Here is a 56,404-nt window from a genome sequence, read left to right on the forward strand (position 1 = left end):
CGGCACGGCCGGGGATTTTTTTGTAACGCGACGACGTGCAACCGCTCGGCCGATGTCATGCCAGCCGGCAAGCGCCGCGATCGACGCCGCGCACGCTGAAACATCGGCCAAACGCATCACACACCCACCTCCCCGGTCTTGACCAACAGTTGCTTGGCGAACATCCCATGCAGCTTGCCGAAGGCGCGTGCCACATGCAGCGTGACAAACACCAACAACACGCCCACCGCGAACAACGACAGCGTCAGCCAGCCGCTGGTGACATCCACGCCATCCCAGGTCAGCACCGCGACGTTGTCGAACAACAGTGCGAGCGGTGATGGGGCCAAGCCCAGCGACAGCAACGTGCAAAACACGGTGAAGGAGATAACACCCAGCGGCAGCATCAACAGGAAGTACAGCATCGTGCTCCAGTTGCGCACGTCGGTGAACATCGCACCGATGCGTTGCAACCAGCCCCCCTGCAGACCCGGATGTGGCGGGCGACGCGGCGTGCGCACACCGAGCAACGCTTCGACCACGCGACCTTCGACCAGCGACAACACCCGCACCGAGCCGAAAAACAGCACCAGCAACGGCACGCCGATGATCAGGATCATCAAGCCGATCGACAGGCTGGCACAGGTCACGAACCAGCTGAAATAGAACATGCCGGTAAGCAGCGACAGCAGCATGTAGAACAATGCGCCGTACCTGCGCGAGTCGGCGGCCACAACGAAAAAAGCACCGATCCACGAGCCCGCTTGGCTGGCGCCGGTGGACACAACGCGCGGGTCACGGTCACGTCGGTTTCGCGATGGATCTCGGCCACTTCCTCCGGCGCGCCGTCGCTGCTGGCCACGCCTGCAATGACCTCGGCTTCGTTCTTGCTTTTCTGCTCTGCCAGTTCGGCACGCAGATATTCTTCGGCGTCGTAAAGCGCGTCCTGGATCGCTGCCGGATCGGCGCCGGACAGCATCTGGCGTAGCTGCAACAGATAATCCGCAATATTGGTCGGCAACGGATGTGCCAGCGCAATCGTGTTCATGCGTGGGTCCCCTCCAGCACGCAATCAACGCAATCTCGGGTGGCACGCCAGGCGGCGGTCCAATCGCGCAGGCAGTCACGTCCGCTGTCGGTGATGCGGTAATACCGTTGCGGCGACCCGGAGACCCAGAGTTCGACATATCCAGTCGCGGCCGCCTGTGCAAACCCTAGTGCGTTCATGTGCTTAGAACCTTTGGGTTACTGCCTTTCTGGCACGGCTTTACTACAGTCGGCGTCCCCTTTGCCGATAAGTTCGCCGGGGATTTTCACTTTTCGATGGGGCAGACGATGCAAACGATACGCTTGGCGCAGCCGGCCATGGCTGATACTTCCTTTGGTGCCACACGGCGCCTGTGCCTCGCGATCGGGTTGGCGTTGCCGGGCCTTGGTCTGGCGCAGGTGCAGCCGGCGCCGGCCAACGCCGAGCAGGCCGTGGCCGAGCCCGCCAAGGCACCGGTCACCGCCGCGCCGGCCACCGCCAAGGGCTATCCGCTCGAAGCCCAGGGCTGGGGTGCCAAGCAGGGCGGCAATATGTGGCAGGTGCGCTGGGCCGAAGACTGGTCGTATCTGAAGGATCCGTCCAAGCGCAAAAGTCCGTTCGATCCGCTCAAATACATCCCGCTCAATGCAGACGGGGATGTGTATGTGTCGCTCAGCAATGAACTGCGCGTGCGCAGCAACACCATTACCAATCCGGGCCTGATTCCGGGAAGCCATTCGCAGCAGCAGTATCTGCTGCGCGCATTTTTCGGCGCGGACTTTCATATCGGCGAACATTTCCGTCTATATACGGAATTGGCGCACGGCAGCCTGGACGGTCGCAACGAAGGTACCAAGACCGGCACCCAGGAAAACGACGCCATCCTGCAGCAGGTGTTCGTCGAAGTGAAGGGCCGTGTCGGCGACGCCGACACCGGTCTGCGCGTCGGCCGCCAGGTGTTCGTCGATGGCCCCACCACGCTGATGGCGCTGCGCGACAACACCGATATCTTCGTGACCTTCAACGGCGTGCGGGCCTGGGCGATCGGCGACAAGACGCGTGTCGACCTGTTCGATTTCAATTTCAACCTGGATGGCACCGAAGGCCTGGGCGACGATCGCATCGACCGCTCGCGGCACTTCCGCGGCGTGATCGGTGGCTACCGCCTGCCGACGGCCAAGCCGGCGTATCTGGAGCCGTTCTTTTATCAGTTCCGTAACGACAACCAGGTCTGGGGCCGCCAGAGCGCAGAAGAAAACCGCAATTACTATGGCCTGCGCCTGTGGGGCAACGTGGGCAAGCTGCGTACCGATTCGTTCGTGACCGTGCAGCGCGGCAGCTTCGGCGGACGCGACCTGCGCGCCTACATGGCCAGCACCTCCAACGCCTGGTCGTTGAGCGAAACCGGCTGGAAGCCGCGCCTGGGGTTCCATAGCGAAATCGCCTCCGGCGGCGGTGGCGCCTCCGGGACCGGCACGCTGCGCAATAACAATTTCCTCTACGGCAACACGATCTACTTCAGCTGGGCCACGTTCTTCGGCCCGGTGAACCTGGTCACTGCCGCGCCGACGTTCACCTTCTCGCCCACCTCCAAGATCACCGTGAATCTGGAATGGGAAACCCTGTGGCGCCAGACCACCAGCGATGCGATCTACAACAACCAGGCACGCGCCTACGCACGCACGCAAAACACCGGCGAGCGCCGCATCGGCACCATGCCGCGCATCAACGCCACCTGGAACATCGACCCGAATTGGTCGGTGACCTTCCGCGCCGAACACCTGATGGCAGGGCCGGCGTTGGAGAAGGCCGGCTACGGCGATTCGACCTTCGTGATGGGCTGGTTGAACTTCCGCTTCTAAGCTCAAGGTGCTCGATGCGCCTGCGTGCATCGCGTCGCGCTGCCATCACCGTCGCGCATGCACATGCCGCGCCCTGCCTGGGTCGCGGCATGTGGCGTTTGAGCAGGCGGTCAATGCCATGCCCGCGTCGCGGCAGGCGTGAGGCACGAGCGTCTTCGACGCCAGTGGCGGTCGCGCCGATTCGGCGAATATCGGCCCAGCAAATCAGCGACACACCTACTGGGCAGACCCGTTTTTTCCACACAGCATTCAGAGGGATGCGTAGTGCCGATTAAGCATCGCCGAACTTACTGGATCGCATTGGCCTGACGTGGTTCTGTGATCCCCGGCTAGCCGGCAATGGCCAGCGATAGTCCCCACTGCCACCGTCGCGCCGGGCGTACGGGACCAGGATCAGATGCTTGCCATCGTCATCGGCCTGCAGCGGGCGCGCCCGTCCACGCAGCGCGGGCGGTAGCGCGGCAAGTCGCAGCGCTACCGACTGCGCTGCGTCCGCTGGGTGATCGCGCAACCACAGCATCGCCGAGACCGCGCGCAATGCAGCGGCGGTGTCCTGCAGCTTGCGTTGGTAATCGGCATAGTCCGGACGCGACACGCTTGCCAACAGGCAGCCGGTGGCATTGGCCACGCAGGCCACCGATGTCGTCTCGGGTAGTGGAACGCTGTCCTGCGGAAGCGCCCGATCCTGCTCCAGCACTGCCCGCACCGGAGCGCTGCACGCCCAGGTAAAGGTCGGCGCCAGCAAGGCCTGGGTGCGCTCGAGATCCAGCAACTGTGGCGCTAGGCGATCAAGCCAGTCGCGATCATCGTGCTCAGGAGGCACTTCCTGCAGCATCGAGAACGCCATCCGCGATTCGCCATGCAGCGCATGACAGAGCGATATCTCGTCGGTTGCGGCCGGTGCGAACGCCGCGGCGCAGTGCGCAGGCAGCGACTGCTGCACCGGCAGCTCGGCCAGCATGTCGGCAAATAGCTGCGCATTGCCACGCAGCATCGCCGCGCCAATCATCGTGATCGCCAGATTGTCGCCACTGCGCATCAGGACACGGGCAACCTGCGCATCGGTGCAGACGCCGGACAAGGCCTGGGTGGTGCGCCCCTGGACGAAGTCCAAGGCACTGGCCGTCATCGACAAGGACATCTTCGGCAGTTCGGGCAATGGCGTATCGACCTGCGCCCGGAATGGGCTGCGGTAGTCGGCGGCGTCCGCCAATGCCCGCATCCGGGCCAGCAGCGGAGCTTGTGCGGCCAGCGCATCGGCATAGGCCTGCGGTTGTGTGCGCACGCGCTGCAGGCATCCGCCGGCGCTGGCAGTGCACAGCGCCGGCGCGCTGGATGGCCAGCGTGGCAGGCGCGGATAGTCTGCTGCGACACTTTGAAATGGCACCCGCTCCGGCAGCCGATTGAATCGCTCCACGTCCTGGGCCAGCACGTTTTCGCGCTGCGCCTCCGGTATCGCGTACGACAGCGACCACAGCGCCACGAACATGTTGCTCCCGCGCAACGGCGGCGGCGGCTGACGTAGCTGCGCCAACGCCTGGCGCTGCGCCTCGGCAATCGGCCAATGCCTGGAGACCGCATACAGCGCAACCACCGCCGCGAGCAGGATGCAGACACCGAGCAGGGCGGCTTTGAAAAACTTGGCAGTCACGTGGGTACATCCTTCCCTGGGAGTCGCGCATCTTAGTCGCATCGGCGCAGGCCGGCGACGGGCAGACGCCACCATGTCGCCGTATGGACATCGAACTCTTTCGGAATCAGGCACCGGAAGAGGTTGCAGCGGTGGGACGCACGCGAAGCACGTTTGCCAATCCCGAATGCCCACTCCCAAATCCACGGCTCATCCCCACCGAGCGCGGCCGAATGCCTACACTATGCAGATGTCCGAATCCCCCACGCCGCACGCCCGCCCTTCCCTGCAACGGGTCTTCCTGACCGGCTTGCTCACCTTGTTGCCGGTCTGGTTGACCTGGGTAGTGGTGAAGTTCGTTTTTTCGCTGCTCTCCGGCATCAGCAGCCCATGGGTGGTGCCGTTGTCCGAACGCATTGCTGCCTCGTTCCCCGATTATCTTGGCTGGTTCAAAGCGCTTTGGGTGCAGAACACCATCGCCCTGGTCGCAACCGTGGCAGTCATCCTGTTCGTCGGCCTCCTGAGCCGGCGCGTGATCGGCCAGCGCCTGCTGCACTGGTTCGAGGCCATCATGCGGCGCATCCCGCTGGCCAGCGTGGTCTACGACAGCGCGCGCAAGCTGCTGGATATCCTGCAGACCCAGCCCGGCAGCACACAGCGCGTAGTGCTGATCGACTTCCCGCATCGCGACATGAAGTCGGTGGGCTTGGTCACCCGCGTGATCAAGGAACAGGGGACCGGCCGAGAACTGGCGGCAGTCTACGTGCCAACCACGCCGAACCCCACCTCCGGCTATCTGGAAATCGTGCCGGTGGAGCTGCTCACGCCCACCGACTGGAGCGTGGATCAGGCGATGAGCTTCATCATTTCCGGTGGCGCAGTGGCGCCGGAATCGGTTCCCTTCACCCGTACTGCGGATCGCTAAGACCATGACACACGTGCGTACCCTCGACGATCGCGCGGTCCGCCTGTTCATTGCATTGGCGGCATTCTTCTGCGTCAACGCGGCGCTGGCCGAGTTCATCGGCGTCAAGATCTTCGCGCTGGAAGACACGCTCGGCATTGCGCCGTTGAACTGGAATCTGTTCGGCCAGAGCGGCTCGCTCAGCTTCACCGCCGGCACCTTGCTGTGGCCGGTGGTGTTCATCATGACCGACACCATCAACGAGTTCTTCGGCAGCCGCGGGGTGCGCTTCATCTCGTGGGTGGCGGTCGTGCTGATCGGCTATGGCTTCGTGTTCGCCTTCGCAGCCATCGCGCTGGCGCCAGCGGGGTGGTGGGTCACTGCGGCGCAGAGTCAGGGCGTGCCGGATTACCAGGCGGCGTTTGCGGCGGTGTTCGGGCAAGGCCTGTGGACCATCGGCGGCTCGCTGGTGGCATTCCTGTTCAGCCAATTGATCGACGTTATGGTGTTCCACCGTATCCGCCGCGTCACTGGCGAAAAACACGTATGGTTGCGCGCTACCTGCTCCACCGCGGTCTCGCAGGTGGTGGACAGCTTTGTGGTGATCTATATCGCCTTCGTGCTCGGCCCTCAGCATTGGTCCATCGACCAATTCCTGGCGGTGAGCACGCTCAACTACATCTATAAGATGGGCTTTGCGGTGTTGCTGATCCCGCTGCTGTACCTGGCGCGCCGCGGCATCACCGCGTATCTGGGCGCCGAGCGGGCCGAGCAGTTGCGCGAAGAGGCCGCTGCCGACTGAGCCAGGTTGCCTCCAGCCAAGGTCATCGCGTCAATGGGTTGCGATGGCAGCGCCTTGCCGGCAGTGGCACGCATCGCTGCGTTGCAAGCCAACGCACCGTGCGCTGTGGCCTGCGCGCGAGCGTTCGCGTTTCTGCCGCAACGTACCACAGCACGCAGGCACAGGTCCGCGCCCGTGCGCCGCATGAATTGCCGATAGGCGGTATGCCCCCAATGGCTGGCCCTAACCGTGCGGATCGGGCAAGCTCCTCGCTCGCTTGTTTCCGGAGCCGGTAATGCCCCTTCGCTTTTCCCGCCTGCTGTCCCTGGCCATGGCCGCCATCGTGAGCCTGTCGCTGGCGGCGCCGGCCGACGCGGCCAAGAAGAAGACCGCCAAGGCACAGACCACGCAAACGCGCGCGAAGGCGAGCAAAGGCAAGAAGACCGCCAAGGCGGCATCTAAGAGCACCAAGGGCAAGGGCAGCAAGGCCGCCAATGTCAGGCCACGCGCGGTGGCCGCGCCGGTGGTGCTGACCAAGGCACAGCAACTCAACCTGCTGTACGACCAATACTGGGACGCTTCGCTCAAGCTCAATCCGCTGCAGGCCACCTTCCAGGGCGAGAGCCGTTACAACGACCAGCTGCCCAACTTCCTGTCGCCGGCGTTTCGCCAGCAGTCGCACGATTTCACCGTGCTGTGGCTGGGCAAGGCCGAGGCGCTGGGGCCGGATGGCCTGAGCGGCCAGGACCTGCTCAGCTACCAGATCTTCGTAAGCGATGCGCGCAGCGCGCTGGCCGCCGAGCAGTTCCCGAGCTGGATGCTGCCGATCAACCAGTTCTACAACATCGCCAGCATCACGGTGGTGCTGGGCTCGGGCACCGGCGCGCAGCCGTTCAAGACGGTCAAGGATTACGACAACTGGTCGCGGCGTGCGCAGGGCATTCCCGAACTGTTCGACCAGGCCATCACCAACATGCGCGCCGGCATGCAGGCCGGCGTGGTGCAGCCCAAGGTGCTGATGCAGAAGGTGCTACCGCAGCTGGATGCGATCATTGCGCGCAGTGCCGAAGACAGCCTGTTCTGGGGGCCGATCCGCAACCTGCCGGCCGACATGCCCGAGGCCGACAAGCAGCGCATCACTGCCGAGTACAAGCGCATGATCGAAGCGCGCATCATGCCGGCCTATCGCGCGTTGCGCGGCTTCATCGCCACCGAATACCTGCCCGCCTGCCGCGACAGCGATGGGCTAGCGGCATTGCGGAACGGTGCCGCGTGGTACGCCTACGACGTGCGCCAGAGCACCACCACGGACCTGACCCCGGAACAGGTGCATCAGATCGGCCTGGATGAAGTCGCTCGCCTGCAGGGCGAAATCCAGGCCTTAGCCAAACAGGTCAAATTCCGCGGCAACCTGCCCAAGTTCTACAAGTTCATGCAGACCGACCGGCGCTTCAGCTTCCGCAGCGAGACCGAGTTGCTGGGCGCTTATCGCAGCCTGCAGGGCCGCGTGCAGCTGGCAGTGCCGCGGTTGTTCAACACCCAGGGCATGCCGGCGCTGGAAGTGCGTGCGGTGGAACCGCAGCGCGCGCAGTCCGCGGCCAGCGGCTCATACATGCGCCCCAGCGTCAATGGCAGCAGCGGCAACTCAGCGGGCATCTTCTACGTCAACACCTCCGAACTGCCCTCGCGCAAGACCTGGGAGGCAGAGAGCCTGTACCTGCACGAAGCCATTCCCGGCCACCACTACCAGCTCGGGCTGCAGCAGCAGCTGACCGACCTGCCCAACTTCCGTCGCCTGGGCGGCGAGACCGCCTACATCGAAGGCTGGGGCCTGTACGCCGAATCGCTGGGCCGCGAGCTGGGCCTGTATCAAGACCCGTACAACTACTACGGCTATCTACAGAACGCGTTGTGGCGGTCGATTCGCCTGGTCACCGATACCGGCCTGCACAGCAAGGGCTGGACGCGTACCCAGGCCATCGACTACATGGTGGACAACTCTGCGATGACCCGTGCCGATGCCGAAGCCGAGGTGGACCGTTACATGGCCATCCCCGGCCAGGCGCTGGCTTACAAGGTGGGCGAGATGAAGATTTTGCAATTGCGCCAGCAGGCGCAGCGCGAGTTGGGCCCACGCTTCGATGTGCGCGCCTTCCACACCGAAGTGCTCAAGGACGGCTCGGTGCCGCTGGATATCTTGCAGGACAAGATCCAGCGCTGGATCGCCACGCAGAAGGGGTGAGCGGCAAGGCGGAAGCAGTCACGCCGCGAAAACGCGTTTTCTGCCAGCAGCGGCGTCCAGCGTGGCAGACACGACCGAACGACGACGGGTGGGCCGGCATGCACGGGACGCGTAGAACCGTCGAGCGCGTGCAATGCGTGCCGATCCTGGCTACCTGCCGCGTAGTCGTTGTGCTGGCCGCGCCCAGGAGGCGCGGAGTGTCAGGATCGGCGCGGCAGGACGAACTACCGCTGCGCGCGGCGCTTGCGTAGATGTCGTTTACACAGAAGTCTCTCAGCGCCTCACCCGTGCGCACTCAACCGGCCACGCGCGCCGCCGCCAATGCGGCGATATCGCGCGGCGTGGTGCGGCAGCAGCCACCGATCAGGCGCGCGCCAGCCGCCAGCCATTGCGCATGCTGGTCGGCCAGCGTGCGCGCCGTCGCGTGGCCGGCATGCCAGCGCTTGTCGCTGGCGTCGTAGTGCTCGCCCGAGTTCGGATACACCACCAACGGCAGCGCGGTCAGCCCCGACAGGCTGTGCAATGCAGCCGTCACCTGATCCAGCGCAATGCAATTGATGCCCACCGCGATCACCTGCGCACAGGCATCCAGGGCCGGCACCACCTGCGCCAGCGGCGTACCGTCGCTCAGACGCTCCGCATCGCGCAATGTGAAGGAAAACCAGGCATGCAGCTGCGCAAATTCGTTTTGCAGCAACTGCCGCAACGCCATGATTTCGCTGGCCGATGGCAGCGTTTCACAGGCCAGCACGTCCACGCCAGCCTTCGCCAGCGCAGCGATGCGCGGGCGATGGAAGTCCATCAACTGCTCGATCGGCAGCACGTAGTCGCCGCGATATTCCGAGCCATCGGCCAGATATGCGCCATACGGCCCCACCGAGCCTGCCACCCACATCGGCGCGGCGTGTGGCTGGGCCTGCAGATGATTGGCGCGTGCCTGCATGGCCAGTTCCACGCTGCGTGCGATCAACGCCTGCGATTGCGCAACATCCAGTCCGCGCGCGGCGAACCCAAGCGGGGTGGCCTGGTAACTGGCGGTGATCGCGCATTGCGCACCGGCAGCGAAGTAATCGCGATGCACCTGATAGATCAACTCCGGCTGTTCCATCAACACGCGCGCCGACCACAGCGCATCGTTGAGATCGCAACCGCGTTGTTCCAGTTCGGTGGCCAGCGCGCCGTCCAGCAGCACGTAACCCTCATCTTGCAAGGCCTGGCTGAAAGGTGCGTTGGCGCGCGGCTGGCGGGGAAGAATCGTCATGCGTGCAGTCTCCTGGCGGCGAGCCATTGGCTGAAGGCATAGGCGCCGTAGCACAGCGCCACGAACGGAATTCCGCAGTACAGCGCAATGCGCTGCTGCGGATCGAATGCCAGTCCGACGCACGCCAGCAGACACAGCGAAACGCCGAGGATCGGCGTCCACGGATACCACGGCGCCCGATATGCCAGCGTTTCCAGCGCAATGCCATCGCGCAGCAGTTGGCGACGGAAGCGGTAATGCGCGGCGCAGATGCTCAGCCACACCACCACCACCGCAAACCCCGAGACGGCCGAGATCGCAACGAATACGGTGTCTGCCGCATACACGCCCGTGAGCAATGCAAGCAAGCCACCCAGCATGCTCAACGACACCGCACGCAACGGAATACCGCGGCGGGTCAACCGCGCCAGGCCCGCCGGCAACGTGCCTTCGTTGGCCAACGACCACAGCATGCGCGCGGCCGCATACAGGCCGGAGTTGGCGGCCGACAGGATCGCAGTGAGGATCACCGCATTCAAGATGTCGGCCGCGTATGGAATGCCCAGCAACTCGAAGGCGCGCACGAACGGACTGGTCTCCACCGCAGCCTGGCTGGCCGGCAGCAGCGCGGCCAGCACCAGCACGGTACCGACAAACAACACCACCAGCCGTACCAAGGTCGTACGAATCGCCAAGGGAATCGCGCGCGCCGGCTGCGCGGTTTCGCCGGCAGCTACACCGATCAACTCGGTGCCGGAAAACGCGAAATTGACCGCCACCATCGTCATCAGGATCGGCAGCGTGCCGTGCGCAAACCAGCCTTCGGCACGCAGATGCCGCAGCCCGGGTGCGGGCGAACCATCGGCCAGCGGCAGCACGCCGATCACCGCCGCGCCGCCCAGCCCGATGAACACCAGGATCGTGACCACCTTGATCAACGAAAACCAGAACTCGCCCTCGGCAAACCAACGTGCCGACACCGTGTTCAAGCCGAAGATCAGCGCACAGAACACCAGACACCACGGCCACGCCGGGCTCTGCGGGAACCAGTACTGCATGCAGAACGCCGCTGCAGTCAGGCTGGAGCCCAACGCCACCGTCCAGGTCAGCCAGTACAACCACGCCACCACGTATCCGGTGGCCGGACCCAGGTAACGCGCGGCATACACATGAAACGCGCCGGTCTGCGGCATCGCCACTGCCAGCTCGCCCAGGCACTGCATCACCAGGTACACCACCAACGCGCCGATCAGATACGCCAGTACCGTGCCCAGCGCCCCAGTGCTGGCGATGATGTAACCGGTATTGAAGAACAGGCCGGTGCCGATCACGCCACCCAGCGACAGCATCACCAGATGACGCACCTGCATGCTGCGCTGGAACTGCGGTGCGGAAGTGGGCGACTGTTCGGGCATGCGTACGCCTGAGCGGGAGGGCGCATCATCCTGCCACGCGCCCGCAAACGGTCACAACCGTCCGCAAGCAAGCTGTGACGCAGGGCCTGCGGCTCACTGGCGGGCAGTTATGCTGCTGAACGGTTTCTGCTGGCCTTCCGCATGCCACACCATCGCCTTACCGCCCTGCACACATCCTCGCGCAGCCTCGCTATCGGAGGCTTGCCTGGGCGCTTGCCCACGCCACACAGCGCAACCTGCACAGGCGATGCCGACCTTGCTGTGCACCGCATTGCGCGCCATGCGTGCAGCGCGTGCTCGAAGGCGTCGACAACGGCCCTCCTGCCCTCAGCACTGCGTTGGAACGCGGCATGATGCTCGCTGGCATTCACCACGTGGCGATCATCGCTGGCGACTACGCGGCGTCCAAGCAGTTCTATTGCGAGGTTCTGGGCTTGCGCATGCTCGACGAGCATTATCGGCAGGTGCGCGATTCGTGGAAGCTGGACCTGGCCCTGCCCGATGGCGGGCAGATCGAGCTGTTCTCGTTTCCCAACGCGCCCTTGCGGCCCAGCCGGCCGGAAGCGCGCGGCCTACGCCACCTCGCGTTTCGCGTCGACGACCTGGATGCCGCCATCGCGCATCTCAACGCTCACGGCGTGGCGACCGAAGATATCCGCATCGACGAATACACCGGCCGCCGCTTCAGCTTTTTCGCCGATCCGGACGATCTGCCGCTGGAATTGTACGAGATCAGCTGAGCAGCAACGCGCGTGCGAGGCATATGCCGCTCACGCAAGGTCTGCGTCTGCCGATGGGACTGCCACTGCCTCGGCGAAGAGCGACACGCACGCATGAGCACATCCCGCAGTGCATCTTTCCGCCACCATACTCCACGGTATACATTCGCTCCCAGGCCGCCGACGGTGGCCACAGCAATCCCTGGGAGGGGACACATGCGCAAGACGTTCAAGACCCTGATGCTGGCCCTGCCGCTGGCAGCGGCTTCGCTGCTGGCCCAGGCGTCCGATTCGCCGGTAGGCCGCTGGAAGACCATCGACGACGAGACCGGCAAGCCCAAGTCGGTGGTACAGATCGAACAGGCCGCCAATGGCACGTTGAGCGGCAAGGTGGTCGAGATCCTGCAGTCCAACCATGGGCCAAACCCCACCTGCGACAAGTGCGACGGCGCGCTGAAAGGCAAGCCGATCAAGGGCATGACCATCCTATGGGGCCTCAAGGCCGACGGCACCGCCGTGTGGGACGGCGGCTCGGTGCTGGACCCGGCCAAGGGCAAGACCTACAAGGCCAAGATCACCCTGACCGACGGCGGCAAGAAGCTGCAGATGCGCGGCTACGTCGGTATCGAAGCGCTGGGCCGTACCCAGACCTGGGTGCGCGAGTAGCCAGGAATCGGGATTGGGAATCGTAAGAGCGGGCGCCCTTCGGGGCGCCTTTTTTGTTCTCCAATCCGCCATGCCGGCCCGCGAGAAAACTGAAAGGCAAGGGGTGAGCGCCATTGCGCTCCCACGGCCGGCGAACGGCCGGCGCCCATCAACAGCGCAAGAAACTTGCCCTGCCTCTACCGATTCCCCATTCCCCATTCCCGCCCCTTTCCCGACTAATGCGATAATCGTCTGTCCCCCGCATCACGCCTGCCATGACCCGCACCGCACTTGTCACCACCGCTCTGCCGTACGCCAACGGCCCGCTGCATCTTGGCCATCTGGTCGGTTACATCCAGGCCGATATCTGGGTGCGCGCGCGCCGGTTGCGCGGCGACAAGACCTGGTTCGTCTGCGCCGACGACACCCATGGCACGCCGATCATGCTGGCGGCCGAGAAGGCCGGCGTCACCCCGGAAACCTTCATCGCCAATATCCAGGCCAGCCACGAGCGCGATTTCGCCGCGTTCGGGGTGAGCTTCGATCATTACGATTCGACCAATTCGCCGGTCAATCGCGAGCTCACCGAGGCCTTCTACAGCAAGCTGGAAGCGGCCGGCCATATCAGCCGGCGCTCGGTGGCGCAGTTCTACGACCCGGCCAAGGGCATGTTCCTGCCGGACCGCTACATCAAGGGCATCTGCCCCAACTGCGGCAGCGCGGATCAGTACGGCGACAACTGCGAAGTCTGCGGTGCCACCTACGCGCCAACCGAGCTCAAAGAACCAAAATCGGTGATCTCCGGCGCCACCCCGGAGCTGCGTGATTCGGAGCATTTCTTCTTCGAAGTCGGCCATTTCGACGGCTTCCTGCGTGAGTGGCTGGCCGTCGATGTCGCGCTGCCCGGCGTCAAGGCCAAGCTCAAGGAATGGCTGGACACCGAAGGCGGCCTGCGTGCGTGGGACATCTCGCGCGATGCGCCGTATTTCGGCTTCCAGATTCCCGGCCAACCGGGCAAGTATTTCTACGTGTGGCTGGACGCACCGATCGGCTACCTGTGCAGCTTCAAGACGCTGTGCGCGCAGATCGGCGAGGATTTCGACGCGCATCTGGTCGCCGGCACCCAGACCGAGCTGCATCACTTCATCGGCAAGGACATCGTCAATTTCCACGGCCTGTTCTGGCCGGCGGTGCTGCACGGCACCGGCCATCGCGCGCCCACACGCCTGCACGTCAACGGTTATCTGACCGTGGACGGCGCCAAGATGTCCAAGTCGCGCGGCACCTTCGTGATGGCGCGGACCTTCCTGGATGTCGGCCTGGAACCGGAGGCGCTGCGCTACTACTTCGCGGCCAAATCCTCCGGCGGCGTGGACGACCTGGACCTCAACCTGGGCGATTTCATCGCGCGGGTGAATGCCGATCTGGTCGGCAAGTTCGTCAACCTGGCCAGCCGCTGCGCCGGCTTCATCGGCAAGCGTTTCGACGGCAAGCTCGCCGACGCGCTGCCCGATCCGGCGCAGTACGACCGCTTCGTCGCCGCGTTGGCGCCGATCCGCGACGCGTATGAACGCAACGATGCCGCCAGCGCGATCCGCCAGACCATGGCGCTGGCCGACGAGGCCAACAAGTACATCGACGACACCAAACCCTGGGTGATCGCCAAGCAGGATGGCGCCGATGCGCAGCTGCAATCGGTCTGCACCCAGGGCCTGAACCTGTTCCGCATCCTGGTGGCCGGCCTCAAGCCGATCCTGCCGCGCACCTGCGCCGAGGCCGAGGCCTTTTTGTCGGCGCCAATGACCAGTTGGGAAAATGTGGAGCGCCCGCTCACCGCGCACACGATCCAGCCCTACACCGCCCTGTTCACCCGTATCGACCCCAAACTGATCGACGCCATGACCGACGCTTCCAAAGACACCCTCGCCATACCTGCGGCACCGGCTACCACCGCCAAGCCTGCACCGGCCAAGGCTGACGCAAAGCCCGCCGCAGCTGCCAATCCCGAATCCCCAACCACCAATCCCGGCTTCATCGGTATCGACGATTTCGCCAAGCTCGACCTACGGATCGGCAAGGTGCTGGTGTGCGAATTCGTGGAAGGCTCCGACAAGCTGCTGCGCTTCGAGCTGGATGCCGGCGAACTGGGCAAGCGCCAGATCTTCTCGGGCATCCGCGCCAGCTACGGCGAACCGGAGACATTGGTCGGCCGCAGCGTGGTGTTCATCGCCAACCTGGCCCCGCGCAAGATGCGCTTCGGTATCAGCGAAGGCATGATTTTGTCGGCCGGCTTCGACGGCGGCGCCCTGGCGCTGCTGGATGCCGACAGCGGCGCGCAGCCGGGCATGCCGGTGCGGTGAAGCGGGATTGAGGAGTCGGGATTTGGGAATCGTAGAAGCAACCCCTGATCTGGTCTGCGAGACATGCCCGATGAATCTTCAGGCTCCGACTACTGAGAGATTTCAAAAGCGGGTGCCAAGCCCATCTCTACACGTCCCCGAGTTCAAGGCCCCTCTACCGCCGGGGTGAGAAGGCACGGGTTGCGCGCCACTGGCGCACGTGCCTTGGAGCGCCCGCGCTGCGATCGCGGAGCGGGGGTTGCGGTGAGGGTACGATGCCAAGCGCTGATGCCGTTCCAACTGCACGAGGCTGCGCTCGCACCTTCATCCGCCCTTGCGGGGCACCTTCTCCCCCCACGAAGGAGGACACTGTCCCAGTGGGAGAAGGGAACAGCAGACACAGCGCCTTTAACGAATCCCCACTCCCGACTCCCCAATCCCCGCCCCCATGCACCTGGCCCTGTTCGATTTCGACCATACCGTCACCACCTGCGACACCTATGCGCGCTTCCTGCGCAAGGTCGCCACGCCTGCGCAGCTGGCCGCGGCGAAGTGGCAGGCGGGTCCGTGGGTGCTGGGATACCGGATGGGCATGGTGTCTGCGGCAGCACTGCGCGCACGGGTGACGCGGCTGGTGTTCAGTGGTCGCTCGCTGGATGACATGGCCGCGCATGGCACCGAGTACGCGCGCATGGCGCTGCCGGGCGTGCTGCGTGCCGAGATGATGCAACGCATCGACTGGCATCAGACGCAGGGGCATGAAGTGGTGCTGGTCTCCGCGTCGCTGGATCTCTATCTGCAGCCGTGGTGTGCCGAGCATGGGCTGTCGCTGATCTGCAACCGGCTGGAACATGTTGCAAGCGTGTTGACCGGGCGCTATGCCGATGGCGACTGCGGCCCGCACAAGGCGGCGCAGATCAAGGCGCGCTACGACCTCTCCACATATGCGTGCGTGCATGCGTATGGGGACAGCCGCGAAGACAAACCGATGCTCGCGCTTGCGCAACGGCGCTGGTATCGCGGCAATTTGCTGCATTGAGATGGCCACGATGTCCGCCCCTGCGCCCGATCTGGTCGAACGCCTCGACCGCCTGCTGCCGCAGACCCAATGCGGCCAATGCGGCTACGACGGCTGTCGTCCGTATGCGCAGGCGATGGCAGATGGCCTGGCTACGATCGATCACTGTCCGCCCGGCGGCGATGCAGGGGCACGCGCATTGGCGCAGGTGCTGGGCGTGCCTGCACGTCCCTTTGATCGCAGTCGCGGCGCACACACATTGCCGCAGGTGGCCTGGATTGTGGAGGCCGATTGCATCGGCTGCACCAAGTGCATCCAGGCCTGCCCGGTAGATGCCATCGTCGGCGGCGCCAAGCACATGCACACGGTGATCGCGCCGCTGTGCACCGGCTGCGAACTGTGTCTGCCCGCCTGCCCGATGGATTGCATCGAGCTGCACTCTGCCAGCTGAGCGCGGGGTTCGGCGCGAGGCCGCAGCCCGTGGGCGCTTGCGTGACGACGGACTCACGCACATCGCGTCACGGGCACACGCGACGCAAGCCCGATCTGAGCGGGCGCGAACTGCAGGGTATGTTGCCGATCGAGCAGTTGGTCTGCCGCATCCGGTTTTGCTAGGCCAGCGAGGGGACCTACACGCTGCCGCAATCGGGCCGGCATTCGATCGCAACCCGCGGTACATGCGTTTAGCGATGCGCCATTCGCCTGGGCACAAATGATGTGGGCCATGGACAGGGCAATGTGCCACCCTGCGGACCGCTGGCAGCCTGGTCCTTCGCGGGCCCACCGCTGCCGCGCAGGCCACCTGATCGCGGTGCGGGCAGGCACCGCACCCCGCTGCTCTGCACCATGCGCCCCTGCCTGCCCGTCCCCGCTGGCTGCCGCCGCGCGCGCGCAGCGCGGCTCGATCACCCGTTCCGGCACGATTCCTGCCGTCTCCACCGGACCGTCAGTGCCATCACCGTCTGCCGCCTGCCACGTCCAGGCCAGCCGCGCCAGCGCTTCAACCACCTTGCCGTCGGGAACGTCCTGACGCATCCGGCGCATCCGTGCTGCGGCCGCGTCCGTATTGGTACGCACTTCCATCGAGGATCTGCCGATGCGCCCACTTGCCGCTACCCTCGCCGCGCTCACCGTTCGTTGCCGATCGATTCCACCGTTGTTGCTGCTGGTGCTGGGCGGCCTGCCGCTCGGCGCAGCGGCGGTCACGCGCGTGGATGGCGATGCCTTCGATGGCGATAGCGGGGCGTTACGGTATCGCGAGTCGCATTGGCTGCTCGACGATGGCGGGCGGGTGGTGCTGTACCGTTGCCCGGATGGACGAGCGTTCGCACGCAAGCAGGTCGACGGCGGTGGTCCCTCGCCCGACTTCAGCCTCATCGACGGGCGCGACGGGTATCGCGAAGGCGTGCGCCAACGCGATGGCGTGCGCGAGATGTTTCAGCTCGCCCCCGGCAAGCCCGAACGCCACACTACGCTGCCGCCCGATGCAGGGCCGCGGGTGATCGACGCCGGGTTCGACACCTATCTGCGCAATCAGTGGGACGCCATTGCAAGCGCACCGCAAAAAGTGGACTTCGTGTTGCCCAGCCTGCAGCGGCAGCTGAGTTTCCGTGTCGAACGCATGGGCGATGCTGGCGGCCAGCGGCGTTTCCGCATCAGTCTGGATGCCTGGTACGGCGCGGCGGTACCGTCGCTGGAGGTGCGTTATTCGATCGCCAACAAACGCCTGCTCGAATTCCGCGGCGTCGGCAATCTGCGCGATGCGAACGGTCGCTATCCGCGCGTGCGCATCGTCTTTCCGGACACCGCTGCACGCGCGGCCGGTGCCGACGAATTGCGCCAGGCCCGTGAGCAGCCGCTGATCAAGTCGTGCAGCGCCTCGTGAGCCACGCGCGCTCCATCTTCACGTTCGAACACGCGCCGTTGCGTACAACGGCCGGGGCACCCATTCCCCGCACAGGAGCATCGCCGTGGCAAAAGCCTATCTCTGGATCAACGCAGTGCTCTATGTCGCCCTGGCGGTGTGGTGCACGCTCTCCCCGGCCAAGACCGCAACCGCGGTGGGCTATACCCAGCTCTCGCCGGCCGGGCAATCCGAATATCTGGTCATCTACGGCGGCCTGCAGCTGGGCATGGCATTCCTGTTCGGCTATTTCGCCTGGATCGATCAAGCCCGCACCGGCCTGGTGGTCGCGTTGGCGTTCTACGCTCCCATCGTGCTGTTCCGCAGCGTCTCGCTCTCGCGCCTGTGGCCGGTCTCCGCTCCCACTGTTGCGCTTGCCGGCGTGGAGATCCTGTTGCTGCTCGCCGCGGTGCTGCTGTGGTTCCAGCGCAAGTGAAAGACACGCTCAGCACAGTCCGGTAGCATCGGTCCCACCTCACCCAACGCCCGACCGCATGAGTGCCATTCCTGGCCACGACGACGATGAGACCGGACGCCTGCTGACCGCAACCGCGAGCGGCGACCGACGTGCTTTCGAAGCGCTGTACCGGCAGACCTCGCCCAAGCTGTTCGGGGTGTGCCTGCGCATGATCCCGCAACGCGCCGAAGCAGAAGAGGTGCTGCAGGACGTGTTCACGCTGATCTGGCACAAGGCCGGGCAGTTCGATCCGAGCCGCGCGCGCGGGTTGACCTGGCTGGCGATGATCGCACGCAACAAGGCGATCGATCACTTGCGCGCCAATGCGCCGCAGCGTCGCAACGTGGCGCTGGATGATGCCGGCGAACTGCGGTCCGTCGATGCCTCGCCGCTGGATCGCACCGAGCGCGCCAGCACGCGCCGACGCATCGATCATTGCCTGGCCGAACTGGAACCGCCGCGCAGCGAGTTGATCCGCACGGCGTTCTTTGAAGGAATCACCTACGAAGAACTCGCCGAACGCACCGACACGCCGATCGGCACGGTCAAAAGCTGGATCCGTCGCGGTCTGGCCAAACTCAAGGCATGTCTGGAACGATGAGCACGCCCTTTCCCATCGACCAGGAACCGCCGCGCGACGTGCTTGCCGGCGAATACGTGCTTGGCCTGCTGAGCGCAGAAGAACGTCTGGCCGCCGAACAACGCGTTGCCACCGATGGTCAGTTCGCCCAGGCAGTTCTGCAGTGGCAGGACCTGTTGGCGCCGCTGCTGGAGGACATCGTGGCGCAGAGGCCACCGGATCACGTGTGGGCCCGCGTGCGCCAGACGCTGGGCTTCGACACCCCTGTGCGTGCGGTGCCGTCTGCTGCGCCGGCAGCACCGGTGTGGAACAGCGTGCGGTTCTGGCGCTGGGCCAGCGTCGGTGGCCTGGCCACTGCAGCGGTGTGCGTGCTCGCCCTGCTCAATGTGCGTACGCCGCAGGCACCGGAGCAGCCGCCGCCGACCGGTGGGGTTGTGCAGTCCCCGGTCACCCCGCCTGCCACCACCACGCCTGCCGCGACCGGGATCGCAATGACCTCGACCCTGGCCACCGAAGACGGTCGCCCCGGTTATGTGGCCTTGATGGATGCCGACAAGCACACCATCACGGTGACACCGCTGGACCGCACCGCCACCGTCGACAAGGTACCGGAGCTGTGGCTCATCACCCCCGATGGCAAGGCACATTCGATGGGCACCTTCGACGATCAACGCGCACGCCGCGCGCAGATCCCCGATCAGCTGATGCCGATGCTCAGCAACGAGGCGATCTTGGCCGTCACGCTGGAGCCGCCGGGCGGCGCACCCGGCGGCGTTGCCACCGGCAACGTCGTTGCCAAGGGCGGCATCAGCACGCTGGCAATGGCGCCCTGATGCAGCACGCATGACCTCGCTTGCGGGCGCTTCGCAAGCACGGTTGCTTCGAAAACAGCCTCGTCCGCGCCAGCATTGTCTGGTGCGGATAATGTGTGCGTAGGTGCGCGATTCATTCGCGGCGTCAAGCGAATCCCACCCGCGCATGCGACGATCAAGCAGCCCGCTGCATCTGTTTGCCGGCAGCGTGCGTACTGGGTCACGACTACATATGGAGAATCACGCGTGCCGAGCACTGGCCTCGACCCTCACTCCACAACGCCACAGCCCACACCCACGCCACCGCGCGGCGGGCTGGCCGCGTGCGTCGGCAACCTGCGTCGCTGGGTGGATTCGCAAACCGACGAGCCCCTGGACGAAGCACGCGCCGATCGCATCGACTGGCTGCGCGCGCTGCCCTTCATTGCACTGCACCTGGCCTGCCTGGCGGTATTCTGGGTAGGCGCGTCCTGGTTTGCGGTGGGCATGGCGGTGGCGCTGTACGCGCTGCGCATGTTCGCGCTCACCGGTTTTTATCACCGCTACTTCTCGCACCGCGCGTTCAAGACCTCGCGGGTGCTGCAATTCGTCTTCGCTGCCATCGGGGCCACCTGCGTGCAGCGCGGGCCGCTGTGGTGGGCGGCGCATCATCGCAACCACCATCGGCACACCGACACCGGCCGCGACCCGCATTCGCCGGCGCAGCACGGCTTCTGGTGGAGCCATACCGGCTGGTTCCTGACCCCGCGTCATTTCCGCACCGATTGGGAAGTGATTCCCGACCTGCGCCGCTTTGCCGAACTGCGCTTTCTGGATCGCTTCGACATCGTGATGCCGGTACTGCTGGCGCTGGGCCTGTACCTGCTGGGCGACTGGCTGGCGGACGCGGCGCCGGCACTGAAGACCAGCGGCACGCAGTTGCTGCTATGGGGCTTTGTGATTTCCACCGTTGCGCTGTTCCATGCCACCTTCACCATCAACTCGCTGGCGCACCGTTTTGGCAGCCGGCGCTTCAACACCCGCGATGACAGCCGCAACAACTGGCTGCTGGCGCTGCTCACCTTTGGCGAAGGCTGGCACAACAACCACCATTTCTTCCCCGGCTCCGCGCGCCAGGGCTTGCGGTGGTGGGAATACGACATGACCTGGTACGGACTCACCGCGATGTCGTGGGTGGGGCTGGTGTGGGATCTCAAGCCGATGCCGAAGATGCTGACTCAGCGCGCCGCACGGGTGGCGCGATGAGCGAGGGCAGGATTGCCGTGGTCGGCAGCGGAATCGCCGGCCTCGGTGCGGCGTGGCTGTTGTCGCGGCGCTACGAAGTGACCCTGTTCGAGGCAGCCGATTATCTGGGCGGGCATACGCACACGCACGACATCCAGCTGGAGGGTCAGCGTTACGCTGTGGACAGCGGCTTCATCGTGTTCAATCCGCAGCATTACCCGCTGCTCACGCGCATGTTCGCCGAGCTGGACGTGGCTGCGCAGCCAACCACGATGAGCTTTTCGGTACACGATGCGCGCAGCGGGCTCGAATACAACGCCGGTAGCCTGGGCGGGTTGTTCTGCCAGCGCCGCAATCTGCTCAGCCCGCGCTTCTGGCGCATGCTGGCCGACCTGCGCCGCTTCTATCGGCAGGCACCGGCGGTGCTGCACAGCGACGAGCGTTTCAGCACGCTGGGCGCGTACCTCCAGCGACACGGCTATTCGCAGGCATTTCGCAACCAGCACCTGGTGCCGATGGCATCGGCGCTGTGGTCTTCGCCCTCGCAGACCATTCTCGAATTTCCCATGGGCCAACTGATCGGCTTCATGACCAATCACCACATGCTGCAACTCAGCGGTCGCCCGCAATGGCAGGCGGTGCAAGGCGGCTCCAGCAGCTATGTGCGTGCGCTGCGCCGGCGCTGGCAGGTGGTCGAACGCCTGTCCACGCCGGTACACGCGATCCGCCGCACCCCCAATGGGGTGGTGCTGAAGGCATCGGGCTGCGAGGAACATTTCGACCATGTGGTGCTGGCCTGCCATGCCGACGATGCGCTGGCCCTGCTCAGCGATGCCACGCCGGCCGAACAGCAGATCCTGGGCGGCATCACCTACCAGGACAACGACACCGTGCTGCACACCGACGCCAGCGTGCTGCCGCGCGACCGTCGCGCCTGGGCAGCATGGAACGCGCACGTGCCGGCCGACCCGGCTGCGGCCTGCACGGTGAGTTACTGGATGAACGCACTGCAGTCGATCACTTCGCCGAAGCCATTCATCGTCAGCCTCAATCGCGATCACGCCATCGACCCGGGCAAGGTGCTGCGGCGCATGCGCTATCGCCACCCGGTGCAGAACGCGGCAGCACTGACTGCGCAGACGCGCAAGGCCGAGATCCAGGGCGTGCAGCAGACCTGGTTTGCCGGCGCGGCGTGGGGCTTCGGTTTCCATGAAGACGGCCTGCGCAGCGGCGTGGATGTCGCCGCTGGCCTGGGAGTGCACTGGTAATGCAGCTGCTGCGCGAAGCCCACACCGACGCGGTGCCGTTGCCCCCTGCCGAGGGCAGCGGCGCCGGTGGCGTGGCGGGGCCGTTGCGCAGCGCGATCTACACCGGCTGGGTGCGGCATCGCCGATTCATGCCCAAGGCGCTGCACTTCCGCTATCGCCTGTTCCTGATGTATCTGGATCTATCCGAGCTGGATCGGGTGTTCGCGCGGCGCTGGTGGTGGTCGGTGGGGCGCGCCAACCTGGCGCAATTCCGGCGCAGCGATTATCTGGGCGATGCGCGCATTCCCTTGGACCAAGCGGTACGCGACTGCGTGCAGGCGCACACCGGCGAGCGGCCCGAGGGCGCGATTCGGCTGCTGACGCACCTGCGCTACTTCGGCCACGTGTTCAATCCGGTCAGCTTCTACTATTGCTTCGATCGTCACGACGGCCTGCGCTGGATCGTGGCCGAAATCACCAATACGCCCTGGCAACAGCGGCATACCTATGTGCTGCCGGTCGCGCAGGCGCGCACGCATCGCGATGTGCACGCCTGGCGCTTCGACAAGCGTTTCCACGTTTCGCCGTTCATGGGCATGCAGCATCGCTACGACTGGCGCTTCAGCGTGCCGGATGCGCAGTTGCGCGTGCACATGGATGTGCTGGACGCCGTCGGCGACGCTGCCGGCGGTGCCATCGACAACACCGGCACGCGCCGCTTCGACGCCACCCTGGTGCTGCAACGTCGACCGCTTACCGGGCGCAACCTGGCCCGCACGTTGCTGGCCTATCCGTTGATGACGATTTGGGTGGTGATTGCCATTCACTGGCAGGCCTTGCGCCTGTGGCTGCGCGGCAATCCTGTCCACAACCACCCTCACCCGCCTGTGCGAGAACCCCGATGAACGCCACGTCTGTGCCCGATCACGCTGCGCCGCGCGCGGCCTCCTGGACGGACCGTCTGCTGCGCAAGCGCCTGCTGGCCACGCTTGGCGAATTGCGCGATGGGCAACTGCAACTGCATGAAGCCGGCACTGTCACCACACTGGGCACGGCCACGGGCGCGGAGGCCTTGCAGACGCAATTGCGCGTGATCGACCCCGGCTTCTATCGCCAGGCCGCGCTCAATGGCAGCGTCGGTGCGGGCGAGTCGTACATGGACGGGCAGTGGCAGTGCGATGACCTGGTTGCCTTGATGCGGCTGCTGCTGCGCAACCGCGAGCGGTTGGACGCGATGGAAACCGGCACCGCACGCCTGGGCGGCTGGGCCATGCGCAGCCTGCATGCGTTTGCGCGCAACACCCGCAGCGGCAGCCGGCGCAACATCGCCGCGCATTACGATCTGGGCAACCCGCTGTTCAAGCTGTTTCTGGACGAAAACCTGATGTATTCGTCGGCGATCTTCGTCGATGGCGAAGAAGCGCAGGGCGAAGCGGCACTGGAACGTGCGGCCACGCGCAAGCTCGAACGCATCTGCCAGAAATTGCGCTTGGGTCCACAGCATCATGTGGTGGAAATCGGCACCGGCTGGGGCGGCTTTGCGCTGCATGCCGCACGCGCGCATGGCTGCCGCGTCACCACCACCACCATTTCACGCGAACAGTTCGAGCTGGCCACGCAACGCATCGCCGCAGCCGGCTTGAGCGATCGGGTGACGGTGTTGTTGCGCGACTACCGCGATCTGGAAGGCCGCTTCGACCGCGTGGTGTCGATCGAGATGATCGAGGCGATCGGCCATCAATATCTGGACACGTATTTCGCCAAGGTCGGCAGCCTGCTGGCCGACGATGGCGAGGCGCTGATCCAGGCCATCACCATCGAAGACCATCGCTACAAACAGGCGCTGCACTCGGTGGACTTCATCAAGCGGCACATCTTCCCTGGCAGCTTCATTCCTTCGGTGGCGGCGATGACCGGGGCGGCCGCGCGCGCCAGCGATCTGCGCCTGTTCCATCTGGAAGACATCGGCCCGAGCTATGCGTTGACCTTGCGTGCGTGGCGGCAGCGCTTCATGGCGCAGTTGCCGCAGGTGCGTGCACTGGGCTACGACGAGCGCTTCATCCGCATGTGGGAGTTCTATCTGGCCTATTGCGAAGCCGGTTTTCTGGAACGCTCGATCGGCGATGTGCATCTGTGGCTGAGCAAGCCCGGTGCACGCCCGCCGCAGTTCGTGCACGGTCTTGCCGGCGACGCATGAAGCAGCTCGGCAACTACCTCGGCCTGCAGGTGCTGTGGCTGGTGGCTGTCAGCGCCGCTGCGCATGCGCGCATCTGGCCAACGCTGCTGGTGCTGACCGCGTTTGCGCTTTATCAGCTGTGGCCATCGCGCCGCGCGCCGGGCGATATGCAGTTGATGGTCGCAGCGTTGTCGCTGGGGTTGCTGCTGGACACCACGCTTGCAGCAGGCAATTGGGTCCGCTACGCCGCACCGTGGCCGGGTAGCTTGCTGGCGCCGCCGTGGATCCTGGCATTGTGGCTGGGCTTTGCGCTCACCCTCAATCATTCCTTGGCGACGGTGATGCAGCGGCCGTGGCTGGCGGTGTCGCTCGGCGCCATCTTCGGGCCGTTTTCGTATTGGCTGGCGCAACGCAGCTGGCACGCGGTGGAATTTCAATCGCCCTACCTGCACGCCGTGCTTGCCGTGGGCATCGGCTGGGGCGCGGCCTGCGGCGTATTGTCGCTGTATGCACGCCGGCTGGCGCGACCATTGCCAGAGCACATCACCGGAGAACTGCAATGAATGCCTGGCCGCTGCTGCATGTGGGCGTGTTTGCGAGCGTGGTGATGGTGATCGGCTGGCTGTGGCAACGTCGCAGTGGCAACGCCGGCCTGGTCGACGTGTTGTGGGCGAGCTGCCTGGCGGTGGCTGCGCCGTATTGCGCGTGGATGTCCGATGGCGCAGTGCTGCCGCGCTTACTGGTGGCAGTGCTTGGTGGCGTGTGGGGTGCGCGCCTTGCGCTGCATCTGGGCGTGCGCGTGTTCGGCGATCCGCACGAAGATGGCCGCTACCGCGCATTGCGCGAGCATTGGAACGGTAGCCAGAGCAAGTTCCTCGGGTTTTTCCTGGCCCAGGCCGTGGTCGTGGTGCTGTTCGCCGTGCCGTTCCTGGCAGCTGCGAGCAACCCGACTCCTGCCGGGAGCGTGTGGACCGGCGTCGCCATTGCGGTGTGGTTGATTGCGGTCGGTGGCGAGGCGTTGGCGGACCGGCAGTTGTCGGCGCACAAGGCCGACCCGGCCAATCGTGGCAAGACCTGCCGCACCGGTCTATGGCGGTATTCGCGCCATCCCAATTATTTTTTCGAGTTCGTGCACTGGTTTGCGTATCTGGCGCTGGCCGTCGGTGCCGGGCCATGGCCGGTGGCGCTATGCGCGCTCGGCCCGGTGGTGATGTTCGTGTTTCTGTATCGCTTCACCGGCATTCCTTACACCGAGCAGCAAGCGCTGCGCTCGCGTGGCGAGGACTATGCTCGGTACCAGCGCACCACCAGCGCGTTCTTTCCGCTTCCCCCTTCGTCCTGAGTTGCCTGGAGAGTTGCATGTCGACCGTTACCGCCCCGCCCTCCACACAACCCGAAGAAGCCTTCGCCACCCGGCTCGCCGAATCCGGTGTGCTGCCCGACGCCATCTTGCGCTACGGCATCCGCCGCCTGTGCGCGCAGCGCCTGCGCGATGAGCGCGGCAACGATGCCGATGCCAACGGAGAACGCCAGCGCGCCTTCATCGACAGCCTGCGGGCCAGCGCGATCGCGATCGAAACCGATGCGGCCAATCGCCAGCATTACGAATTACCACCGCAGTTCTTCACCCTGTGCCTGGGCCGCCGGCTCAAGTACAGCAGCTGCTATTGGGACGCCACCACGCCGGATCTGGATGCCGCCGAAGAACGCATGCTGGCACTGTACGGCGAGCGTGCCGAACTGGCCGATGGCCAGCGCATCCTGGAACTGGGCTGCGGCTGGGGCTCGTTGACCTTGTGGATGGCCGAGCGCTATCCGAATGCCAGCATTACTGCAGTGTCCAACTCGCGCCCGCAGCGCGCGCACATTCTTGAGCAGTGCCGCGTGCGAGGGCTGAGCAACGTGCAGGTCATCACCGCCGACGTCAACGCGCTGGCACTGCCGCCAGGCAGCTTCGATCGCGTGGTGTCGGTTGAGATGTTCGAGCACATGCGCAACTATCGCGAACTGCTGGCACGCGTCGGCAGCTGGCTGGCGTCGGGCGGCAAGGTGTTCGTGCACATTTTCTGCCACCGCGATCTGGCCTACCCGTTCGAAGTGGCCGGCGAAGACAACTGGATGGGCCGGCATTTCTTCACCGGCGGGCTGATGCCGGCAGCCGATACCTTGTTGCACTTCCAGCAGGACGTGGTGATCGAACAACGCTGGGTGCTGTCGGGCGAGCATTACGAAAAGACCGCCAACGCTTGGCTGGACAACCAGGACCGCCACCGCGACCAGATCATGCCGCTGTTGAAGCAGACCTACGGCGACGACGCCCAGCGTTGGTGGCAGCGCTGGCGCATGTTCTGGCTGGCCTGCGCGGAGTTGTTCGGCTACGACCAGGGCCGCGAATGGGGCGTGGCGCATTACCGCTTCGTCAAGCGCTGATCGCGCGCCGCCAGCATGCGTTGCAGAGATGACTGGCGGCTACCCGCGCACACCGCCTGCATGCATGGCATGCGTGACTGCTGCACGGCAGTCGCTTAGCCGCAGCGATGCAGTGCGCGCGATCGCAAGCGCCGCCGATCAAGAGCTGCGATTGCTCGCGCAATCAGCCGGCCGCCGCGGTGACCACGATTTCCACCTTCCACTCCGGCCGCGCCAGCTTGGCTTCGACGGTGGCACGGGCAGGTGTGAAGCCATGCGGCACCCACTCGTCCCAGGCCTTGTTCATGCCATCGAAATCGGCGATGTCGGCCAGGTAGATTTCCGCACGCAGGATCTTGGTCTTGTCGCTGGCCGCCAGCGCCAGCAGCTTGTCGATCTCGCCCAGCACCTGCCGGGTCTGCCCTGTGATTTCTTGGCTGGTGTCCTCGGCAATCTGGCCGGCCAGATAACACACGCCGGCATGGACGGTCATTTCGGACATACGCGGACCCGCATCGAATCGCTGCAGCATTTCGGACTTCCTACGGTTGATTGACGCGCGCATTGTCCCGCGAATGCGGCAGGCGTGCAGCCCCGTCGCGCACGCAGCGCGCCAACAACGTACCCACCCCTACCATCCAGACCACGATCAGCACGGTGGAGATCTTCTGGCTGATGCCCAAGGGCGCGCCGGTCACGCTGACATGGAACAGCAACACCGCAAACGCCGCCCAGCCCAACCCGAAGGCCACAGGAAAATACGCGCGCCACAGCACATCCCGGCGGAAATACCACGACTGCAGCAACACCGCCGCAATCACGCACAGGAACGTCGTATCCGCCGACAGCACATGCACCATCTTGGCCGCTTCCGGGGCCAGCACCGGCATCCAGCTGTCGCCGATCGAGACCATGCACAAGCCCAGTGCCGCGATCCAGAACAGACCCAGCACGGTGCGGCTGCGCGCGGCCGGCGCCAATGCCGCATACAACGCCAACGCCAGCCACGCCATCGTGGCGGCCAACAGGCAGTAGGCGGTGCGCAGCAACAAGCCATACGGGCCGTGCAGATACGCGCTCAGCTGTGCATCTACCCACCACAGGTCGCGGCGCAGCCATTGCAACACCAGTATCAGCCCGATAAAGGCCAGGCCCGCCATGGCGGCGATGCTGCCGGCGTGGCCGCTCCAGCGCGGCGGCAGGGCCCCCGCCCGCTGCGCGGAGCTCGAAGAATCGGGTGGATGGCGCATCAGCAGCCTGTCTGCCTTCCAACTGTCATGGCGGTCCTGTCGTGTCCGTGCGGCACGGGTATGCGGCTTTGCCCTATGATGCGCGCGGCCGGCCCGCACAGGCACTATGTCGGTAGGATCGAACTACGCGTTCACTGGATGTGGGCACTGTCGCGATCACGCTACATGCATCTTCGACCCGACCGGCCCATGCACTGCACATGCGCGCGCGGCACACCTCGTGCGTGCACCCTCCTTCCCTTTCAGCAGATCCCGTTGCCCTCATGACGGATACCCCCGCTTCTTCCGAAACCTCTGCCAGCGGTTGGCGCCGCGCCCTGCCGGTCATCATCAGCCTGGCGATCCTGGCGATGGCCCTGCATGCGCTGTCGTCGCAGTTCACCGACCACGGCTACCGCCAGATCCGGCACGCATTCCGTGCGCTTGGTGCGGGGCAGATCGCGTTGACGCTGCTGCTGGGCTTGAGCAGCTACGCGTGCCTGGTGGGCTTCGACTGGGTGGGGCTCAAGCGCACCGGCAAGCAGCTACATCTGGCACGGGTGGGCATTACTGCCTTCATGGCGCATGCGGTCGGGCAGACGCTGGGGTTTGCCGCGCTCACTGGCGGTGCCGTGCGGCTACGCGGCTATGGCAGCGTGGGCCTGACCCTGGCCGAAATCGGCCAGGTGGTGCTGATGAGCACGCTGGGCTTCATCTTCGGGGCGTGGGTGCTGCTCGGGCTGGCCTTGATGCTGGAACCGGAAGCGGCCGCGCGCGCGTTGCCGATCACAGCGCAGGCCATCCGCATCGCCGGCATCGGCCTGCTGGTCGGCTATGTCGCCATGCTGGCGCTGGTCGGCAGACAGGGCCGCGAGTTCGGGATCGGCAGCCATCGGTTCTGGTTACCGGACCGCGCCACCGTGCTGGGCGTCACCGCGCTCAGCGTGGTCGAACTGGGCCTGGCCGCAGCCGCGTTCTACGTCCTGCTGCCGCCGGATCCGGGCACTGGCTATTTCGGTTTCATCGGCATCTGGCTGGTGGCGGTGGTGGCCGGCCTGATCTCCACCGTGCCGGCCGGCCTGGGCGTGTTCGAGTGGAGCCTGCTCAAGCTGCTGCCGCACGTGACCCCTGCAGCCGTGCTGGCCGCGGCGCTGGCCTACCGCGTCACCTACTACATCGTGCCGCTGCTGATCTCGGTCGCCATGGCGGCGGCCTCGGGACTGGGCGCGCCGGTCCGCGCCAGCGCCAGCACCGCCCGCACGGTATGGAAGGCGCTGCGCCCATGGTTGCCGCAGATCCTGGCGCTGGCGGTGTTCGCCGTGGGTGCGGCGCTGGTGATCGACGGCACCCTGCCGACGCCACGCGCGCGCCAGGAAGTGGCGCCGTTGCCGCTGATCGAAACCTCGCATCTGCTGGTCAGCCTGGGCGGCATGATGCTGCTGCTGATCGGCCAGGGCCTGCAGCGCCGCAGTCATGCGGCCTGGATGCTGGCGCTGGGCGTGTGCTTGCTGCTGCCGCCGTTGGCGCTGCTGCGCGGCAGCCATATCTCGGTGTCGCTGTCGGCGGCGCTGGCCGCGGTTGCGCTATGGGCGGCGCGGCGCGAGTTCTATCGCCAGGGCGCATTGCTGGACGAAGCCTGGTCGTGGCGCTGGCTGAGCAACCTGGGCCTGGTGCTGGTGGCCACGTTCTGGCTGCTGTTTTTCGTCTACAGCCATGTCGAATACAGCAACGACCTGTGGTGGCAGTTCGCCACCTCGGCCAATGCGCCGCGTGCGTTGCGCGCCGCGTTGATCCTGTGTGTGGGCATCATCGTGTTCGGCATGGCACGCCTGCTGCGTGGCGGTCGGCGGCCGATGCCGGCGGCCGACGCACCGACGCTGCAGACGCTGACGCCGATCCTGGCCGCCAGTACCGATACCCAGGCCTGCTTGGCGCTGACCGGCGACAAGGCGTTCCTGCTGGATGACGAGCGCACCGGCTTTGTGATGATGCAACGCTACGGCGGCTCGCTGATTTCGATGGGCGACCCGGTCGGCCCGCCAGGGGTGGCGCGTGCGCTGATCTGGCGCTTCCGCGAAGAGGCCGACCACATGGGCCTGCGCCCGGTGTTCTACCAGGTCGGCGAAAAGTACTGGCAAACCTATCTCGACATGGGGCTGACCCTGGTCAAGCTGGGCGAAGAGGCGATCGTGCGGCTGGACAATTTCACCCTGGAAGGCCGCGACCGCGCCGACCTGCGCCAGGCCTGGAACCGCGGCAAGCGCGGCGGCCTGAGCTTCCGCATGCTGCAGCCCGAGCAGGTGGACGAGGTGTTGCCGCGTCTGGCCGAGGTGTCGGATCAGTGGCTGGAAGAAAAATCCGGCGAAGAGAAAGGCTTCTCGCTGGGCAGCTTTGATGCGGACTACCTGCGTCGCTTCCCGGTGGCGGTGGCCGAGGCAGAAGGCGAGATCGTGGCATTCGCCAACGTGTGGTGTGCGCCAGCCGGCGGCGAGCTGTCGGTGGACTTGATGCGGCACAGCGCACAAGCACCGAAGGGCACCATGGATTTCCTGTTCATCGAGCTGTTCCTGTGGGGCCAGGCCAATGGCTACACACGGTTCTCGCTCGGCATGGCGCCGTTGTCGGGCCTGGCCGAGCATCGCCTGGCCGGGCGCTGGAACCGCTTCGGCAGCCTGGTCGCGCGGCACGGCGAGCGTTTCTATGGGTTCAGCGGTCTGCGCCGCTTCAAGTCGAAGTTCGCCCCGACCTGGCGCCCGCGCTACCTGGTCGCTCCTGGCGGCATGCACCTGCCGGCCGCATTGTTGGATGTCACCCGCCTGATCTCGGCGGATCCGGGACGGCAGGAATAAGCCTTACGGGACGCTGGCGCCAGACCTGCGGGTCTGGCCGGTGTTGGCTGATGTGGAAATTGCTGGCCCCGCCAGACCTGATGTGGAAATTGCAAGAGCATTCACTGCTCCCGACGTTGCGGCTTGCCGATCGGCACCAGCACCCAGCGAGGGCGCGATGCCGCCAACCAACCCGACGTCTGTGCGTCGCTTTCGCCAGCGACACACAGACGTGACACGCCGACAGCGACAGGTCGGCGCGCATCAGGGCGCGCCGCCGCGCGCCTTACGGCTTCGACAGCGCGTGCAGCTGCTCCATGATCGTCTTTGCCAGAGTCGCGTAATCGCCCTTGAAATGGTGATCACCGGGCAGTGAGACCCGCTTGGCCACATTTGCGGGCAGGCTTGGGCAGAGCGCGTCGTCGTCGTCCTCGCCGTAGATGCATACCGTCGTGCCGGCAGGCAGACGCTGCACTTCCGGCGCAATTGGCAGGCCCTCGTTGTCCGAGCCCAGCCAGTTGCTGACGTGGAACTCGTAGTCGGCAAGCTTGCCGACCGACAACAGTGCCGTCATGCGCAGGTTCTGCTTGGTCGCAGAGGGCAGTTTGTTGATGGCCGCAGGCAGCACGTCGGCGCCCTGGGAAAACCCGATCAGGACCACGCGCTGACGATCCCAACGCTGCGCATAAACGCGGGCAATGCGATCCAGATCGTTGGCAAAGCCTTGCGGCGTGCGCTCGGTCCAGAAGTAACGCAGCGAATCCAGGCCGACCGCCGGAATACCTTGCGCTGCGAGCGCGTCGGCCACTTCTTCATCCAGCCCGGCCCAACCGCCATCGCCGGAGACGAAGATCACGAAGGTGTCGTCGTCGCTGTCGCCATCGGGCTTGGCGGGCACCTCCACCACCGGCAGATCCGCCAGGCCACCCGGCGGCGGCGGCAATGACACGCCCTTCTGCTCGCCCAGCGAACGGACCGCGGCACGCAAGCCAGGCAGGATGTCGCCCTGCGCAGACCGCCTGAAGGTTCGCGCCTGTGGCACCTGCTTGAGGAAGTCCTCTTCGGCAGCTGCCGGGCAGCGCTTGTCCTGACTGGCCGCCAGCACCCAGGGAATCTGCAACGGCAGCGGCAAGAGTGTATTGGTGCCCGGACGCACACCCGGCTGGCAGATCGCCTGGTTGGACACGTTGGTTGGGCAGAGCCCGTCGGTCAGCACGCCGGCCAGCACGTGCGGCTTGGCTTGCGCAGCGATCGCGTAGGCCAGCGCCGCGCCCTCGCCATCGCCCACCAGCAGCGGCAGGCGGTAGGTGGGAATGTGGTAGAAGGCCTGCACGTAGCGCGAGAAATTTTCCACGTCGCCGACCGAGAACGTGCAGGTACCGCCGTCCTTGCGCAGCACCGCGTACAGGTGCGCGGTGTCCACCACCGCCACCATCGCACCGTCCGCGCGCAGGCTTTCCGCCTGGGCCTGGCGCTTGGCGGCGTTACCGGCACCGGCCAGCCAGATCACCACCCGTTGCGGCTCGCCCTTGGGCATTAGTACCGGCACCTGCTCGAAGCGGCCGTGGCTGACCGGTTCCGGCGCCTGCGCCGCGACCATGCCCGACAGCGTCAACATCGCCGCGCCGCAGAGCGCGCTCCACATTTCAAGTCGTCGCATGTCGCACCATCGGGAAAAGTGGGTCAAAGATAATCGTTCCAGGCTGCAGCGCGAAGTGCAGAAGTTCGTTCATTGCGACCTGGAGCCGCTAATAGACCGTCGCGCGCAGTCGTCAGGCAAGTATGGACGGCATGCAGGCACCGCAACGTCCGCATGGTGCATGCCGATTCCGAGCGCCGTGCGCGTGCCTGGCCCTGTGCGGTCATTTTGTGAATCACGCCTTAGCCGGCTGCCGCGCTTCCCAGGCCGACAGGGCCTGGCGGTAACGCGTCAGCTCCTCGGCATACAGATCGTGCACGCAAAGCGGGCAGCCGCTTTCGCAGCATTCGTTGGGCGCAGGCGGCTGTGGGGCGATCGGGCGTGGGTCGGGGCTGGAGGCAGCGCTGTCATGCATGCGGCCATTCTAGCGTGCGCATCGGCCTCATCCGGGCACGCCGCCCGCAGATGTTGGGTACGTTCAACGCCCCAGCCGTCGGCGCAGATTGGCGCGCGCCGCAGCGTCGTGATGGGTATGGAAGTAGTCGCTCAGGAAGATGCGCGGCTGCTCGAGCACACCGGCCAGGAAGCGGCGGCGATTGAGCCGGAACAGCAGGCTGGGCACGTGCCCGCGATATTCCTCGGCAATGGCCTGATCGTAGGCATCGAATACCGTTGCGGGTGCGGCCAGGATCGCCATGTCGCAATCCAGGAACAGGGCGGCGTCTTCATCCACATCCTGCGGCTGCAGGTGCCCATGGCGGGCGGTGAGCAGGATCAGCGCCTGTACGCGCTCGACATCCACCTGCGCTTGTGGCCACCAGCGTGGAATGCATTCGCTCGCCCACAGCGCCGATTGCGCCTCGTTGTCGCTGCGTCCGGGTTGATAGACCGCATCGTGGAACAGCACCGCCAGCCAAACCTCTGCCGGCTGCCGCCAGCCCGGCCCGGCTGCGACCTGCGCATAGTGCTGCAACACCGCGCGCACGTGACCGAAGTGGTGGTAGGCGCGCGGCGGCGTGGCATAGGCCTGTTCGAGTGCGGCCAGGTGGTCCGGGGGCAATGGCATGGCAATGTCCATGCGCGCAGGCTACCGCGTGCGCGCCGCGCTGCACATCAACCCAGCGACCAACGGCCTTCGATCTGATAACGCGATTGGCCAAGGAAACTGCGTACCAGCGCAAAATCGCGCACGGTCCAGGCAAGCGCATCACAGCGCCGTTGCGGCACCGTCTGATTGCAATACAGCAGCGTCATGTGCGGCGTGTACTGTGCATCGCCGGCAATACCGACATGCGCCAGCTCCCGCCCCAATGCGCCTTGCAGCGCGTACAGCCCCCGTACCTGCTCTTCGCCGCGCAGCACGCAGGGAAGTTGCGAGCGCCTGCCGCCGAAGGTTCCGACGCGGTCGAACTCCACCGCGAACGCGTCCATCGCCACGCGCGCCGCTGCCTGGCTGGCGCGGCTCACCAACGATGGCGGCAAACCACCGGCGTAATCGCCCAGATGATGCAGGGTCACATGCAGCCGTTCGCGCGCGAGCGGCTTGCCTTCCGCGTGCCCGCTTTGCAGCACGCCATCGGCAATGCGTGCCGCGTGGTCGGCAGTGGCCGCATCGGCCATCACCGCGAAAAACAGCCGTTCGGTCGTCTTCTCTTCTCCAAGCCCCAGAGACAACTGCGCCTCAGCCGATGACAGGTACAGGAACTGTTGCTTCATGGGTGGATTCCACAACCGCGCAACGCGGGGCCACCTGAACAAGGGCGGCGGATACTAGCAGACCCGGCGCGTGCCGAATATGCCAAGGGGCGCGATGGCGATGTGGAACATCCCGCAATGCGTGGAATGACGAATGCTGCGCAGGGCCATCCCCTTGCCCTGCTGCGACACAAAAAGAAACGGGCAGCTTGCGCTGCCCGTTTCCGCCTCTAATGTTTTACCCCGGAGCTGCATCGGATCGGTGACGATGCACTTCGGTCGTACACGCCGCTTATGCGGCGCTCTTCATCGCGTGCTTGCGGTTACGCATCACATCATGACAAGCGCGCACTTCCGGCAACAACCGCATTGCAGCCTCGCGAGCGGCAGCCGGAGTGTCCTGATCGGCAATGATCTCATCGAACGCCTTCAGCAGACGGTCTTCCGACTCTTCCAGCTCGGCCACATAGCCATACTTGGTGTCGCCCAGCGTTGCGCGCACCTTGCCATAGAACTGCTGCATGCTGCCCACCATGGTGCCGTGCTGTTCCGGCGTGCCGCCGGCTGCGGCCACCACACTGCTCAGGCTGCTGACGATATCGGCCTTGACGCCGGCAATGCGACGGAACAGCGTCGCGAGTTCCGCATCGCCCACCTTGGCTGCGGCTTCCTCGTAGAAATCCTTGCCGTCGCGCGAGATAGCGATAAGGTCGTTGAGGCTATGCTCGGTTTTGCTCTGAATGCTCATGTGTGGCTCCTTGCTGGAATGGACCGCCGCTGCGCTATGCGATGACGACGCGTGCGGCGGGAGGGTGAGTCAATCGATGGATTGATTGCATTGCCGTCGTGTTTGTACGGCCCATCCTCGCCTCGCCCGCATAATCGATATGTGAGCGATGTGGGCAGGACCCTCACGCCATCGTGCAGGCGATGAATCGCAATTCATCCATGCCGACAGCAGGTCAAGATCATTTCGGTTGACGACTGGCCCACATGTTGTCGACCAGATTCGGATAGGGTCGCCCGGCCTCTTCAGCTCGCTGCTTGGCGGCCGCTTTCTGCGCATCGGTCAACGGTGTGGACTTCGCCTTGGCCTTGGGATTGGGGCGCTTCCACGGTGGTGGAGTGAAGTCGGTCATGGCACTGTTCGGTCCGCTTGATTGAGTGCGAAGTCTTGCTGGCGTGCCGTGAGATGGGTGTGGTTATGCAACTCGCTCATCTCTGGACAGCTGCACAGCAAGGCGAGTTTTGCAGCCACGTGGCGAAACACTGGCGCGCCAAATGTCCAAACCCAGAGTGGCGCGTTCCGCCTCAGCAGTTCGCCAATAGCGTGCGCTGCTGGCGACGCTCCTGCCACACCGCCAGTGCGTAGACCAGCAACCCGCCGAGCGCGGTGGCCGCGCCAACGTAGCCGGTAGAGGTCCAGCCCCAACCCGCCGTGATCGCCATCCCACCCAGCCATGGGCCCAACGCATTGGCCGTATTGAATGCTGCGTGGTTGGAGGCTGCGGCCAGGGTCTGCGCTTCTGCCGCCACATCCATCAAGCGTGTCTGCAAGGCCGGCGCCAAGGCGCCCATGGTGCCGACCGCCACAATGGAAACGAACACCCACACGTGCGACTGCGCCGCCAGCGGAAACGTCAACATCGCCACCACCGACCACACCAGCAACACCGGCACCGCGCGGAACTGCATGCGGTCGAACAACCAACCGCCCAGGATGCTGCCCAGCACACCGCCCACACCGAACGCCACCATCGCCAACGGAATGCGCGCTGGGGTAACGCCGGTCACCGCAGTCAACGTCGGCGCAAGGTAACTGAAGACGCAGAACATGCCGGAAAAACCCACCGCACCGATCGCCAATGCCAGCCAGACCTGCGGCTGATTGAACGCACGCAATTCGCGCAGGGGCTGCTGACGCGGCTCGTCGGGCTGCGGTGGTAACAGGATCGCCACCGCTGCGACCGTACCCAGCGCAATCACCGACACCGATGCATAGGCCCAACGCCAGCTCACCATTTGCCCCAGCCAGGTCGCCAGTGGGTTGCCCACCAACAGCGCAACGCTCAAACCCAGCAACACGCGCCCCACTGCAGTGGCACGTTGATTGGGTGGGCTGATCGATGCGGCCACCAGCGACGCAACGCCGAAGTAGGCGCCATGCGGCAGCCCGGCGATAAAGCGGCATAGCAGCATCGTGTGGTAGCTCGGCGCCAAAGCGCTGGCCACGTTGCCCAATGCATAGAACACCATCAACAGCAGCAACAAGGTACGCCGCGGCCAGCGGGCACCCAGAATTGCCAGCAGTGGCGCACCGACCACCACACCCAACGCATACGCGCTGATGACGTGGCCAACCTGCGGCTCGCTGATCTGCAAGCCCTGCGCAATCTGCGTCATCAGGCCCATGGTGGAGAATTCGCTGATGCCGATCGCAAAGCCGCCCATCGCCAGCGCAAGCAGAATCAGCACGTAATCGCGCCGGGATACGTGTGGCGAAGAAAGATCGGTATCGGACATGCCCGACTCCAGTGATGCAGGGCGGCCTATTATTGTGCAATGCAGCAAAGCGGGAAAGCTCGGCACCAGCTACGATTCAGCACCAGCGCCCAACACGTCACAGTGACATCGCTTTCAATGCAGACGGGGACGCTGTGTCCTATCTGCATCGCTCGAATTTGCCTGAGCCCGCCACCATCGCTACGGGGCACCGCGATCGGCGCGGTGTCGCGCCCGGCGCGTGATCAAACTCGACTGGTTGCTGATGTCCAAATCCACTGAATCCCCCTTGTTCTCCCCGGTGCGTCTGGGCGCGCTGGATCTTGCCAACCGCGTGATCATGGCCCCGCTGACGCGTAACCGCGCCGTCGCCGGCCAGGTGCCCTCGCCGCTTGCCGCTGAGTATTACGGCCAGCGCGCCACTGCCGGTCTGATCGTGGCCGAAGGCACCCAGATCAGTCCGCTGGGCCAGGGCTACCTCGATACCCCCGGCATCCACACCAAGGAACAGATCCAGGGCTGGCGCGCTGTTACGGATGAAGTGCATCGCCGTGGCGGCAAGATCGTGCTGCAGCTGTGGCATGTGGGCCGCGTCTCGCACACCAGCGTGCTGCCACCGGGCGAAGTGCCGGTTGCACCCAGCGCCATCCGCGCGGAAGGCAAGACCTTCACCAAGAACGGGTTCGAGGACGTGTCCGAGCCGCGCGCACTGGCTTTGGACGAAATCCCCGGCTTGATCGAGGACTACCGCATCGCTGCACGCAACGCGCTCGATGCCGGCTTCGATGGCGTGGAAGTGCATGCGGCCAACGGCTACCTGCTCGACCAGTTCTTGCGGGACAGTTCCAACCAGCGCACCGATGCCTACGGTAGCGATATCGAAAACCGGACCCGCCTGCTTGCCGAAGTGGTGCAGGCGATTGCCGATGAAATCGGCGCCGATCGCACCGGCGTGCGCTTGTCGCCAGTGACCCCGGTGTACGGCGCGCACGACTCCGACCCGCAGCCGCTGTTCGAACGTGCAGTCGAGCGCCTCAACCTGATTGGCGGGCTGGCCTTCGTGCACGTGATCGAGGGCGCAACCGGCGGCCCGCGCGACAACATCGCTTTCGACTATGCCGCGTTGCGCGCCAAGTTCGACGGCGCCTGGATCGCAAACAATGGTTACGACCGGGGTATGTCCGAGCACGCCATCAGCAGCGGCTATGCCGATGCGATCGCGTATGGCCGCCCGTTCATCGCCAACCCGGACCTGGTCCGTCGCCTGCGCGAAAACGCGCCGCTGGCCGAGCTCGATCAGGCCACCATGTATGGCGGCGGCGCCAAGGGTTACACCGATTACCCCGCACTGCCGGAGTAACTGCCTGATCGGCAGCTGATCGTACGGCCGCATCTGCCAGCTGGCACGGTGCGGTCGCCGCGGGGTCAGGCAGATGCGCTGCATGCGCGCTGTTGCTTACCACGGTGGGCTGGCGCGAAGGTGATCTCGGCCAACGTGCGCGACTGCATGCGCTCGCGCATGCAGCACAGCTGCATGGTTGCGACGGGATATCCGCGCGATTAACGCAAGCGGACTTCAGCTCCCATCCCGCAGCATGCATCCGGGGATGCATCCCACTCCGCAGGTGTGCCAGTGCGCGATGTAGATTTCTCGGCACGGTCTCAACGCACGTATGTGCGCTTTTAGCCAAGCCAACGCATGCACTCATTACGCCTTGCGCAGAAAACAGGTCTTCAACACCAGACCCTTGATCTTTTCCGAGTTGCCTTCGATATGCGCGGCATCGTCTTCGACCAGCCGGATATTGCGGATCACCGTGCCCTGTTTCAAAGGAATCGAAGCACCCTTCACCTTGAGATCCTTGATCACGGTCACCGTGTCGCCGGCCTGCAGCACGTTGCCGTTGCTGTCGCGCACTACCGTCGTATCCGCCGCCGCATCGCCTGCGCTCCATTCGAAGCCGCAGTCTGCGCAGATCGACATCGCACCGTCGGCATAGGTGTTCTCCAGGCCGCATTGAGGACAGGCGGGGACGATGGACATGCAATTTCTCGATCGAAGCGGGCGTGGATTGTAGCCGCCCAGCCGCGCGATCACGCACCCGGCACGGCAATGGCGCGATAGTGCGGCGCTTGTCGAATACCCCGCAGGTCGCGCGTGTCCAATCAACCAGCACCCATTCCCTCGCGCGCCACCCCAGGCTCCGCTCACGCCGAACAGACCGGCACCGCTGCCAACGGCAATGCTGCAGGCAAGCCGAAAGGCTCGCACTTGGTGGTGTATGTGGCGCTGGCCGGCAATCTGGCCATTGCCGTGGCCAAGTTCGTCGCCGCCGGCATGTCCGGCAGCTCGGCGATGCTCAGCGAAGGCGTGCATTCACTGGTAGACACCGTCAACGAAGTGCTGCTGTTGTACGGATTACGCCGCGCCGCGCAGCCGCCCACACCGACCCATCCGTTCGGCTACGGGCGCGAGCTGTACTTCTGGAGTTTCATCGTTGCGCTGTTGGTCTTCGCAATGGGCGCTGGCGTGTCGTTGTACGAAGGCATCTTGCATCTGCGCAACCCCGAGCCGGCCAAGAGCCATCTGGTCGCCTACATCGTGCTTGGCGTATCGATCGTATTCGAAGGCATTTCCTGGGTGGTCGCGTTGCGCGAATTCCGCTCCAAGAAGGGCCGCATGGGCTATTTCCAGGCCTTTCGTCAAAGCAAGGACCCAAGCACCTTCACCGTGTTGTTGGAAGACAGCGCTGCGTTGATCGGCTTGCTGATGGCACTGCTCGGCCTGGCCGGTGCACAACTGTTCGGCATGCCCGAGCTCGATGGCATTGCCTCGATCGGCATCGCCGGGGTGCTGGCGTTGACCGCGTTCCTGCTGGCGCGCGAAACCAAGGGCCTGTTGATCGGCGAACCGGCACATGCGCACGTCACCGACTCGCTGCTGCGCATCGCCGCCAGCGACCCGGACGTGCGCGCAGCCAATGGTGTGCTCACCATGCAGATGGGGCCCAACCAAGTGGTGGCTGCCTTGAGCGCCGAGTTCGAAGACAGCCGCACCACGCCGCAGATCGAGGCCTGCGTCGGGCGGATCGAAGCCGCTGCCAAGCAGCAGCACCCCGAACTCACCGCTCTGTTCATCAAGCCGCAAACCCCGGAAACCTGGCGTGCACGGCGCGCGCAGATCGAGAGCGGCGCAAAGACCGAATAAACGGCGCCTCAGCTTGTACAGGCAGCGGTGTGTCGTACCCACACCATCGTGTTCAACAGCCAGGCACTACATGGTCAAACACCCCATGCTGCCACCGATCGTCGCTGTGGCCGAAGAACCAGCCATGCGCATATCGGCGTTCAACGTCTTCGGCGTCCCTGTCGTCCGTAGAACCTACGTGGTTGTGACGGTGATTCCACCAAACTGATCCTCGCCACAACCACGATCCCGGCTGTGGTTGCATGATCCAGTGCGATTGCCTACGGTGTGCACGCAGCATCTCTTCGCGTCGTGAATCAGCCGATGCATTTCCCTCGATCACCCGTCATGGAGGTTTCCAATGGAAATCAGCCAGGGTCGCGTTGCGACCATTCACTACACCCTTTCCGACGACAACGGTCAGGTCCTCGACCGCTCCGCGCCCGACGCACCGCTAAGCTATCTGCATGGCGCCGGCAACATCGTGCCCGGCCTGGAACAGGCACTGGAAGGCAAGCAATTGGGCGACGCGCTCAACGCCGACGTGGTCCCCGAACAGGGCTACGGCCCGCGCCATGAGCAGCTGATCCAGCACGTTCCCCGCGATGCGTTTCCGGGCGATGTCGGCGTGGTGCCCGGCGTGCAGTTCGAAGCGCGCACGCAGCAAGGTCCAGTCCTGGTCACCGTGACCGAGGTGGGCCCGGACCAGGTCACCGTGGACGGCAATCACCCGCTGGCCGGGCAGACATTGCACTTTGCGGTCGAAGTGGTGGCGGTGCGCGAGGCCACCACTCAGGAACTGAACGACGGTCACGTCGCCGACCTGGCGGCCTGACGGCCTCACTCAGCGCGCGCCGTACGCCACGCGGCTGCGCTGCGGGCATGCCGCACTTCGTTGCTGAGGCGACCGGCACTACCGGTCGCCACGGTGGATGCGGCGGCCGTAGTAAAGTGCGCGACCCGCTCTCCAGGCCCGTCTGCATGAAACTCGGCATCGACTTCGGTACCAGCAACTCCGCCGCCGCGGCGATTGTCGATGGGCAGGTCGTGCCGGTACGCTTCGGCGAAGCCTTGCAGTTCCGCACCACGGTGTATTTCCCGGAGACCATGCGCGAGCCGGAAGATTTCAGCCTCACTCCGGCACTGGAATACGAGGTGGAGCGCTTGATCGACTCGGGCCGCCGCGATGCATTGGCCGCCGGCCGCACTTCCAACAACGACAGCCTGCGCCGCGACGCAATCCGCATCGTGCGGCGGCAATGGATGGAAGAGCAGGTGCGCGAGCCACGCAGCTCCGCCGCCCTGCTGCAAAACGCAGTCTACGGCGACGAGGCGCTGGACGCGTATTTTCTCGAAGGCGAAGGCAGCTTGGTGCAAAGCCCCAAGTCGATGCTCGGCTACAACCTGCATCCGCGCGCGCGCCAGACCATCACCGGTATCGCCACGCATGTGCTGGAACACATCCGGCTGACTGCTTCGCGCCAGTTCGATATCAACATCCGCCACGCCACCCTGGGCCGCCCGGTGCAATTTCGCAGTTCGATCGGTGAGGCCGGCAACGCGCAGGCGCTGGAGATCCTGCAGACCGCCGCGATCGCCGCCGGCTTCGACAGCGTGGATTTTCTCGAAGAGCCCGCGGCGGCCGCGATGCATTACCACGTCAGCCACGACAGCCGCCACGACACCGTGGTGGTGGATATCGGTGGCGGCACCACCGACGTTGCCCACGCCAGCGTCGGCGGCAGCGCTGCGCCGCAGGTACACCGCGCCTGGGGTATCGCGCGCGGCGGTACCGACATCGATCTGGCGCTGAGTCTGGCGGCCTATATGCCGCTGTTCGGCCGCGGCATCACCCGCGTGCCGACCCACCATTACGTGGAGGCGGCGATGGTGCAGGACATGACGCGACAACGCGAATTCCGCCTACACAAGTACCAGGACGTTGCCGCACCCTTCGACAAGCGCCTGCAGGCCTTGCAAGACACCGGCAATACCGCGCGCCTGTATCGCGGCGTTGAAGCCTGCAAGATCGCGCTCAGCGAGCTGGACCGGCATCAGGCCGCGCTCGACTTCATCGAGCGTGGGCTGGGCGTGGAGGTGAAGGCCGACGCACTGGTTGGGGCCGCTTCCAACTACCTCGGCGAACTGGAAGGCCTGCTGGCGCAGGTGCGCGCCGAGATGACGGCTGTACCGGCGACCGTGTTCCTGACCGGCGGCATGTCGCGCGCCGGCTATATCCGCGACACCGTGGCCGCAGCGTTCCCGCAATCGCGCCTGGTGCATGGCGATCCGTCCTTCGGCGTGGTCCAGGGCCTGGCCTGGGCAGCCGCACAGACAGCCCGTCGGTCGGACAGTTAACACATCAGAGAGCCAAACCCTTTATGATGCACGGTTGCTGGCTGACGTCTCGCCGTCTTGTCTGCAAAGGCACGTACGTTGTGCCACCGCGATTGCGCACCGAACGCTCTCGCACTCTCGACACCGCTTCCGCGCGCGCCACCCTAGCCGCAGGCGGTGTCACCGCACTTCCCCGCTATAGGAGGCCACATGGCACGTCCCGCGACCAAGCAGAAATCCCAGCCCAGCATCGCTCGCAGCGAAGGCAAGTCGCAGCCGCTCAGTCGTGAGCGCATCGCGGCCGACATCGCCGCGTTCCGCAAAACCGGCGGCCGGATCGAAGTGCTCACCACCAACTTCGGCCCGGCACGCAACGACGGCGACAAGATCGCCTGACACAGCGAATAACGCGCGGCACATGGCCGCCAGGTGTGGATTCCAGATACCCGTCGTCTCCACTGGCCATTCGCGTCGCGTTGTGACTCGCTGTTGCGTACTGACGGAAAGTCGAGCTGTTGGACCGACGTGCCGCCGCGAGGTGGCACGTTTGTTTCTGGCGTCAGGGGCGTGATCGATCCGCACCAAGCTGGAATGCAGCTTCAGTGCGACGGCATGCCGGATCTAGCGATGTCCCGCTCGACACCTTCGCACCGGTCTTGGTGCGCGGCGAGCATGTGAGACCCCGCGCATCGCCCCCCCCCCCCCCCAGGGCGTCGCGTGCGAGCACTCCCATCTGCGTCCACCTACGCCACTGCACCGGCACGGAGGCTTGCGCTCGTGGATCGCACGCAATCTGCCGCACTGCTGCATTCGCAGATGAGCGCGGATTCACCCTACACGCTACAGCGCAGGAGTGGCCCCGCTACAATAGCCGCCCACTTCGACCCTGCATGATGTGATGTCCGCGTCCGATGCGTTGCCCGCCATGATCCGCAGCCTGTTACCCCCTTGGAATCCGCAATGGCTGGCGATTGCGGTACCAACGGTCAAGATCGTGCTGATTCTGGCCGCTGCCGCGTTGGCACGGCTGCTGCTGCGGCGATTGTTGCGGCGCTTGTGCATGCGTTACAGCATGCCCGCCGAAATGACGATCGGCATCCGTCGCGTCGGCAGCTTCATCATTTCGGTCAGCGCCTTGTTGTTGGCGCTACGGGTCCTCGGCGTCCGGGCAGACACCTTATGGACCGCATTTACCGGATTTGCCGCCGTCGGCGCAGTCGCGTTCTTCGCTGCATGGAGCGTGCTGTCCAATATCTTCTGCACGTTCCTGATCATCACAACGCGCCCGTTTAGGCTACACGATCACATCGAGTTACTCGAAGGCGGCGACAAGCCGGGCTTGAAGGGGCGCGTGATCGATATCAACGTGATCTACACCACGCTGGAAGAAACTGGCGACCGTGCCGGCAGCGTCTTGCAAGTTCCCAATAGTCTGTTTTTCCAGCGCACGACGCGGCGCTGGCGCGAGACAAGCAGCTTCAACGCCAACTAGGCGCGAGCGACAAGACGCTGTGTGCAGGGACCATCTCGCCACTGGCAGAACCAGGCACGAAGGTGCAAACAAGCAAACGCCCTACCAATACAGCGGAGCGTCGCTGCAGCGCCCGCTTGCGATGGCGATGGCGATGGCGATGGCGCGCTCAGCGATAGCGGCCGCGCTGAGTTGAGCGTTGAGAAATCAACATCAACCATTCAACGCAGCTGACTATCCTTGCTGCCGCGACGGTTGTAGCCGCCTTGCGCCGCCTGCTCTATGTCGTGCGCTTCCTGGCAATTCACGCACAGGCGCACCCCGGGCACTGCCTTGCGGCGTGCCTCGGGAATCGGTGCCTCGCAGTCTTCGCAGTGCGTCAAACTCGGACCTTGATTCAGTTGACTGCGCGCACGCTTGATCCCGTCGTCGACAGTCGCATCGATCTGATCCTGCACCGCTCCATCACCCGCCCATCCGGTTGCCATGATCGCTACACCTCGCTGATCTGCACACAGATATGGTCATCGCGCAGGCAAATCCAAGCCGCGTGTGCACAGTACGCTCAAACCGAGTGCTCTAGCATTCAAATCAGCGCCACCTGTCGGCACGCACGGCAGGTAGCCAGGTAATCAGTCATCCGCACTCTCGAGGAACCGCAATGGAACAGCCCGTCCACCCGTTTTCCGAACTGTTCGCCCAGTTGGGCCTGCCCAGCGACGAAGCCAGTATTCGCAGCTTTATCGCCATCGCCGAGCACTCTCCGCTGGCGGGTGATATGCGCCTGGAAGAGGCGCCATTCTGGACGCCCGCGCAATCCCAGCTGTTGCGTGAAGAACGCCTCGACGATGCCGACTGGATTGTGACCATCGACCAGCTCAATATCGCCTTGCATACCACTGCCAACACTACCGGCGTCTGAGCGCAGTGCCGACATATGCAAGCCACGCTTGAGATCGTCTGCAGCTGGCATGCTTGCTGCGTTGATTGGCAGAACAAAAAAGGAGCGGCCACTGGCCGCTCCTTTGTGTGACGGGTGATGCAGCCAGGCAGCGAAGCGCGTGCCCGGCTACAGACGAAGCGTCAAGTCACTTTCTTGGCAATCGTCACGCCCAGCACGAACAGCAGGATGGCGATGATGATGCCGGCCCAGAACAGGAACTTGGCGATACCCATCGCAGCGCCGGCCATGCCGCCGAAGCCCAGCGCACCGGCAATCAGGCCGATAATTGCGAAAATGATGGCCCACTTGATCATGACGTTGTCTCCTCATCGGCACGGTGCCGTTGTTCGATCGCGTGCTTGCGACGTCGCGCCGCACGCCATGCACCGCACGCTACCCATTCGAATGTGCCGCAGTCGTGAATACGCCTGACACAGGCTGCAATACGTGCGTGACGTTCACAGGACCAGCACCATGACGACGCAGCCGCATGCGCTTGGTGGGAAGCGCATCGCAGCTCGGCACGGGGCCGCCCATCACACAGCAACGCCGCAACGTCGTCTTGTGCGGCGTCGTGCAAGCCACTCTGATCTCAGCCCGCGCACGCCGCACATGCGCCCCTTGCCATGCATCGACGCGCAGCGCACACGCTCTGCGTTCGTAGTCACTCAACTGCACCTGTGGATTGGCCAGCAGCTGTCGCATCGGCGATCATGCGTGCCTCGCAGAGCTCGATCGCCATGGACACGCTTCGCTACCTCACCGGCTATCCGCCCGCTGTCCTGGATCAGGTGCGCGAGCTGATCGCACAGGACAAGCTCGCCACCGCGCTGGCAAAGCGTTACCCGGACCGGCACGCGATCCGCACCGATCGCCATCTCTACGAGTACGTCAAGGCAATGAAGGAGCGCTACATGCGCTCATCGCCCACCTTGCATAAGGCGATGTACGACAACCATCTGCAGGTGGTGAAGCATGCACTGGGCACGCATACGGCGATTTCGCGCGTGCATGGCGGCCGCCTGAAAGCCAGCCGCGAGATTCGCATCGCCTCGGTGTTTCGCGACGCTCCGGAACCGTTCTTGCAGATGATCGTGGCGCATGAATTGGCGCATCTGAAGGAGGCCGATCACAACAAAGCCTTCTACCAGCTCTGCAACCACATGACGCCGGACTATCACCAACTGGAGTTCGATCTGCGCCTGTATCTGACCCAGTTGGCCCTGTCTGCCGATCGCTGATCGCACAGCGCGCGGGCACGGCTCAGGATGTGCGCATGCAGTTCTCTTCACTAGCGTCAGCTGCGCCGCCTGCGCCAGCGACACCCTGGCCTGCCGGTCACGCCAACGAACAAATGGCCAGGAACGCGCTGGTGTGGCCAGCAGCGCCATCGGATTGATGAACAAATTCATACACCCCCCCCTGCCGACGTGGTTTAAAATGTTGCAGCGCGACGTGATCGGACAAGATCTGTAAACGTCGCTTTTTTTTTGTTTCCCACTGCACGGGTGCATGCCCGGCTTCAGGGAAGGCACATCACGCAGCCCCGCGGAGCCTTCGATGCTTTTCGAAACCCTCGATACCACCGGCCACGAACAGGTGATTTTCTGTCACAACCGCGACGCCGGACTCAAAGCCATCATCGCCTTGCACAGCACGCGCCTTGGGCCAGCGCTGGGTGGCGTGCGGATGCGCCCCTATCCCAATAGCGAAGCGGCGCTCAACGACGCGCTTCGGCTGAGCCGCACCATGACCTACAAGAACGCGCTGGCCGGCTTGAATGTCGGTGGCGGCAAGGCGGTGATCATCGGCGACCCCAGGACCGACAAGACCGAAGCGCTGTTCCGCGCCTTCGGCCGGTTCGTCGATACCCTGGGCGGGCGCTATCTCACCTGCGAGGACGTCGGCACCGACGTCAGCGACATGGAACAGATCTACCTGGAGAGCGAGTACGTGACCGGCGTGCATCAGGTGCACCGCGGCTCCGGCGATCCCGCCCCGTTTACTGCCTATGGCGCGCTGCAGGCGCTGATGGCCTCGCTCAACCGCAAGCTCGGCCACGAAGAAGTCGGCAAGGCCAGCATCGCGATCCAGGGACTGGGCCATATCGGCATGGAGTTGGTGAAGCTGCTCAAGGAACGCGGCGCAAAACTCTATGTGGCCGATCTGAATCAGACGCTGGTGGACCGTGCAGTGGCCGAGTACGGCGCAGAAGCAGTGCGCCCGGATGAAATCCATCAGGTGTCGGCCGACGTGTTTGCCCCCTGCGCATTGGAAGGCGCCATTAACGAAGACACGCTGCCGCAGCTCAAGGCCAAGATCATCTGCGGCACCGCCAACAACCAGCTGGCCAGCACCGCCATTGGCGAAGAGCTGCACCGGCGCGGCATTTTGTATGCGCCCGATTACGTGGTGAATGCCGGTGGGGTGATGAATGTGTCGCTGGAAATCGACGGCTACAACCGCGAACGTGCGATGCGGCTGATCCGCAGCATTTATCACAATCTGGAAAAGGTCTTCGATCTGTCCACGCAGCAGGACGTTTCGCCGCAGCAGGCGGCCGATCAGATTGCCGAAGCGCGCATCGAGGCCATCAGCAAGCTCAAACTACCGCTGGGCCGCACTGCGCCGCGCTTCTTGCACAAGCTGCGCGGCGAGTGAAGCCCTGTCCAGGCACGCTGCCCGGACAGGGAAACATGGATCAGACAGATCCGGCGCCGATCAAAAATCGGCGCTGTAACGCAGGCTCAACGCGCGGTCGTCGCCGCGCTCGCCCACCCGCTGGTCGTAACCGAAACGCAGCTGGCTCTGCTGACCCAACGGCGCCGCTGCAGTGAACCCGAACAGACCGCCCGAGCGTGCCGGCTGCATGCCACGCAGCGGCGCCCACGCATCCACACCGACGAAGCTGGCATCGAGCATCAAGCCGTCGCTGCTCAGCGCCTGTTGCCATTCGGCATAACCGCCCCACTGGATACCGCGCCAGCGATACGCCGAGCGCACGCCCGCAAGTGCCTGCGTGCGCGATGAGGTATTCGCGTTGGCACGCAAGCCGAACCCATCGCCGCCGCTTTCGCGGAAGCCATCGCTGCGCAAACGCACGTAATCCAGGCCCATATACGGCGTCAGGCTTGCATGGGCACCGCCCCAGTGGTACCCGGTCTCCAGATTGCCGCTGAGATAATTGCCACTGTAGTCGCTGAAGGCGCTGCTGCGGTCTTCGCCCAATTGCAGAGTGCGCTCGATCTGACGATTGACGTTGCCAACGCCCAATTGGCCCAGCGTATAAGCAGCACCTAACCTCGTGCCCCAGTACAGCTGCGCCTGCACCTGACGATCGCGCCCGCGTGCACCGTCCAGATCGCCCAGACTGCTGGAGCGCGTTTCGCCGAACGCAAAACCCGTCACCGCACCGGAAGCCAGACGTAGATCGTTGCCCATCATCCAGCCGGAAGTGGCAAAGCCCGATGTGGTCGCACCGCCCTCGCCCGGCCCGCCAAGCGCCCGCTGCCAGTGACCAAACAGGCGCGGCTGTTGCGAGAGGCCATCGAAATGCGATGCCAATGCGCGGCGACCCAGATCGATGGTGTCGAACGTCATCGCAGCAGATTCGGCATGTGCACGACCGGACAGACTGCGCAGCGAATCGGCCGCCGCCTTGGCCGTCGGCGATTGCTGCAAGGCCGCTGCAGCGCGAATGAAGCCGCCGCTGAGTGCACCATTGCCCTGGAACTGCTGCGCATCCACCTTCTGGAACGCCTGCTCGACGCGAATGGCCGAATCCATCGATGCGGTGCCGATCGCGCCAAGCGATGCGGCGACCGCAGTGACATCCATGCGCTGCAGCGAGACATACGCAGTGTTGGCGTCGTAGCTGCGCGTCGCGGTCAGAAAGGTCACGGCCGGCCCGCTGCTTAGCGTATCGAACGTGCCTTGCAGACCATTGGTTGCTTGCAGCACCGCGTAGGTCGTGTTGTTGACGACGTAATCGCGCCGACCGAGCAATTGCAGGTCGCCTGCGATGGTCGCCGTGCCTGCAACATTCAAGCGGTCACCTACATTCACTGCGAGGCGTCCATTGCTGGCCTGGGTGTAATTGCCGGCAATGGATGCGGTCGCGCTATTGACCTGCAGCGTGCCGGCGTTATCGACCTGTCCACCGATCCTGCCCGCGCCGACCAGGCTCGCTCCATTGGCGATGCTCACACGCGCACTCTGCAAACTGGCAGTTTGCAAGGTGCCGCCGAGAACCTGGGTATCGCCGGTGAAGGTGTTGTCACTGCTGCTCAATACCAACGTGCCGGTGCCGCGCTTGGTCAGGCCACCGGTGCCACTGATGTCGTTGGCCCATGTCGAACGCAAGGTCGTGACGTCAACATCCACCGTGCCCCAATCGAAGCGCGCCGGCCCCAGCACTGCCTTGCCCACGTTGAGCAGGCCGTAGCCGAACACCGGGTCCACGCCCACATCACCAAGATCGGTGGCGGTTCCCAGCAAGGTCTGGCGCACCAGATCATTGTTGAAATACGGAAACGCCTGCCACACCAACGCAGCCGCACCGGAGACCAACGGCGCTGCGAACGAGGTGCCGCTGCCGTAGAAATAACGAATGTTGCTGGCGGTAGCGTCGGGATCAATGAACAGCGAGGTACCCGGCGCGACCAGGCAGTAGCGCATCGCCACACCACACGCATTGGAGTACGACGCCAGCTGCGTCGGGTTTGCGGTATCGACCGCGCCGACCACCAGCCAACCGCGCTCCAGATCGGCCGCAGGCAGTGTTCCATCCGGGCCGAGCTGACTGGGCAGCGCCGCAGTATCCGACGGCTGCGAGCGCGATTCATTGCCCGACGCGAACACCACCAGCCCATCATTGCCGATGATGAAAGGGTGGTACTCCTGCGCGATCTGATTGGTCACCGTCGGATCGTTCCAATACAGGCCACCCCACGAATTATTCATGATGCGCACGCCTGCGCTAATCAGATCGGCATGCACCGGCCCCAGACCAAGCGGGCCATCGACCTCATTGCCCTCGCCACTGCCGTCGTCCACCGGTACGCGGTCGCTGATGATGCGCGCAGACACCAGACCGGCGCCGGGGGCGATACCGCCCGGCCACTCACCGACCGCACGCCCGGTGGCCAGTTCGGCGACCACGGTGCCGTGCCCGACCACATCGCCCACCGCGGTGTTGTTGGTGCGTGGATCCACGTAGATGAAGCTGTCGCTGACGCGCCCCTGCAATGCAGGATGATTGGCATTGATGCCGGTATCGATGACGCCGATGCGATAACCGGCACCGGTGAAGCCGAGCGCCTGCGCCGCACGCGCGTTGGTCAATGCCAGATGCGCGTCGATCGCCGGCTCCGGTGACGTTGGCGTCGTCACCGGCGGCGGTGGCGGCGAGGTTGGCGGCGGAGGCGGTGGTGGCGAGGTCGGCGGCGGTGCGCCCGGGGCGCTTGTGCGAATACCACCCCCGCCCCCGCCGCCGCCACACGCGGTCAACGCAACAGCCAGCGCCGAGGCCAGCACAGTCCTGGCGACGTCTTTCTTCTTCATTGGTGTTCTCCCCGAACCCATTCCATGGATGGGGCCCGATCGGGCCCGAATAACGCTTTGCTTACTTTAATCGGAAAGCGCGCGCGCGGGCTATGCGTGCTGGCGCGGCGCGGCCATGAGGCAGATAATCGTTTCACTTTAAACGGTATCCGCTCATGTCCGACATCGTCATTGTTGCTGCCAAACGTACTGCCATCGGCTCGTTCCTCGGCCAATTCAACGCAGTGCCGGCCCCCATCCTCGCCGCCGCCGCAATCCAGGGCGCGCTCGCGCAGTCGGGCATCGCGCCGGCCGATGTGTCCGAAGTCATCGTCGGCTGCGTGCTGCCGGCCAATCTCGGCCAGGCACCTGCACGTCAGGCCGCGATCGCTGCAGGCATTCCCACCTCGACAGGTGCCACCACCATCAACAAGGTGTGCGGCTCGGGCATGAAGGCGATCATGTTCGGACATGACCTGATCAAGGCCGGCTCGGCCAGCATCGTGGTCGCCGGCGGCATGGAGTCGATGAGCAATGCGCCGCATCTGCTGCCCAACTCACGCACTGGCAACCGCTATGGCAATTTCCAGGCGGTCGATCACATGGCCTGGGATGGTCTGACCAACCCATACGATGGTCAGGCGATGGGCGTGTTCGGCGAAGCCACTGCCGAAAAGTTCGGCTTCAGCCGCGCCGATCAGGATGCGTTCGCCATCGCCTCGGTGGAACGCGCGCAGGCCGCGCAGCGCACTGGTGCGTTTGCCGACGAAATCGTTCCGGTGACGGTGACGACGCGCAAGGGCGAAATCGTCGTCGACAGCGATGAGCAGCCGGGCAAATCCGACGTGGCCAAGATTCCGACCTTGAAGCCGGCCTTCAAGAAGGACGGCAGCGTGACCGCGGCCAGTTCCTCGAGTATTTCCGATGGCGCGGCAATCACCGTGCTGATGCGCGCGGATGATGCACAACGCCGCGGCGCCACGCCGCTGGCACGCATCGTCGGCCATGTCACCCACTCGCAGGAACCCGCGTGGTTCACCACCGCGCCGGTCGCTGCGATCCAAGCGCTGATCGGCAAGATCGGCTGGCAATTGGACGAGGTGGATCTGTTCGAAATCAACGAAGCATTCGCCGTGGTCGCGATGACGCCGATCAAGCAACTGGGCATCCCCCACGACAAGGTCAATGTGCATGGTGGTGCCTGCGCATTGGGCCATCCGATCGGTGCATCGGGCGCGCGCTTGGTGGTGACATTGGTGAACGCGTTGCGCAGCCGCGGTGGCAAGCGCGGAATCGCGACACTGTGCATCGGTGGCGGCGAAGCGACTGCCATCGCTATCGAATTGATTTGAATGCTTTTAACGGCGATTTTGCAAAACTGAATGCGCGTGCGCTTGACACTCGTCTTGTGGCCGTCATCATGTCGGGGGCGCGCAATAGCGCGTTGCCTAATCTAACGACGAGGATTGAAACAATGACCATTAACAAGCTGCTGATCGCAATGGCTCTGGGCCTGGCCCTGACCGCTTGCTCGAAGCCGGAACAGGCTCAGGACGCTGCTGCTTCGGCTAACGAAGCTGCTGCCGACGCTCAGACCGCTGCCGACCAGGCTGCTGCCTCGGGCTCGCAGTCCGCTGACGCCGCTCAGTCTGCTGCCAACACCGCTGCTGCTTCGGCCGACACCGCTGCTGACGCTGCCCAGGCTGCTTCCGGCGCCGCCACCGACGCTGCTGCTGGCCAGGCTGCCGACGCTGCCAAGACGGCGGAAGACACCGCCAAGGCTGCTAAGGACACCGCAGAAGAAGCCAAGAAGTAATCACTTCTTGACTCCAAGCGAGTTCGGAAAAAGCCGCTGGTTTTCAGCGGCTTTTTCTTTGCCTGCAATTCACGCATTGCACGCCGTACCCGCAGACACGAAATTAAGAGCAACACGGAAGACGGCGCTTCTCCACCCGGCCGCTGAATGGCCGGCCGCGCATTGACGCAGACTGCATCGCCCCTTGCATAAGCTCCGGCTTCCAACACCGGAACAGGAACAGGACCACCCATGAAGACGATCCGCATGCTGTCGTTGAGCGCCATCGCCGCCCTTACCCTTGCTGCCTGTCAGGGCCCGGATGCCGAGCAGGCACGCCGCGATGCCGCTTCTGCCACCAAGCACGCCGCCGCCGCGACCGAACAGGCCGCCGACCGCGCCGCCGTGGAGGCGAAGGCCGCAACCGCCGATGCACGCGTGGCTGCACGCGAACTGGCCGCAGACGCCAGCCGCGCCACCGCCAATGCGGCCGATGCCACCGCCGAAAAGACGCGCGAAATGGCCAACAAGGCCGAACAGAACGCGGACAAACACGACGCCGAGCACGCGCAGCACTGAGTCCGGACACCTTCTACCGCATCCCGCAACGCGCCGGCCCTGTGCCGGCGCGCTTGTACCTGCAACCGATGACTCGTGTTGTCGAGGCAGGCAGGCTAGCATTCGCATATGCACTCTTCTTTTACATCGCGCCGGCGCAACCAGCTGGCGCTGATTTTTTCTGCGCTGATCTTTGTCGTCATCGGGATCGGCATCTTCGTCGGTGCCCGTCGCTCGCTGGCCGACGCCGCGCTGGTGTCGCACACGCATGAGGTGATCGGCCGTGTCGACGAGATCCAGGCGCACGTGCTCGATGCCGAATCGGCGCAGCGCGGCTTCCTGCTCACCGGCAACGAGGCCTACCTGCTGAACTACCAGACCAGTGTCGAACGTCTGCCGATCCTGCTCGAGAACCTGCGCCGCCTGATCGTCGACAACCCCGCACAGGAACAGCACCTAGCGCAGCTGCGACGGCTGGTGGAAACACGCCTGCAGCAGATTCAGCACGTGCTCGACGTGTATGCGCAAGGTGGGCTGGAGCCGGCACGGGCTGACATCCGGCAGAGCGCCTTCCGCACCACCAGCGCAATCCGGGAACAGGCCTCGACCATGGTGCAGCGCGAACAGGAACTGCTGGCGCAGCGCGCTGAAAGCAGCGGCCAGAGTGCCAACCTGTTGCTTGCGCTGGCACTGGCCGGCATTCCATTCGGACTGGTGGTGGTCGGCATGGTCTATGCGCTGTTGATGCGCGAACTGCGCCACCGTGCGCAGGCCGAACAAGTGGCAGCGCAGGCCAATCGCGAACTGGGCGAGAGCATCGACGCGCTGCAGCGGAGTACCGCCGATCTCAATCTGCTCAGCCGTTACACCGGCCTGCTGCAGAGTTGCATCAGCGCCGAAGAAGCGCTGATGGTCAGCAGCCGTACCCTGGCCAGCCTGCTGCCGGGCGTGGCGGGAAGCGTGTACTTGCTGCGCGCCTCGCAAGACCGTGCCGAGGCGATCAGCCACTGGGGCGAGCCGCTGGTGAAGAGTGCGCCGCATCTGTTGCCGGAACAGTGCTGGGCGCTGCGCCGCGGCCAGCCGCACTTGGTCGACGACCTGGACCGGGATGCGCTGTGTGCGCATATCCAGGAACGCGCGAGCGATGCGTCCGTCACCACGGCGTGCCTGCCGATGTCGGCGCAAGGCACCCAGCTCGGGTTTCTGTTCCTGTCTGCCGCCGGCCCGGGCCCGATGCCGCGACTGGAAATCGCGGAAGCGGCGGCCGAGCAGTTGTCGTTGGCGCTGAGCAACCTGCGCCTGCGCGAAACGCTGCGCCGGCAGTCGATCCGCGATGCGCTGACGGGGTTGTATAACCGCCGCTATCTCGAAGAATCGCTGAGCCACGAACTGGCGCGCTGCGCGCGGCGTGGCTTGCCGTTGTCGGTCTTGATGCTGGACGTGGACCATTTCAAACAGTTCAACGACAGCCAGGGCCATGCCGGCGGCGACCTGTTGCTGGCGGCACTGGGCGAATTGCTGCTGACCCGCCTGCGTGCCGAAGACGTGGCCTGCCGCTACGGCGGCGAGGAATTCACCGTGATCCTGCCCGAAGCCGATGGCGAGGAGGCCATGCGCGTGGCCGAGCAGATCCGCGGCTACATCGCCGCGCTGGCGGTCAGCGACGGTGTGCGCTCGTTGCCGAAGGTGACTGCCTCGATCGGCGTGGCCAGCTTTCCGGCCGATGGCGAGCAAGGCGCGAGCCTGATCCAGAAAGCCGATGCAGCGCTGTATCGCGCCAAGCATCGCGGACGCAATCGGGTGGAGCGACACGGCCCTGCCATGGGCACTGTGGACTGAGCACGCACGCCGTCCATCGCGGGATTGCGTAGTTCGTCACACAAAAGATCGAGTGGCGCAGCGATAGTCGGCCTCGACCCCTAAAGCGAGGCAGTGCGATGTCGATGTGGCGCGATCAAGGTCCCAACAAGAAAGACGGCGTTCCGGCCACCCCCGAGGTTCCTGCAGCAGATGGCCGGCTGTTCACTGCAGAGGCCAGCCCGGCGCCGCCGGTGCCCACCGCTGCCCCATCCAGCGTCACACCGACGGCGGCGGCACCGCAACGTCACAGCGAGGCGAAAGAGTCGCTGATCGCCGCCGACATCAGCATCGAAGGCAAGATCGAAGGCGCCGGCCATGTACGGCTGGCCGGCCGCTTCAAGGGCGATGTCAACGTCAAGGGCGATCTGACCATCGAACGCGGTGCCAAGCTCAACGGCGGCGTGCGCGCCAACAAGGTGATCATTGCCGGCGAGCTGGAGGGCAATATCGAATCTGCCGCGCAGGTCGAGCTGCAGACCTCCGGCGTATTGGTCGGCGACGTCAAGGCCGGCAGCCTCACGGTGGCATCGGGTGCGCGCATGCGCGGCCAGGCCGATTTCGGCTGGGGCGATGAAGGCGGCAAGCCCGCCACCGCCAGCAAACCGGTGGTCAGCGGAGACAGCGACGCCACATGAGTGCACTCCGCCCGGGCACGCCCGGTGCCACGCGCAGCTGCCCGCATTGCAAGGCGACGATCCTGGAAAGCGCCAGCGTCTGCCCTGCCTGCAAGCACCACCTGCGCTTCGATTCGGCGGCTGCGCAGCACGCGCAGCCGGCGCCGATTGTGCCGCTCAAGGTCGACGGCACCATCCGCCACCCGGCCGATGGCGATCCGTGGGAATACACGGTGGTGGTGGTGGTGCGTAACGGGAAGGGTGAGGAGATCCGTCGCCACGTCGTCGATGTCGGCGCGATGCACGGCGGCGAGGAACGCGGCTTCACCCTGGCGGTGGAAGCGACCGCCGTGCGTTCGCCTGGGCGGCGTACGCGGCATTAGGCGCTCGAGAGAACGATTGGTGGCCGTTATCCTGGGATTGGGAATTGGGGGTCGGCGGCGCGGAAGTAGCATGGAGGATGCAGCCCACCGTCTGCATTGATCTCAACATGCTGCGTGTTCCCGGCTACGTTCGATGCAAGCCAGACGATCTGTCGCGTCCCGCCGGATAACGGCGCAGCGCGCGTCACCTGAGCTACTTGGATCGCACATCTCCAGTCGATCGGGCACTGCCCGATACGCATCTGCGGTCCACTGCGCTTGTCGTACACCCGCACCGATGGATGCCATTCCCATTCTCAGGATCTGCACACCGGCTTGGCCAGAGTTGCCGGATGCGCAATGGCAACGACCACACCCCTCAAACACGCGGCGATCTGGTGGTGCTCGGGCCCGAGGGCCTGTATTGCCCGCAAGGCGACTTCCATATCGACCCATGGCGGCCGGTGCCGCGTGCGGTGATCACACACGGTCATGGCGATCACGCGCGCAGCGGCATGGGCGAGTACCACTGCACACGCGAGAGCCTGTCCATCCTGCAATGGCGCCTGGGCGAACAGGTCTATCACACGCATGCCGACGGCGAGGCGTTTCAGCTCGGGCGTGCGCACGTGTCGCTGCATCCGGCCGGACACGTGCTGGGCTCGGCGCAGGTGCGCATCGAAGTCGATGGCGAGGTCTGGGTGGCCTCCGGCGATTACAAGCGCCAACCCGACCCCACCTGCAAGCCGTTCGAAGTGGTGCCCTGCGACACGTTCATCACCGAGGCGACCTTCGGCCTGCCGGTGTATCGCTGGCCGGACACCTCGGAAGTGGCCGCCGATATCTCTGCCTGGCGCCGCGAATGCGCCGAGCGCGGCGAAGCGGCCATTCTGTATTGCTACGCGCTGGGCAAGGCGCAGCGCGTGCTGGCCGAATTACGCGCATGGGAAACGCAGCCGGCACTGCTGCACGGCGCGGTCGCGGTGGGGGTGGAGGTCTATCGCCAGGCCGGCGTCCCGATGCTGGACACCCAGCCGGTCAGCGAGCATGCACGCGGCGCCGACTACGCGGGACAGTTGGTCATCGCACCGCCATCGGCGGCCGGCAGCGCCTGGATCCGACGTTTCCGCAGCGCGCAACAAGGCTTTGCCTCCGGATGGATGCGCATCCGCGGCAATCGCCGTCGACGCAATTACGACCGCGGCTTTGTCGTCTCCGACCATGCCGACTGGCC

The 56,404-nt window shown here is 64.9% G+C and carries 53 protein-coding genes and 2 pseudogenes (1 of these 55 cut by a window edge); 37 read left to right on the forward strand and 18 right to left on the reverse strand.

Annotated elements, in window-relative coordinates; genetic code table 11:
• Positions 1–116: 116 nt before the first annotated feature.
• Positions 117–1,027: pseudogene (locus tag XBLMG947_RS12915) on the reverse strand (sensor domain-containing protein).
• Positions 1,024–1,167: pseudogene (locus tag XBLMG947_RS12920) on the reverse strand (PadR family transcriptional regulator); the annotation flags it as partial. The pseudogenes XBLMG947_RS12920 and XBLMG947_RS12915, both read right to left, overlap by 4 nt.
• A gap of 147 nt (positions 1,168–1,314) precedes the next feature.
• Between XBLMG947_RS12920 and XBLMG947_RS12925 the strand changes: the two are divergent.
• On the forward strand, positions 1,315–2,868 hold the full coding sequence (locus XBLMG947_RS12925; RefSeq protein ID WP_065469183.1) for an alginate export family protein: 1,554 nt from the start codon (positions 1,315–1,317) through the stop codon (positions 2,866–2,868).
• A 271-nt stretch (positions 2,869–3,139) separates the two neighbouring features.
• Here the strand turns inward: XBLMG947_RS12925 and XBLMG947_RS12930 are convergent, their stop codons facing one another.
• Positions 3,140–4,561, reverse strand: a complete 1,422-nt coding sequence (locus tag XBLMG947_RS12930; protein ID WP_065469184.1) for a hypothetical protein — start codon at positions 4,559–4,561, stop codon at positions 3,140–3,142.
• A gap of 187 nt (positions 4,562–4,748) precedes the next feature.
• Here XBLMG947_RS12930 and XBLMG947_RS12935 point away from each other — a divergent pair, with 187 nt between their 5' ends.
• The 3 genes from XBLMG947_RS12935 to XBLMG947_RS12945 all read left to right on the forward strand — a co-directional run bounded on the left by XBLMG947_RS12935 (position 4,749) and on the right by XBLMG947_RS12945 (position 8,425).
• Positions 4,749–5,423, forward strand: a complete 675-nt coding sequence (locus tag XBLMG947_RS12935) for a DUF502 domain-containing protein (RefSeq protein ID WP_065469185.1) — start codon at positions 4,749–4,751, stop codon at positions 5,421–5,423.
• Between the two features lie 4 nt (positions 5,424–5,427).
• Positions 5,428–6,204 (forward strand): queuosine precursor transporter, encoded by a 777-nt coding sequence (locus tag XBLMG947_RS12940; protein WP_065469085.1) that lies wholly within the window; start codon positions 5,428–5,430, stop codon positions 6,202–6,204.
• 274 nt (positions 6,205–6,478) lie between these two features.
• On the forward strand, positions 6,479–8,425 hold the full coding sequence (locus tag XBLMG947_RS12945; protein WP_065469086.1) for a DUF885 domain-containing protein: 1,947 nt from the start codon (positions 6,479–6,481) through the stop codon (positions 8,423–8,425).
• 295 nt (positions 8,426–8,720) lie between these two features.
• Here XBLMG947_RS12945 and mmuM read toward each other — a convergent pair whose 3' ends face one another.
• Both mmuM and mmuP read right to left on the reverse strand, forming a co-directional pair.
• On the reverse strand, positions 8,721–9,686 hold the full coding sequence (gene mmuM, locus XBLMG947_RS12950; protein ID WP_065469087.1) for a homocysteine S-methyltransferase: 966 nt from the start codon (positions 9,684–9,686) through the stop codon (positions 8,721–8,723).
• A complete protein-coding gene (gene mmuP / locus XBLMG947_RS12955; protein WP_065469088.1) occupies positions 9,683–11,080 on the reverse strand; it encodes an S-methylmethionine permease in 1,398 nt (465 codons plus the stop codon). Before mmuP ends, mmuM begins: the two co-directional genes overlap by 4 nt.
• 350 nt (positions 11,081–11,430) lie before the next feature.
• On the opposite strand from mmuP, the gene gloA2 reads away from it, so the two are divergent.
• The 16 genes from gloA2 (at position 11,431) to XBLMG947_RS13045 (ending at position 26,630) form a co-directional block, all read left to right on the forward strand.
• Positions 11,431–11,820, forward strand: a complete 390-nt coding sequence (gloA2, locus tag XBLMG947_RS12965) for an SMU1112c/YaeR family gloxylase I-like metalloprotein (RefSeq protein WP_065469186.1) — start codon at positions 11,431–11,433, stop codon at positions 11,818–11,820.
• A gap of 195 nt (positions 11,821–12,015) precedes the next feature.
• Positions 12,016–12,465: a DUF2147 domain-containing protein gene (locus tag XBLMG947_RS12970; RefSeq protein ID WP_065469090.1), complete on the forward strand. Its 450-nt coding sequence runs from the start codon at positions 12,016–12,018 to the stop codon at positions 12,463–12,465.
• Positions 12,466–12,719: 254 nt separating this feature from the next.
• Positions 12,720–14,804: a methionine--tRNA ligase gene (metG, locus tag XBLMG947_RS12975; protein ID WP_065469091.1), complete on the forward strand. Its 2,085-nt coding sequence runs from the start codon at positions 12,720–12,722 to the stop codon at positions 14,802–14,804.
• Positions 14,805–15,231: 427 nt separating this feature from the next.
• Entirely contained in the window at positions 15,232–15,822 is a 591-nt protein-coding gene (locus XBLMG947_RS12980) for an HAD family hydrolase (RefSeq protein WP_065469092.1), read from the forward strand.
• A gap of 1 nt (position 15,823) precedes the next feature.
• Complete coding sequence (rnfB, locus tag XBLMG947_RS12985; RefSeq protein ID WP_065469093.1) at positions 15,824–16,252, forward strand: Rnf electron transport complex subunit RnfB; 429 nt, start codon at positions 15,824–15,826, stop codon at positions 16,250–16,252.
• Positions 16,253–16,897: 645 nt separating this feature from the next.
• Complete coding sequence (locus XBLMG947_RS12995; protein ID WP_065469187.1) at positions 16,898–17,686, forward strand: hypothetical protein; 789 nt, start codon at positions 16,898–16,900, stop codon at positions 17,684–17,686.
• A gap of 85 nt (positions 17,687–17,771) precedes the next feature.
• Positions 17,772–18,140, forward strand: a complete 369-nt coding sequence (locus XBLMG947_RS13000; RefSeq protein ID WP_065469095.1) for a DUF4345 domain-containing protein — start codon at positions 17,772–17,774, stop codon at positions 18,138–18,140.
• A 58-nt stretch (positions 18,141–18,198) separates the two neighbouring features.
• The gene (locus XBLMG947_RS13005) at positions 18,199–18,762 is read left to right on the forward strand and encodes a sigma-70 family RNA polymerase sigma factor (RefSeq protein WP_065469096.1); all 564 of its coding nucleotides are present in this window, start codon (positions 18,199–18,201) and stop codon (positions 18,760–18,762) included.
• Positions 18,759–19,574: an anti-sigma factor gene (locus XBLMG947_RS13010; protein ID WP_065469097.1), complete on the forward strand. Its 816-nt coding sequence runs from the start codon at positions 18,759–18,761 to the stop codon at positions 19,572–19,574. Before XBLMG947_RS13005 ends, XBLMG947_RS13010 begins: the two co-directional genes overlap by 4 nt.
• Positions 19,575–19,799: 225 nt before the next feature.
• Entirely contained in the window at positions 19,800–20,798 is a 999-nt protein-coding gene (locus XBLMG947_RS13015; protein ID WP_065469098.1) for an acyl-CoA desaturase, read from the forward strand.
• Positions 20,795–22,045 carry an NAD(P)/FAD-dependent oxidoreductase gene (locus XBLMG947_RS13020; protein ID WP_065469099.1) on the forward strand — a complete coding sequence of 417 codons (1,251 nt, stop codon included), beginning with the start codon at positions 20,795–20,797 and terminating at the stop codon, positions 22,043–22,045. Before XBLMG947_RS13015 ends, XBLMG947_RS13020 begins: the two co-directional genes overlap by 4 nt.
• Positions 22,045–22,929: a DUF1365 domain-containing protein gene (locus tag XBLMG947_RS13025; protein WP_065469100.1), complete on the forward strand. Its 885-nt coding sequence runs from the start codon at positions 22,045–22,047 to the stop codon at positions 22,927–22,929. Before XBLMG947_RS13020 ends, XBLMG947_RS13025 begins: the two co-directional genes overlap by 1 nt.
• Entirely contained in the window at positions 22,926–24,221 is a 1,296-nt protein-coding gene (locus tag XBLMG947_RS13030; RefSeq protein ID WP_065469101.1) for an SAM-dependent methyltransferase, read from the forward strand. Before XBLMG947_RS13025 ends, XBLMG947_RS13030 begins: the two co-directional genes overlap by 4 nt.
• Positions 24,218–24,763, forward strand: a complete 546-nt coding sequence (locus tag XBLMG947_RS13035) for a DUF2878 domain-containing protein (RefSeq protein ID WP_065469102.1) — start codon at positions 24,218–24,220, stop codon at positions 24,761–24,763. Before XBLMG947_RS13030 ends, XBLMG947_RS13035 begins: the two co-directional genes overlap by 4 nt.
• Positions 24,760–25,542 (forward strand): DUF1295 domain-containing protein, encoded by a 783-nt coding sequence (locus tag XBLMG947_RS13040; RefSeq protein ID WP_065469103.1) that lies wholly within the window; start codon positions 24,760–24,762, stop codon positions 25,540–25,542. The genes XBLMG947_RS13035 and XBLMG947_RS13040 overlap by 4 nt, the downstream gene beginning before the upstream one ends.
• Positions 25,543–25,559: 17 nt before the next feature.
• A complete protein-coding gene (locus XBLMG947_RS13045; protein WP_065469104.1) occupies positions 25,560–26,630 on the forward strand; it encodes an SAM-dependent methyltransferase in 1,071 nt (356 codons plus the stop codon).
• A 163-nt stretch (positions 26,631–26,793) separates the two neighbouring features.
• Here the strand turns inward: XBLMG947_RS13045 and XBLMG947_RS13050 are convergent, their stop codons facing one another.
• A complete protein-coding gene (locus tag XBLMG947_RS13050; protein WP_065469105.1) occupies positions 26,794–27,141 on the reverse strand; it encodes a RidA family protein in 348 nt (115 codons plus the stop codon).
• 10 nt (positions 27,142–27,151) lie between these two features.
• Positions 27,152–27,859, reverse strand: coding sequence for a DUF998 domain-containing protein (locus XBLMG947_RS13055; RefSeq protein ID WP_065469106.1), 708 nt, complete (start codon positions 27,857–27,859; stop codon positions 27,152–27,154).
• Between the two features lie 263 nt (positions 27,860–28,122).
• Here XBLMG947_RS13055 and mprF point away from each other — a divergent pair, with 263 nt between their 5' ends.
• Entirely contained in the window at positions 28,123–30,687 is a 2,565-nt protein-coding gene (mprF, locus tag XBLMG947_RS13060; RefSeq protein WP_065469107.1) for a bifunctional lysylphosphatidylglycerol flippase/synthetase MprF, read from the forward strand.
• Positions 30,688–30,952: 265 nt separating this feature from the next.
• Here mprF and XBLMG947_RS13065 read toward each other — a convergent pair whose 3' ends face one another.
• The 7 genes from XBLMG947_RS13065 to XBLMG947_RS13100 form a co-directional block, all read right to left on the reverse strand.
• Positions 30,953–32,326 carry a virulence factor gene (locus XBLMG947_RS13065; protein ID WP_065469108.1) on the reverse strand — a complete coding sequence of 458 codons (1,374 nt, stop codon included), beginning with the start codon at positions 32,324–32,326 and terminating at the stop codon, positions 30,953–30,955.
• Between the two features lie 214 nt (positions 32,327–32,540).
• On the reverse strand, positions 32,541–32,720 hold the full coding sequence (locus XBLMG947_RS13070; RefSeq protein WP_065469109.1) for an oxidoreductase-like domain-containing protein: 180 nt from the start codon (positions 32,718–32,720) through the stop codon (positions 32,541–32,543).
• 63 nt (positions 32,721–32,783) lie between these two features.
• Complete coding sequence (locus XBLMG947_RS13075) at positions 32,784–33,383, reverse strand: HD domain-containing protein (RefSeq protein WP_065469110.1); 600 nt, start codon at positions 33,381–33,383, stop codon at positions 32,784–32,786.
• Positions 33,384–33,418: 35 nt separating this feature from the next.
• Positions 33,419–34,021, reverse strand: a complete 603-nt coding sequence (thpR, locus tag XBLMG947_RS13080) for an RNA 2',3'-cyclic phosphodiesterase (RefSeq protein ID WP_065469111.1) — start codon at positions 34,019–34,021, stop codon at positions 33,419–33,421.
• 271 nt (positions 34,022–34,292) lie between these two features.
• A complete protein-coding gene (locus XBLMG947_RS13090; protein ID WP_065469113.1) occupies positions 34,293–34,748 on the reverse strand; it encodes a PA2169 family four-helix-bundle protein in 456 nt (151 codons plus the stop codon).
• A 220-nt stretch (positions 34,749–34,968) separates the two neighbouring features.
• Complete coding sequence (locus tag XBLMG947_RS13095; RefSeq protein ID WP_065469114.1) at positions 34,969–35,139, reverse strand: hypothetical protein; 171 nt, start codon at positions 35,137–35,139, stop codon at positions 34,969–34,971.
• A 172-nt stretch (positions 35,140–35,311) separates the two neighbouring features.
• Positions 35,312–36,523: an MFS transporter gene (locus tag XBLMG947_RS13100; protein ID WP_065469115.1), complete on the reverse strand. Its 1,212-nt coding sequence runs from the start codon at positions 36,521–36,523 to the stop codon at positions 35,312–35,314.
• A 220-nt stretch (positions 36,524–36,743) separates the two neighbouring features.
• On the opposite strand from XBLMG947_RS13100, the gene XBLMG947_RS13105 reads away from it, so the two are divergent.
• Positions 36,744–37,862 carry an alkene reductase gene (locus tag XBLMG947_RS13105; protein ID WP_065469116.1) on the forward strand — a complete coding sequence of 373 codons (1,119 nt, stop codon included), beginning with the start codon at positions 36,744–36,746 and terminating at the stop codon, positions 37,860–37,862.
• Positions 37,863–38,210: 348 nt separating this feature from the next.
• Here the strand turns inward: XBLMG947_RS13105 and XBLMG947_RS13110 are convergent, their stop codons facing one another.
• The gene (locus XBLMG947_RS13110; RefSeq protein ID WP_065469117.1) at positions 38,211–38,546 is read right to left on the reverse strand and encodes a zinc ribbon domain-containing protein YjdM; all 336 of its coding nucleotides are present in this window, start codon (positions 38,544–38,546) and stop codon (positions 38,211–38,213) included.
• Positions 38,547–38,660: 114 nt separating this feature from the next.
• Between XBLMG947_RS13110 and XBLMG947_RS13115 the strand changes: the two genes are divergently transcribed.
• The 5 genes from XBLMG947_RS13115 to XBLMG947_RS13135 all read left to right on the forward strand — a co-directional run bounded on the left by XBLMG947_RS13115 (position 38,661) and on the right by XBLMG947_RS13135 (position 43,518).
• A complete protein-coding gene (locus XBLMG947_RS13115) occupies positions 38,661–39,710 on the forward strand; it encodes a cation diffusion facilitator family transporter (RefSeq protein ID WP_065469118.1) in 1,050 nt (349 codons plus the stop codon).
• 340 nt (positions 39,711–40,050) lie between these two features.
• Positions 40,051–40,524, forward strand: a complete 474-nt coding sequence (locus XBLMG947_RS13120) for an FKBP-type peptidyl-prolyl cis-trans isomerase (protein ID WP_065469119.1) — start codon at positions 40,051–40,053, stop codon at positions 40,522–40,524.
• 146 nt (positions 40,525–40,670) lie between these two features.
• Positions 40,671–42,047: an Hsp70 family protein gene (locus XBLMG947_RS13125; RefSeq protein ID WP_065469120.1), complete on the forward strand. Its 1,377-nt coding sequence runs from the start codon at positions 40,671–40,673 to the stop codon at positions 42,045–42,047.
• Positions 42,048–42,236: 189 nt separating this feature from the next.
• Entirely contained in the window at positions 42,237–42,422 is a 186-nt protein-coding gene (locus XBLMG947_RS13130) for a hypothetical protein (RefSeq protein ID WP_010366034.1), read from the forward strand.
• 502 nt (positions 42,423–42,924) lie between these two features.
• Positions 42,925–43,518 carry a mechanosensitive ion channel domain-containing protein gene (locus XBLMG947_RS13135; protein WP_065469121.1) on the forward strand — a complete coding sequence of 198 codons (594 nt, stop codon included), beginning with the start codon at positions 42,925–42,927 and terminating at the stop codon, positions 43,516–43,518.
• Between the two features lie 200 nt (positions 43,519–43,718).
• On the opposite strand, the gene XBLMG947_RS13140 is transcribed toward XBLMG947_RS13135, so the two are convergent.
• Positions 43,719–43,985, reverse strand: a complete 267-nt coding sequence (locus XBLMG947_RS13140; RefSeq protein ID WP_065469122.1) for a DksA/TraR family C4-type zinc finger protein — start codon at positions 43,983–43,985, stop codon at positions 43,719–43,721.
• A 173-nt stretch (positions 43,986–44,158) separates the two neighbouring features.
• On the opposite strand from XBLMG947_RS13140, the gene XBLMG947_RS13145 reads away from it, so the two are divergent.
• Entirely contained in the window at positions 44,159–44,419 is a 261-nt protein-coding gene (locus XBLMG947_RS13145; protein ID WP_065469123.1) for a DUF2789 domain-containing protein, read from the forward strand.
• A gap of 161 nt (positions 44,420–44,580) precedes the next feature.
• On the opposite strand, the gene XBLMG947_RS13150 is transcribed toward XBLMG947_RS13145, so the two are convergent.
• Complete coding sequence (locus tag XBLMG947_RS13150; protein WP_065469124.1) at positions 44,581–44,754, reverse strand: DUF1328 domain-containing protein; 174 nt, start codon at positions 44,752–44,754, stop codon at positions 44,581–44,583.
• 312 nt (positions 44,755–45,066) lie between these two features.
• On the opposite strand from XBLMG947_RS13150, the gene XBLMG947_RS13155 reads away from it, so the two are divergent.
• Positions 45,067–45,681, forward strand: a complete 615-nt coding sequence (locus tag XBLMG947_RS13155; protein WP_181093232.1) for a YgjP-like metallopeptidase domain-containing protein — start codon at positions 45,067–45,069, stop codon at positions 45,679–45,681.
• Between the two features lie 319 nt (positions 45,682–46,000).
• Entirely contained in the window at positions 46,001–47,101 is a 1,101-nt protein-coding gene (locus tag XBLMG947_RS13160; RefSeq protein ID WP_065469126.1) for a Glu/Leu/Phe/Val dehydrogenase dimerization domain-containing protein, read from the forward strand.
• A 60-nt stretch (positions 47,102–47,161) separates the two neighbouring features.
• Here the strand turns inward: XBLMG947_RS13160 and XBLMG947_RS13165 are convergent, their stop codons facing one another.
• Positions 47,162–50,002: an autotransporter serine protease gene (locus tag XBLMG947_RS13165; RefSeq protein ID WP_065469127.1), complete on the reverse strand. Its 2,841-nt coding sequence runs from the start codon at positions 50,000–50,002 to the stop codon at positions 47,162–47,164.
• 155 nt (positions 50,003–50,157) lie between these two features.
• Between XBLMG947_RS13165 and XBLMG947_RS13170 the strand changes: the two genes are divergently transcribed.
• The 7 genes from XBLMG947_RS13170 to XBLMG947_RS13200 all read left to right on the forward strand — a co-directional run.
• Positions 50,158–51,333: a thiolase family protein gene (locus XBLMG947_RS13170; RefSeq protein ID WP_065469128.1), complete on the forward strand. Its 1,176-nt coding sequence runs from the start codon at positions 50,158–50,160 to the stop codon at positions 51,331–51,333.
• A 122-nt stretch (positions 51,334–51,455) separates the two neighbouring features.
• The gene (locus XBLMG947_RS13175) at positions 51,456–51,797 is read left to right on the forward strand and encodes a hypothetical protein (protein ID WP_065469129.1); all 342 of its coding nucleotides are present in this window, start codon (positions 51,456–51,458) and stop codon (positions 51,795–51,797) included.
• A gap of 231 nt (positions 51,798–52,028) precedes the next feature.
• Entirely contained in the window at positions 52,029–52,355 is a 327-nt protein-coding gene (locus XBLMG947_RS13180; RefSeq protein ID WP_065469130.1) for an XAC1346 family secretion chaperone, read from the forward strand.
• A 108-nt stretch (positions 52,356–52,463) separates the two neighbouring features.
• Complete coding sequence (locus XBLMG947_RS13185; RefSeq protein WP_065469131.1) at positions 52,464–54,173, forward strand: diguanylate cyclase; 1,710 nt, start codon at positions 52,464–52,466, stop codon at positions 54,171–54,173.
• A gap of 98 nt (positions 54,174–54,271) precedes the next feature.
• Positions 54,272–54,829 carry a bactofilin family protein gene (locus XBLMG947_RS13190; RefSeq protein ID WP_065469132.1) on the forward strand — a complete coding sequence of 186 codons (558 nt, stop codon included), beginning with the start codon at positions 54,272–54,274 and terminating at the stop codon, positions 54,827–54,829.
• Positions 54,826–55,191, forward strand: coding sequence for a hypothetical protein (locus XBLMG947_RS22680; RefSeq protein WP_065469133.1), 366 nt, complete (start codon positions 54,826–54,828; stop codon positions 55,189–55,191). The genes XBLMG947_RS13190 and XBLMG947_RS22680 overlap by 4 nt, the downstream gene beginning before the upstream one ends.
• A gap of 332 nt (positions 55,192–55,523) precedes the next feature.
• Positions 55,524–56,404, forward strand: the 5' portion of a protein-coding gene (locus XBLMG947_RS13200) for a ligase-associated DNA damage response exonuclease (RefSeq protein WP_065469134.1). The gene runs 142 nt beyond the window's last position; only the first 881 of its 1,023 coding nucleotides appear in the window; the start codon lies at positions 55,524–55,526; its stop codon lies beyond the right edge, outside the window.

The sequence above is a fragment of the Xanthomonas bromi genome (assembly GCF_900092025.1).
Lineage (GTDB): Bacteria > Pseudomonadota > Gammaproteobacteria > Xanthomonadales > Xanthomonadaceae > Xanthomonas > Xanthomonas bromi.

Excerpts from the sequence above, each read along its gene's own strand:
- XBLMG947_RS13120 (WP_065469119.1), top strand. The coding sequence starts at position 40,051 with ATGGAAATCAGCCAGGGTCGCGTTGCGACCATTCACTACACCCTTTCC.
- XBLMG947_RS13135 (WP_065469121.1), top strand. The coding sequence starts at position 42,925 with ATGTCCGCGTCCGATGCGTTGCCCGCCATGATCCGCAGCCTGTTACCC.
- gloA2 (WP_065469186.1), top strand. The coding sequence starts at position 11,431 with ATGATGCTCGCTGGCATTCACCACGTGGCGATCATCGCTGGCGACTAC.
- XBLMG947_RS13185 (WP_065469131.1), top strand. The coding sequence starts at position 52,464 with ATGCACTCTTCTTTTACATCGCGCCGGCGCAACCAGCTGGCGCTGATT.
- XBLMG947_RS13095 (WP_065469114.1), bottom strand. The coding sequence starts at position 35,139 with ATGACCGACTTCACTCCACCACCGTGGAAGCGCCCCAATCCCAAGGCC.
- XBLMG947_RS13070 (WP_065469109.1), bottom strand. The coding sequence starts at position 32,720 with ATGCATGACAGCGCTGCCTCCAGCCCCGACCCACGCCCGATCGCCCCA.
- XBLMG947_RS13130 (WP_010366034.1), top strand. The coding sequence starts at position 42,237 with ATGGCACGTCCCGCGACCAAGCAGAAATCCCAGCCCAGCATCGCTCGC.
- XBLMG947_RS12930 (WP_065469184.1), bottom strand. The coding sequence starts at position 4,561 with ATGCGACTAAGATGCGCGACTCCCAGGGAAGGATGTACCCACGTGACT.
- XBLMG947_RS22680 (WP_065469133.1), top strand. The coding sequence starts at position 54,826 with ATGAGTGCACTCCGCCCGGGCACGCCCGGTGCCACGCGCAGCTGCCCG.
- XBLMG947_RS12935 (WP_065469185.1), top strand. The coding sequence starts at position 4,749 with ATGTCCGAATCCCCCACGCCGCACGCCCGCCCTTCCCTGCAACGGGTC.
- mprF (WP_065469107.1), top strand. The coding sequence starts at position 28,123 with ATGACGGATACCCCCGCTTCTTCCGAAACCTCTGCCAGCGGTTGGCGC.
- XBLMG947_RS13030 (WP_065469101.1), top strand. The coding sequence starts at position 22,926 with ATGAACGCCACGTCTGTGCCCGATCACGCTGCGCCGCGCGCGGCCTCC.
- XBLMG947_RS13005 (WP_065469096.1), top strand. The coding sequence starts at position 18,199 with ATGAGTGCCATTCCTGGCCACGACGACGATGAGACCGGACGCCTGCTG.
- XBLMG947_RS13025 (WP_065469100.1), top strand. The coding sequence starts at position 22,045 with ATGCAGCTGCTGCGCGAAGCCCACACCGACGCGGTGCCGTTGCCCCCT.
- XBLMG947_RS13020 (WP_065469099.1), top strand. The coding sequence starts at position 20,795 with ATGAGCGAGGGCAGGATTGCCGTGGTCGGCAGCGGAATCGCCGGCCTC.
- XBLMG947_RS13040 (WP_065469103.1), top strand. The coding sequence starts at position 24,760 with ATGAATGCCTGGCCGCTGCTGCATGTGGGCGTGTTTGCGAGCGTGGTG.
- XBLMG947_RS13065 (WP_065469108.1), bottom strand. The coding sequence starts at position 32,326 with ATGCGACGACTTGAAATGTGGAGCGCGCTCTGCGGCGCGGCGATGTTG.
- metG (WP_065469091.1), top strand. The coding sequence starts at position 12,720 with ATGACCCGCACCGCACTTGTCACCACCGCTCTGCCGTACGCCAACGGC.
- mmuM (WP_065469087.1), bottom strand. The coding sequence starts at position 9,686 with ATGACGATTCTTCCCCGCCAGCCGCGCGCCAACGCACCTTTCAGCCAG.
- XBLMG947_RS12945 (WP_065469086.1), top strand. The coding sequence starts at position 6,479 with ATGCCCCTTCGCTTTTCCCGCCTGCTGTCCCTGGCCATGGCCGCCATC.
- XBLMG947_RS13090 (WP_065469113.1), bottom strand. The coding sequence starts at position 34,748 with ATGAGCATTCAGAGCAAAACCGAGCATAGCCTCAACGACCTTATCGCT.
- XBLMG947_RS13100 (WP_065469115.1), bottom strand. The coding sequence starts at position 36,523 with ATGTCCGATACCGATCTTTCTTCGCCACACGTATCCCGGCGCGATTAC.
- XBLMG947_RS13150 (WP_065469124.1), bottom strand. The coding sequence starts at position 44,754 with ATGATCAAGTGGGCCATCATTTTCGCAATTATCGGCCTGATTGCCGGT.
- XBLMG947_RS13110 (WP_065469117.1), bottom strand. The coding sequence starts at position 38,546 with ATGTCCATCGTCCCCGCCTGTCCTCAATGCGGCCTGGAGAACACCTAT.
- XBLMG947_RS13125 (WP_065469120.1), top strand. The coding sequence starts at position 40,671 with ATGAAACTCGGCATCGACTTCGGTACCAGCAACTCCGCCGCCGCGGCG.
- XBLMG947_RS13155 (WP_181093232.1), top strand. The coding sequence starts at position 45,067 with ATGCATCGACGCGCAGCGCACACGCTCTGCGTTCGTAGTCACTCAACT.
- XBLMG947_RS13055 (WP_065469106.1), bottom strand. The coding sequence starts at position 27,859 with ATGCGCCATCCACCCGATTCTTCGAGCTCCGCGCAGCGGGCGGGGGCC.
- XBLMG947_RS13190 (WP_065469132.1), top strand. The coding sequence starts at position 54,272 with ATGTCGATGTGGCGCGATCAAGGTCCCAACAAGAAAGACGGCGTTCCG.
- XBLMG947_RS12995 (WP_065469187.1), top strand. The coding sequence starts at position 16,898 with ATGCGCCCACTTGCCGCTACCCTCGCCGCGCTCACCGTTCGTTGCCGA.
- XBLMG947_RS13050 (WP_065469105.1), bottom strand. The coding sequence starts at position 27,141 with ATGCTGCAGCGATTCGATGCGGGTCCGCGTATGTCCGAAATGACCGTC.
- XBLMG947_RS13045 (WP_065469104.1), top strand. The coding sequence starts at position 25,560 with ATGTCGACCGTTACCGCCCCGCCCTCCACACAACCCGAAGAAGCCTTC.
- XBLMG947_RS13175 (WP_065469129.1), top strand. The coding sequence starts at position 51,456 with ATGACCATTAACAAGCTGCTGATCGCAATGGCTCTGGGCCTGGCCCTG.
- XBLMG947_RS13160 (WP_065469126.1), top strand. The coding sequence starts at position 46,001 with ATGCTTTTCGAAACCCTCGATACCACCGGCCACGAACAGGTGATTTTC.
- XBLMG947_RS13010 (WP_065469097.1), top strand. The coding sequence starts at position 18,759 with ATGAGCACGCCCTTTCCCATCGACCAGGAACCGCCGCGCGACGTGCTT.
- XBLMG947_RS12925 (WP_065469183.1), top strand. The coding sequence starts at position 1,315 with ATGCAAACGATACGCTTGGCGCAGCCGGCCATGGCTGATACTTCCTTT.
- mmuP (WP_065469088.1), bottom strand. The coding sequence starts at position 11,080 with ATGCCCGAACAGTCGCCCACTTCCGCACCGCAGTTCCAGCGCAGCATG.
- thpR (WP_065469111.1), bottom strand. The coding sequence starts at position 34,021 with ATGAAGCAACAGTTCCTGTACCTGTCATCGGCTGAGGCGCAGTTGTCT.
- XBLMG947_RS13165 (WP_065469127.1), bottom strand. The coding sequence starts at position 50,002 with ATGAAGAAGAAAGACGTCGCCAGGACTGTGCTGGCCTCGGCGCTGGCT.
- XBLMG947_RS13145 (WP_065469123.1), top strand. The coding sequence starts at position 44,159 with ATGGAACAGCCCGTCCACCCGTTTTCCGAACTGTTCGCCCAGTTGGGC.
- XBLMG947_RS12940 (WP_065469085.1), top strand. The coding sequence starts at position 5,428 with ATGACACACGTGCGTACCCTCGACGATCGCGCGGTCCGCCTGTTCATT.
- XBLMG947_RS13035 (WP_065469102.1), top strand. The coding sequence starts at position 24,218 with ATGAAGCAGCTCGGCAACTACCTCGGCCTGCAGGTGCTGTGGCTGGTG.
- XBLMG947_RS13170 (WP_065469128.1), top strand. The coding sequence starts at position 50,158 with ATGTCCGACATCGTCATTGTTGCTGCCAAACGTACTGCCATCGGCTCG.
- XBLMG947_RS12970 (WP_065469090.1), top strand. The coding sequence starts at position 12,016 with ATGCGCAAGACGTTCAAGACCCTGATGCTGGCCCTGCCGCTGGCAGCG.
- XBLMG947_RS13140 (WP_065469122.1), bottom strand. The coding sequence starts at position 43,985 with ATGGCAACCGGATGGGCGGGTGATGGAGCGGTGCAGGATCAGATCGAT.
- rnfB (WP_065469093.1), top strand. The coding sequence starts at position 15,824 with ATGGCCACGATGTCCGCCCCTGCGCCCGATCTGGTCGAACGCCTCGAC.
- XBLMG947_RS12980 (WP_065469092.1), top strand. The coding sequence starts at position 15,232 with ATGCACCTGGCCCTGTTCGATTTCGACCATACCGTCACCACCTGCGAC.
- XBLMG947_RS13180 (WP_065469130.1), top strand. The coding sequence starts at position 52,029 with ATGAAGACGATCCGCATGCTGTCGTTGAGCGCCATCGCCGCCCTTACC.
- XBLMG947_RS13075 (WP_065469110.1), bottom strand. The coding sequence starts at position 33,383 with ATGGACATTGCCATGCCATTGCCCCCGGACCACCTGGCCGCACTCGAA.